Annotated in this window: 50 protein-coding genes and 1 tRNA gene (1 of these 51 cut by a window edge); 37 read left to right on the forward strand and 14 right to left on the reverse strand. The window is 63.5% G+C overall.

What is annotated here, in order from left to right; translation table 11 throughout:
- The first annotated feature begins 225 nt into the window (after positions 1–225).
- The 8 genes from A3AC_RS0119315 to A3AC_RS0119350 all read left to right on the forward strand — a co-directional run bounded on the left by A3AC_RS0119315 (position 226) and on the right by A3AC_RS0119350 (position 7,391).
- Entirely contained in the window at positions 226–1,056 is an 831-nt protein-coding gene (locus tag A3AC_RS0119315) for a 3',5'-nucleoside bisphosphate phosphatase (RefSeq protein ID WP_025600890.1), read from the forward strand.
- A 148-nt stretch (positions 1,057–1,204) separates the two neighbouring features.
- Positions 1,205–1,840, forward strand: coding sequence for an L-threonylcarbamoyladenylate synthase (locus tag A3AC_RS0119320; protein ID WP_025600891.1), 636 nt, complete (start codon positions 1,205–1,207; stop codon positions 1,838–1,840).
- Positions 1,841–1,887: 47 nt separating this feature from the next.
- Positions 1,888–2,550 carry a site-2 protease family protein gene (locus tag A3AC_RS0119325; protein WP_025600892.1) on the forward strand — a complete coding sequence of 221 codons (663 nt, stop codon included), beginning with the start codon at positions 1,888–1,890 and terminating at the stop codon, positions 2,548–2,550.
- 6 nt (positions 2,551–2,556) lie between these two features.
- Positions 2,557–3,759: a tryptophan--tRNA ligase gene (locus A3AC_RS0119330; protein WP_025600893.1), complete on the forward strand. Its 1,203-nt coding sequence runs from the start codon at positions 2,557–2,559 to the stop codon at positions 3,757–3,759.
- 17 nt (positions 3,760–3,776) lie between these two features.
- A complete protein-coding gene (locus A3AC_RS0119335; RefSeq protein ID WP_025600894.1) occupies positions 3,777–4,376 on the forward strand; it encodes a class I SAM-dependent methyltransferase in 600 nt (199 codons plus the stop codon).
- 43 nt (positions 4,377–4,419) lie between these two features.
- Complete coding sequence (gene dapA, locus A3AC_RS0119340; RefSeq protein ID WP_025600895.1) at positions 4,420–5,346, forward strand: 4-hydroxy-tetrahydrodipicolinate synthase; 927 nt, start codon at positions 4,420–4,422, stop codon at positions 5,344–5,346.
- 124 nt (positions 5,347–5,470) lie between these two features.
- Complete coding sequence (bamC, locus tag A3AC_RS0119345) at positions 5,471–6,610, forward strand: outer membrane protein assembly factor BamC (protein ID WP_025600896.1); 1,140 nt, start codon at positions 5,471–5,473, stop codon at positions 6,608–6,610.
- 7 nt (positions 6,611–6,617) lie between these two features.
- Positions 6,618–7,391 carry an MBL fold metallo-hydrolase gene (locus A3AC_RS0119350; protein ID WP_025600897.1) on the forward strand — a complete coding sequence of 258 codons (774 nt, stop codon included), beginning with the start codon at positions 6,618–6,620 and terminating at the stop codon, positions 7,389–7,391.
- 140 nt (positions 7,392–7,531) lie between these two features.
- Here A3AC_RS0119350 and A3AC_RS0119355 read toward each other — a convergent pair whose 3' ends face one another.
- Entirely contained in the window at positions 7,532–8,230 is a 699-nt protein-coding gene (locus A3AC_RS0119355) for a Bax inhibitor-1/YccA family protein (protein WP_006051305.1), read from the reverse strand.
- Positions 8,231–8,559: 329 nt separating this feature from the next.
- Here A3AC_RS0119355 and ndk point away from each other — a divergent pair, with 329 nt between their 5' ends.
- The 17 genes from ndk (at position 8,560) to A3AC_RS0119455 (ending at position 28,119) form a co-directional block, all read left to right on the forward strand.
- Entirely contained in the window at positions 8,560–8,985 is a 426-nt protein-coding gene (gene ndk, locus A3AC_RS0119360) for a nucleoside-diphosphate kinase (protein WP_013338797.1), read from the forward strand.
- Positions 8,986–9,155: 170 nt separating this feature from the next.
- Positions 9,156–10,307, forward strand: coding sequence for a 23S rRNA (adenine(2503)-C(2))-methyltransferase RlmN (gene rlmN / locus A3AC_RS0119365; RefSeq protein ID WP_025600898.1), 1,152 nt, complete (start codon positions 9,156–9,158; stop codon positions 10,305–10,307).
- Between the two features lie 216 nt (positions 10,308–10,523).
- On the forward strand, positions 10,524–11,600 hold the full coding sequence (locus tag A3AC_RS0119370) for a RodZ domain-containing protein (RefSeq protein ID WP_025600899.1): 1,077 nt from the start codon (positions 10,524–10,526) through the stop codon (positions 11,598–11,600).
- 83 nt (positions 11,601–11,683) lie between these two features.
- Positions 11,684–13,000, forward strand: coding sequence for a flavodoxin-dependent (E)-4-hydroxy-3-methylbut-2-enyl-diphosphate synthase (ispG, locus tag A3AC_RS0119375; protein WP_025600900.1), 1,317 nt, complete (start codon positions 11,684–11,686; stop codon positions 12,998–13,000).
- Positions 13,001–13,019: 19 nt separating this feature from the next.
- Positions 13,020–14,360, forward strand: coding sequence for a histidine--tRNA ligase (gene hisS / locus A3AC_RS0119380; RefSeq protein ID WP_025600901.1), 1,341 nt, complete (start codon positions 13,020–13,022; stop codon positions 14,358–14,360).
- 78 nt (positions 14,361–14,438) lie between these two features.
- On the forward strand, positions 14,439–15,068 hold the full coding sequence (locus tag A3AC_RS0119385) for a YfgM family protein (protein ID WP_025600902.1): 630 nt from the start codon (positions 14,439–14,441) through the stop codon (positions 15,066–15,068).
- A gap of 62 nt (positions 15,069–15,130) precedes the next feature.
- The gene (gene bamB / locus A3AC_RS0119390) at positions 15,131–16,276 is read left to right on the forward strand and encodes an outer membrane protein assembly factor BamB (protein ID WP_025600903.1); all 1,146 of its coding nucleotides are present in this window, start codon (positions 15,131–15,133) and stop codon (positions 16,274–16,276) included.
- 567 nt (positions 16,277–16,843) lie between these two features.
- Entirely contained in the window at positions 16,844–18,181 is a 1,338-nt protein-coding gene (der, locus tag A3AC_RS0119400; protein WP_025600905.1) for a ribosome biogenesis GTPase Der, read from the forward strand.
- Positions 18,182–18,335: 154 nt separating this feature from the next.
- Complete coding sequence (hfq, locus tag A3AC_RS0119405) at positions 18,336–18,572, forward strand: RNA chaperone Hfq (RefSeq protein ID WP_006051315.1); 237 nt, start codon at positions 18,336–18,338, stop codon at positions 18,570–18,572.
- A gap of 56 nt (positions 18,573–18,628) precedes the next feature.
- The gene (gene hflX / locus A3AC_RS0119410) at positions 18,629–19,816 is read left to right on the forward strand and encodes a GTPase HflX (protein WP_198018014.1); all 1,188 of its coding nucleotides are present in this window, start codon (positions 18,629–18,631) and stop codon (positions 19,814–19,816) included.
- A gap of 59 nt (positions 19,817–19,875) precedes the next feature.
- Positions 19,876–21,267, forward strand: coding sequence for an FtsH protease activity modulator HflK (gene hflK, locus A3AC_RS0119415; protein ID WP_025600907.1), 1,392 nt, complete (start codon positions 19,876–19,878; stop codon positions 21,265–21,267).
- Between the two features lie 12 nt (positions 21,268–21,279).
- Positions 21,280–22,185: a protease modulator HflC gene (gene hflC / locus A3AC_RS0119420; RefSeq protein ID WP_025600908.1), complete on the forward strand. Its 906-nt coding sequence runs from the start codon at positions 21,280–21,282 to the stop codon at positions 22,183–22,185.
- Positions 22,186–22,227: 42 nt separating this feature from the next.
- Positions 22,228–22,419, forward strand: coding sequence for a DUF2065 domain-containing protein (locus A3AC_RS0119425; RefSeq protein ID WP_025600909.1), 192 nt, complete (start codon positions 22,228–22,230; stop codon positions 22,417–22,419).
- 230 nt (positions 22,420–22,649) lie between these two features.
- Positions 22,650–23,801 carry an ATP phosphoribosyltransferase regulatory subunit gene (locus tag A3AC_RS0119435; RefSeq protein ID WP_025600911.1) on the forward strand — a complete coding sequence of 384 codons (1,152 nt, stop codon included), beginning with the start codon at positions 22,650–22,652 and terminating at the stop codon, positions 23,799–23,801.
- A 236-nt stretch (positions 23,802–24,037) separates the two neighbouring features.
- Positions 24,038–25,384, forward strand: coding sequence for an adenylosuccinate synthase (locus tag A3AC_RS0119445; RefSeq protein ID WP_025600913.1), 1,347 nt, complete (start codon positions 24,038–24,040; stop codon positions 25,382–25,384).
- A gap of 3 nt (positions 25,385–25,387) precedes the next feature.
- Entirely contained in the window at positions 25,388–25,978 is a 591-nt protein-coding gene (locus A3AC_RS0119450; RefSeq protein ID WP_025600914.1) for a phosphoribosyltransferase, read from the forward strand.
- Between the two features lie 254 nt (positions 25,979–26,232).
- Entirely contained in the window at positions 26,233–28,119 is a 1,887-nt protein-coding gene (locus tag A3AC_RS0119455; RefSeq protein ID WP_025600915.1) for a potassium transporter Kup, read from the forward strand.
- A gap of 186 nt (positions 28,120–28,305) precedes the next feature.
- On the opposite strand, the gene A3AC_RS0119460 is transcribed toward A3AC_RS0119455, so the two are convergent.
- Entirely contained in the window at positions 28,306–30,648 is a 2,343-nt protein-coding gene (locus A3AC_RS0119460; protein ID WP_025600916.1) for a Tex family protein, read from the reverse strand.
- 133 nt (positions 30,649–30,781) lie between these two features.
- The gene (locus tag A3AC_RS31075; protein WP_025600917.1) at positions 30,782–31,081 is read right to left on the reverse strand and encodes a hypothetical protein; all 300 of its coding nucleotides are present in this window, start codon (positions 31,079–31,081) and stop codon (positions 30,782–30,784) included.
- On the opposite strand from A3AC_RS31075, the gene A3AC_RS30120 reads away from it, so the two are divergent.
- The 3 genes from A3AC_RS30120 to A3AC_RS0119480 all read left to right on the forward strand — a co-directional run bounded on the left by A3AC_RS30120 (position 31,080) and on the right by A3AC_RS0119480 (position 34,763).
- Complete coding sequence (locus A3AC_RS30120; protein ID WP_232231967.1) at positions 31,080–31,970, forward strand: hypothetical protein; 891 nt, start codon at positions 31,080–31,082, stop codon at positions 31,968–31,970. The two genes, A3AC_RS31075 and A3AC_RS30120, sit on opposite strands and share 2 nt — an antisense overlap.
- 245 nt (positions 31,971–32,215) lie before the next feature.
- The gene (locus A3AC_RS0119475) at positions 32,216–32,434 is read left to right on the forward strand and encodes a DUF465 domain-containing protein (RefSeq protein WP_013338815.1); all 219 of its coding nucleotides are present in this window, start codon (positions 32,216–32,218) and stop codon (positions 32,432–32,434) included.
- A 64-nt stretch (positions 32,435–32,498) separates the two neighbouring features.
- Positions 32,499–34,763 (forward strand): ATP-dependent DNA helicase, encoded by a 2,265-nt coding sequence (locus A3AC_RS0119480; RefSeq protein WP_025600919.1) that lies wholly within the window; start codon positions 32,499–32,501, stop codon positions 34,761–34,763.
- A 200-nt stretch (positions 34,764–34,963) separates the two neighbouring features.
- On the opposite strand, the gene A3AC_RS31080 is transcribed toward A3AC_RS0119480, so the two are convergent.
- Positions 34,964–35,224 carry a hypothetical protein gene (locus A3AC_RS31080; protein ID WP_081652994.1) on the reverse strand — a complete coding sequence of 87 codons (261 nt, stop codon included), beginning with the start codon at positions 35,222–35,224 and terminating at the stop codon, positions 34,964–34,966.
- Between the two features lie 233 nt (positions 35,225–35,457).
- A complete protein-coding gene (locus tag A3AC_RS0119490) occupies positions 35,458–36,708 on the reverse strand; it encodes a cupin domain-containing protein (protein ID WP_025600920.1) in 1,251 nt (416 codons plus the stop codon).
- A 32-nt stretch (positions 36,709–36,740) separates the two neighbouring features.
- Here A3AC_RS0119490 and A3AC_RS0119495 point away from each other — a divergent pair, with 32 nt between their 5' ends.
- The gene (locus A3AC_RS0119495; protein WP_025600921.1) at positions 36,741–37,286 is read left to right on the forward strand and encodes an FKBP-type peptidyl-prolyl cis-trans isomerase; all 546 of its coding nucleotides are present in this window, start codon (positions 36,741–36,743) and stop codon (positions 37,284–37,286) included.
- On the opposite strand, the gene A3AC_RS0119500 is transcribed toward A3AC_RS0119495, so the two are convergent.
- From A3AC_RS0119500 to A3AC_RS0119515, 4 genes are all read right to left on the reverse strand, one after another.
- Positions 37,266–38,681: a hypothetical protein gene (locus tag A3AC_RS0119500; protein WP_442856514.1), complete on the reverse strand. Its 1,416-nt coding sequence runs from the start codon at positions 38,679–38,681 to the stop codon at positions 37,266–37,268. The two genes, A3AC_RS0119495 and A3AC_RS0119500, sit on opposite strands and share 21 nt — an antisense overlap.
- The gene (gene mutS / locus A3AC_RS0119505; protein ID WP_025600923.1) at positions 38,638–41,313 is read right to left on the reverse strand and encodes a DNA mismatch repair protein MutS; all 2,676 of its coding nucleotides are present in this window, start codon (positions 41,311–41,313) and stop codon (positions 38,638–38,640) included. The genes A3AC_RS0119500 and mutS overlap by 44 nt, the downstream gene beginning before the upstream one ends.
- 207 nt (positions 41,314–41,520) lie before the next feature.
- The gene (gene lplT / locus A3AC_RS0119510) at positions 41,521–42,957 is read right to left on the reverse strand and encodes a lysophospholipid transporter LplT (RefSeq protein WP_442856515.1); all 1,437 of its coding nucleotides are present in this window, start codon (positions 42,955–42,957) and stop codon (positions 41,521–41,523) included.
- A 181-nt stretch (positions 42,958–43,138) separates the two neighbouring features.
- Entirely contained in the window at positions 43,139–43,942 is an 804-nt protein-coding gene (locus A3AC_RS0119515; RefSeq protein ID WP_025600925.1) for an inositol monophosphatase family protein, read from the reverse strand.
- A 390-nt stretch (positions 43,943–44,332) separates the two neighbouring features.
- Here A3AC_RS0119515 and A3AC_RS0119520 point away from each other — a divergent pair, with 390 nt between their 5' ends.
- Together A3AC_RS0119520 and cysE are read left to right on the forward strand one after the other, a co-directional pair.
- Complete coding sequence (locus A3AC_RS0119520) at positions 44,333–45,223, forward strand: RNA methyltransferase (RefSeq protein ID WP_025600926.1); 891 nt, start codon at positions 44,333–44,335, stop codon at positions 45,221–45,223.
- 213 nt (positions 45,224–45,436) lie between these two features.
- Positions 45,437–46,432, forward strand: coding sequence for a serine O-acetyltransferase (gene cysE, locus A3AC_RS0119525; protein WP_025600927.1), 996 nt, complete (start codon positions 45,437–45,439; stop codon positions 46,430–46,432).
- A 110-nt stretch (positions 46,433–46,542) separates the two neighbouring features.
- On the opposite strand, the gene A3AC_RS0119530 is transcribed toward cysE, so the two are convergent.
- The 4 genes from A3AC_RS0119530 to A3AC_RS0119545 all read right to left on the reverse strand — a co-directional run bounded on the left by A3AC_RS0119530 (position 46,543) and on the right by A3AC_RS0119545 (position 49,588).
- Positions 46,543–47,340, reverse strand: coding sequence for a UDP-2,3-diacylglucosamine diphosphatase (locus A3AC_RS0119530; RefSeq protein WP_025600928.1), 798 nt, complete (start codon positions 47,338–47,340; stop codon positions 46,543–46,545).
- A 43-nt stretch (positions 47,341–47,383) separates the two neighbouring features.
- On the reverse strand, positions 47,384–47,878 hold the full coding sequence (locus tag A3AC_RS0119535; RefSeq protein ID WP_013588861.1) for a peptidylprolyl isomerase: 495 nt from the start codon (positions 47,876–47,878) through the stop codon (positions 47,384–47,386).
- Positions 47,879–48,034: 156 nt separating this feature from the next.
- Positions 48,035–48,619, reverse strand: a complete 585-nt coding sequence (locus A3AC_RS0119540) for a peptidylprolyl isomerase (protein ID WP_025600929.1) — start codon at positions 48,617–48,619, stop codon at positions 48,035–48,037.
- Positions 48,620–48,667: 48 nt separating this feature from the next.
- On the reverse strand, positions 48,668–49,588 hold the full coding sequence (locus tag A3AC_RS0119545) for a tetratricopeptide repeat protein (protein ID WP_025600930.1): 921 nt from the start codon (positions 49,586–49,588) through the stop codon (positions 48,668–48,670).
- 307 nt (positions 49,589–49,895) lie between these two features.
- Between A3AC_RS0119545 and cysS the strand changes: the two genes are divergently transcribed.
- From cysS to A3AC_RS0119575, 6 genes are all read left to right on the forward strand, one after another.
- Complete coding sequence (cysS, locus tag A3AC_RS0119550) at positions 49,896–51,293, forward strand: cysteine--tRNA ligase (RefSeq protein WP_025600931.1); 1,398 nt, start codon at positions 49,896–49,898, stop codon at positions 51,291–51,293.
- Between the two features lie 47 nt (positions 51,294–51,340).
- On the forward strand, positions 51,341–52,432 hold the full coding sequence (locus A3AC_RS0119555) for a DNA-3-methyladenine glycosylase family protein (protein WP_025600932.1): 1,092 nt from the start codon (positions 51,341–51,343) through the stop codon (positions 52,430–52,432).
- A 123-nt stretch (positions 52,433–52,555) separates the two neighbouring features.
- Complete coding sequence (locus tag A3AC_RS0119560) at positions 52,556–53,527, forward strand: acetyl-CoA carboxylase carboxyltransferase subunit alpha (RefSeq protein ID WP_025600933.1); 972 nt, start codon at positions 52,556–52,558, stop codon at positions 53,525–53,527.
- Positions 53,528–53,590: 63 nt separating this feature from the next.
- Complete coding sequence (gene tilS, locus A3AC_RS0119565; protein WP_025600934.1) at positions 53,591–55,039, forward strand: tRNA lysidine(34) synthetase TilS; 1,449 nt, start codon at positions 53,591–53,593, stop codon at positions 55,037–55,039.
- Between the two features lie 423 nt (positions 55,040–55,462).
- Positions 55,463–56,713 (forward strand): aspartate kinase, encoded by a 1,251-nt coding sequence (locus tag A3AC_RS0119570; protein WP_025600935.1) that lies wholly within the window; start codon positions 55,463–55,465, stop codon positions 56,711–56,713.
- Positions 56,714–56,900: 187 nt separating this feature from the next.
- Positions 56,901–56,994, forward strand: a tRNA-Ser gene (locus A3AC_RS0119575).
- 94 nt (positions 56,995–57,088) lie between these two features.
- Here the strand turns inward: A3AC_RS0119575 and A3AC_RS0119580 are convergent.
- On the reverse strand, positions 57,089–57,223 hold the final stretch of the coding sequence (locus A3AC_RS0119580) for a PqiC family protein (protein WP_025600936.1). Its footprint extends 450 nt past the window's final position; the window shows 135 of its 585 coding nt (coding positions 451–585); its start codon lies off the right edge, out of view; the stop codon is at positions 57,089–57,091.

The raw sequence follows: 57,223 nt of genomic DNA on the forward strand, positions 1-57,223 counted from the left end.
GGCGGGAGGCGGGAGGCGAGACGCGGGAGGCGGGAGGCGGGAGGCGAGAGGCGTGGCTGAAGGCGCGCGGGCGTCGGCAGGCTCGCAGGCCCGCAGGCCCCAGGTCAGGCGAGGCCCGGAACAAATCCGGCTGGCAGCCGGAGGGCGCTTCCCCAGCGCGAGATTTGCTCTGCGTCCACTTACTGCGTTGCAGTAAAATGGCTGCAGTACCCTCTCCAGACGATGATGAACGCCGACCTCCACTGTCACTCCACCGTTTCCGACGGCCAGTTTGCGCCGGCCGATGTCGCGCGCCGTGCGCATGCGGGGGGCGTGACGTTGTGGGCGCTGACCGATCACGACGAACTCGGCGGCCAGCACGAGGCACGTCAAGCCGCCCTGGCACTCGGCATGGGTTATCTGAGCGGGGTCGAAATTTCGGTAACCTGGGCGGCGCGTACGGTGCACATCGTCGGGCTCGGCATTGACCCCACCAGTTCCGTGCTGATTGACGGGCTCGCGCGCACGCGCAACGGGCGCGCCGCGCGCGCGGAGGCAATCGGCGAGCAACTGGCCACGCTCGGCATTCCCGACGCCTACCAGGGTGCGCTCAAGTACGTGTCGAATCCGGACATGATTTCGCGCACGCATTTCGCGCGTTTCCTGGTCGAAAGCGGCTACGCCAGTTCCACGCAAGACGTGTTCAACCGCTATCTCGGCGACGGCAAGCCCGGCTATGTGCCCCACCGCTGGTCGAAGCTGGCGGACGCCGTCGGCTGGATCAAGGCTGCGGGAGGCGAGGCGATCATCGCCCATCCGGGACGTTACGCCTACTCGCCGACCGAGTTCGACGCCTTTTTTGCAGAGTTCATCGATCTGGGCGGCAAGGCGATTGAAGTTGTGACCGGCAGCCACACGCCGGACCAATACCGCGAGTACGCCGAGGTCGCGCGCCGTTTCGGCTTCGAGGCGTCGCGCGGGTCCGATTTCCACGCGCCGGGCGAGGGCCGTGTCGAGCTCGGCACGTTGCCGCCGCTTCCTTCCGATCTCAAGCCTGTCTGGGAACGCTGGCTGTGAGCGCCCGCCGTGCCTTCGCGGCACGCTGCGCGCGAGAGCCGGCAAATCGCCGTGCTCGCGCCTGACGCTCACGGTCCGCGAAGTCTTGCGTCGGACCGCGCCATCAAACGTTGTTTCTCCGTAGCCACCGTTGCCACCGTTAGCCGCCATGTCCCAATACTTCCGGCTTCATCCAGATAACCCGCAGCCGCGCCTCGTCAAACAGGCCGTGCAGATCATCAACGACGGCGGCGTGGTCGCACTGCCGACGGACTCGAGCTACGCGCTCGCGTGCCATCTCGACGACAAGGACGCGGTGGAGCGCCTGCGCCGCATCCGCGGGCTCGACGAAAAGCAGCTGCTGTCGCTGCTCGTGCGCGATCTGTCCGAACTCGCGAACTTCGCGATGGTGGATAACCGCCAGTACCGGCTCATCAAGTCGGTGACGCCGGGGCCGTATGTTTTCGTGCTGCAGGCGACCAAGGAAGTGCCGCGGCGCCTCTCGCACCCGTCGCGCAAGACAATCGGCCTGCGCGTGCCGGACCATGCAATCACGCTTGCGATTCTCGGCGAACTCGGCCAGCCGCTGCTCGGCTCGACGCTGATTCTCCCGGGCGAAACGGCGCCGCTCAACGATCCAGAGGAAATCCGCGCCCGGCTCGAAAAACAGCTCGATCTCGTGATCGACGGCGGCGCCTGTGTGTGCGAGCCGTCCACGGTGATCGACCTGACCGGCGACGAGCCGGTTCTGGTGCGGGCAGGGCGCGGTTCTCTCGCGCCATTCGGTCTCGAAGAGACAGCATGAGCGAAAGCGGACAGACGCACGCAATCGCGTTGTTACAATAGCGAGTTATGGATTCTTCCCTGATACAAACCATCGCGGTATACGCGTTGCCGGTGATCTTCGCCATCACGCTGCACGAGGCCGCGCATGGTTACGTCGCGCGCTGGCTCGGCGACAACACGGCTTATGTGCTCGGCCGCGTTTCCATCAATCCGATGCGGCACATCGACCCGCTCGGCACGATCGCAATTCCCTTGCTGCTGTACTTCGCCACGAGCGGCGCGTTCATGTTCGGCTACGCGAAGCCGGTGCCGGTCGCCTTCGGCAATCTGCGCAATCCGCGCTGGGGCAGCCTGTGGGTCGCGGCAGCGGGTCCTGCCTGCAACTTCGTGCAGGCGCTCATCTGGGGCCTGTTCGGCGTGGCGCTGGCGGTCATGGCCGTCGACGAACCGTTTTTCACGCGTATGGCGGCCGCAGGTGTCGGCGTGAATCTCGTGCTCGGCGTGCTCAATCTGTTTCCGTTGCCGCCGCTCGACGGCGGCCGCGTGCTGATGGCGCTGTTGCCGCCGCGCCAGGCCATTACGCTGTCGCGCCTCGAACCGTATGGCTTTTTCATCGTCATGGCGCTGGTCATGACCGGCACGCTGACCCGCTACTGGTTAAGCCCGCTCGTCACACTCGGTTACGGCGCAATCACCGCAATTCTGACTCCACTTGTTTCGCTTTTCTAAATAACCATGTTCCCAGACCGTATCTTCTCCGGCATGCGGCCCACCGGGTCGCTGCACCTCGGCCACTATCACGGCGTGCTGAAAAACTGGGTGCGGCTGCAGTCCGAATACCCGTGCTTCTTCGCTGTCGTCGACTGGCACGCGCTCACCACGCACTACGAAACGCCCGAGGTTATCGAGAAAAACGTCTGGGAGGTGCTGATCGACTGGCTCGCCTCGGGCATCGATCCGGCGCAGGCCACGCTTTTCATCCAGAGCCGCGTGCCCGAGCACGCGGAGCTGTCGCTGCTGCTCGGCATGAGCACGCCGCTTGGCTGGCTCGAACGCGTGCCGACCTACAAGGAGCAGATGGAGAAGCTGAAGGAGAAAGATCTGTCCACTTACGGCTTTCTCGGCTATCCGGTGCTGATGGCGGCGGACATTCTGCTGTATCGCGCGTCGCTCGTGCCGGTCGGCGAAGACCAGGTGCCGCACGTCGAAATGACGCGTGAAATCGCGCGCCGTTTCAACTACCTGTACGGCCGCGAGCCGGGTTTCGAGGAAAAGGCGAACGAAGCCGCGAAAAAGCTCGGCGGCAAGCGCGCGAAGCTGTATCACGAGCTGCGCAACGCCTATCAGCAGGAAGGCGACGACGAAGCCCTCGAGCAGGCGCGCGCGATGTTGCAGGAATCGCAGAGCCTGTCGATGAGCGACCGCGAGCGTCTGTTCGGCTACCTCGAAGGCTCGCGCAAGATCATTCTGGTCGAGCCGCAGGTCATGCTGACGGAAGCCTCGCGCATGCCGGGTCTGGACGGCCAGAAGATGTCGAAGTCGTACGGCAACACGATTGGCCTGCGCGAAGACGCCGAGACAATCACGAAGAAGGTGCGCACCATGCCGACCGATCCGGCACGCGTGCGCCGCACGGATCCGGGCGATCCGGACAAGTGCCCGGTATGGCAACTGCACCAGGTCTATACGGACGAAACCACGCACGAGTGGGTGCAGAAGGGTTGCCGGTCGGCCGGCATTGGCTGCCTCGAATGCAAGCAGCCGGTGATCGAAGGCATTCTGCGCGAGCAGCAGCCGATGCTGGAGCGCGCGCAGAAGTACATGGACGATCCGTCGCTGTTGCGCGCGATCGTCGCCGACGGCTGCGACAAGGCGCGCCGCTTCGCTACGGAAACGATGCGTGACGTGCGCGAGGCGATGGGCCTGTCGTACAACTGAAGGGCCGCGCCGACGTCATGAGCATTCCCGCCGTAGCCGTGCATGGATTGGGGGAGCCGTCGCGCTGGGTGCGCCATTGGGCGCATCTCATCGCGGCGGGCGGCGCGGTGCTCGACGTCGCGTCCGGAGCGGGGCGGCATGCGCGGTTTTTTGCGTCGCTGGGCCATCCGGTGACGGCGATCGACCGCGACGCCGCCGCGCTAAACACGCTCGCCGACGAACCGCTCGTCACGCCCGTCGTTGCCGACATCGAGAACGCTCCGTGGCCGTTGCCCGCGGACGCGAAGTTTGCCGCGGTCGTCGTCACCAATTATCTGCACCGGCCGCTTTTTGCGCGGCTGATCGAATCGCTCGCGCCCGGCGGCGTACTGGTTTACGAGACGTTCGCGCAAGGAAACGAAACGGTGGGCAAGCCCTCTAATCCCGCGTTCCTGCTCGCGCCCGGCGAACTGCTGGAGCTCGTGCGCGGCCGCTTGCGGGTGGTCGCGTTTCAGGACGGTTTTCTCGCGCAGCCACGCCCGGCCTATGTCCAGCGCATCTGTGCAATTCTGGAGCGGGACCGCTCAGACGACCCCGTGCAGGCGGCGCCCCCGCCTTGTTACGAGTTGGCTGGCTAATCCGCTACAATCGCGGTTTACCTGATCAAATTCATGGCTTTTCATGACTAACGGCACTCAAGCAGGCACCCAGAGCGGCAACGGCAGCGTTCAGATTCGCGGCAGCATTCCTGCCATCATCACCCCGATGCTTGAAGACGGCAGCCTCGATTTGCCGGCATTCCGCAAACTGATCGACTGGCATGTCGCCGAGGGCACGAATGCGCTCGTGGTGGTCGGCACGAGCGGCGAGTCGGCTACGCTGTCCGTCGAGGAACACGTGCTGATGGTCAAGACCGCGGTCGAGCACACGGCGGGCCGGATTCCGGTGATCGCGGGCTCGGGCGGCAATTCCACGACGGAAGCTATCGAGCTCACGCGCCAGGCGAAAGAAGTCGGCGCAGACGCCACATTGCAGGTCGTGCCGTACTACAACAAGCCGACGCAGGAAGGCATCTATCGCCATTTCGTGAAGATCGCCGAAACGGTCGATCTGCCGGTGATCCTGTACAACGTGCCCGGCCGCACCGTCGCGGACATGAGCAACGAGACCATTCTGCGTTGCGCGCAGGTACCGGGCATCATCGGCGTGAAGGAGGCGACCGGCAACATCGACCGCGCCGCGCATCTGATCAAGTCGGCGCCGGCGCACTTCGGCATTTACAGCGGCGACGATCCCACCGCGATCGCATTGATGCTGCTGGGCGGCCACGGCAATATCTCGGTGACGGCAAACGTCGCGCCGCGTCTCATGAGCGAGCTGTGCAAGGCCGCGCTGGCGGCGGACGCAAAGACCGCGCGCGAGATTCATCTGAAGCTCTTGTCGCTGCATAAGAACCTGTTCATCGAATCCAACCCGATTCCGGCGAAATGGGCGCTGCAGCAGTTGGGTCGTGTGCAGGGCGGCATCCGCCTGCCGCTCACGCCGCTCGACGCGCAATACCACGAAGTGGTGCGCGGCGCGCTGCGCGAAGCGGGCCTGCTCGGCTAGGCGGGCAGCCGCCGCACCCGTCAGCGCTCGCTCAGCCACCGGCATTCCCTTAACCGACGTCGATCCAGCCCACGTTCCCGGCACACAGAACCAGGCACCGCGTTCCAGCATCACGAAGGACCTCATGAAACGTTCCGCACTTTCCCTCCACGCAACCCGCATGGCGGCGCTGACGCTTGCCCTGGTGACGCTCGCCGGCTGTGACACGCTGAACGACTGGTTCGCTTCCGATCGCGTGAATTACAAGGCCGCGGGCAGTGCGCCGCCGCTCGCCATTCCTGGCGACCTGAACACCACAGCAACCGATCAGCGCTACGTCGCACCGCCGGCCAATCTGGCGCTCGGCGGCGCGACCAAGCGCGCGGTGACAGCGGCCGGCAATTCGACCGAAGGTCAGCCGACGGCGCAAGACCCGTACGGCATGCACATCGAGCGCGACGGCGACCGCCGCTGGCTGGTGGTCGACGGCCGCTCGCCGGAACAGCTGTGGCCGCAACTGCAAGAGTTCTGGCAGGAAAACGGCTTCGCGCTGAAAACCGACGCACCGGCTACCGGCATCATGGTGACCGACTGGGCTGAAAACCGCGCCAATATTCCGGACGACTGGTTCCGCCGCACCGTGGGCAAAGTGATCGACTTCGCTTATTCGTCGGGTACGCGTGACAGTTTCCGTACGCTCGTGTCGCGCGGTCCTTCCGACACCACGGATATTTCCGTCACACACAGCGCAATGGAAGAAGTGCTGACCGGGCAGGACAAGACGTCGTCGCGTTGGGAAGAGCGTCCGCGCGACCCGGCACTGGAAGCACTGTTCCTCACCAAGCTGATGCAGAAATTCGGCCTGACCGAAAAACAGTCGAAGCAGTTGCTGACGGAAGCGCGCCCGGCCGCCGCGCCGGCCACGCTCGACAAGACCGCGGGCGCATCCACGCTCGATCTGCAGGAATCGTTCGACCGCGCGTGGCTGCGTGTGGGTCTTGCGCTCGACCGCACCAACTTCACCGTCGATAACCGCGACCGTGAGAAGGGCATTTACTACGTGCGCTATGCGGATTCGATGCAGGAACTGAAGAAGGAAGGCCTGCTCGGCAAGCTGTTCTACGGCGGCAATTCCGCGAAAAAGCCGGGTCAGGAGTTTCTCGTCAACGTGCGTTCGAAGGGCGATGCCTTGACGCAAGTTGCGGTGCTGGACGCGAACGGGCAGATCGACAATTCGTCCGACGCGCAGCGCATCGTGACGCTCCTGCACGCGCAACTGAACTGATCGGGCTGTGCGGTTCGCAAGTCTTGGCAGCGGCAGTGAAGGCAATGCGTTGCTGGTGGAAGCGCAAAGCGGCGCGACCACCACGCGCGTGCTGCTCGATTGCGGTTTTTCTGCAAAGGAAGTCGAGCGGCGTCTGAACCGGCTCGGCTCGAGCGCTGAAGGCCTTGACGCAATCCTGATCACGCACGAACACAGCGACCACATTGGCAGCGCGCTGACCTTGGCGCGCAAGTGGTCGATTCCGCTGTACATGAGCTGGGGCACCGCCCGCGCGGTCGGTGCGGACGAAGCCGACGTCGATCTGCAAGTGCTGTGGGGCGACGAAGCGGTGGCAATCGGCGACCTCAGCGTTCTTCCTTACACGGTTCCTCACGACGCCCGGGAGCCGCTGCAATATGTGTTCTCGAATGGCGCGAGGCGCCTTGGCGTGCTGACGGACGTCGGCACGTCGACACCGCATATCAGCGCTGTGTTGAGCGGTTGCGACGCGCTGGTGCTTGAATGCAATCACGACGTGCGCATGCTGGCCGGCAGCCGTTATCCACAGTCACTGAAGGCGCGCATCGGCGGGAATCATGGGCATTTGAACAACGACGCGGCGGCCGAAATTCTCGCCTCGCTTGACCGTTCGCGTCTGCGACATCTGGTCGCCGCGCATCTGAGCCAGCAGAATAATCTGCCTGAACTCGCGCAGGCCGCTATGGCCGGCGTGTTGGGCGCCGCGCCGACTGAGGTGGTGGTTGCCTCGCAGGCGGAAGGGTTCGAGTGGCTGAGCCTTTGAGCGCTGGCGCGACTGCTCTACTGTCGCCAGAAACGGCGACGCAGCGGGGATCAAAAAAAGCCCATAACGAGTAAATCGTTATGGGCTTTTTTACGAGGCCGGCGCATTGAGTGCCGCGGCCCCGGTTCGATGCATGACGCTTAGTTGCGGTTGCCGCCGAAAATGCCGAGCAGCGCCAGCAGGTTCACGAACACGTTGTACAGGTCGAGATAGATGGCGAGTGCGGCGGTGATGTAGTTGGTCTCGCCGCCGTTCACCACGCGCTGAACGTCGAACAGCATATACGCCGAGAAGATCACAATGGCCATGACGGACACCGTGAGCATCAGCGCCGGCAGATGCAGGAACACGTTCGCGACGGAGGCCAGCAGCAGCACGATCACGCCCATGAACAGCCACTTGCCGAGACCGGAGAAGTCGCGCTTGCTGACAGTCGCAATGGTGGCCATGGAGGCGAAGATCACACCAGTGCCACCAAAGGCGAGCATGATGAGCGACGGGCCGTTGGAGAAACCCAGCACGAAGCCCAGAATGCGCGACAGCATGAGGCCCATGAAGAACGTGAAGCCAAGCAGCACGAACACGCCGGCCGAGCTGTTCTTGGTTTTTTCGATCGCGAACATGAAGCCGAAGGCGATCGCGAAAAACGCCAGCAGGCTCATGGCGGGACTGGTGGCGGCGAAGAGCGAAAACCCGGTGGCGAGCCCGACCCACGCGCCGAGCACTGTCGGAATCATGGACAGCGCAAGCAGCCAGTAGGTGTTGCGTAGCACGCGGTTACGCGTTTCGACCGTGCTGACCGCGCCAGTGCGGCCAAAGCTATACGGATGATCGTTCATGGTCTCTCCTTACGTCAGAACCGTGTTGCGTGATGTTGTCAGCGGTTTGTCCAGCATTGTTGCCGCGTGCCGCGCCGGAAGCTCTCGCCGCCGCCACGGACCACCCGTTCCTAAGATTAGCGCGACGCCGGGGAGTTTCAATGCCACCGATGCGACAAAAGTGCGTGGAAAACTGCGCCGAAGCGCCCACACGGCCTACGCTACCAGTATTCAGAAACTCCTGCTTGGAGTCTTTCAGTGCCGTAAGGGTTCAATCGCAATCATAACTGGAACATGCTACAATAGCGGATTCATTTGAATCTGTAACCTCTTAATTTTTTGGAGTTTTTATGGCGATCGAACGCACCCTGTCCATTATCAAGCCGGACGCAGTGGCCAAGAACGTGATCGGCCAGATCTACAGCCGTTTCGAAAACGCCGGCCTGAAGATCGTGGCTTCGCGCATGGTCCACCTGTCGCGCGCCGACGCTGAGAAGTTCTACGCCGTGCATGCTGCGCGTCCGTTCTTCAAGGACCTGGTCGAATTCATGATCTCCGGCCCGGTGGTCGTGCAAGTGCTGGAAGGCGAAAACGCCATCCTGAAGCACCGCGATCTGATGGGCGCAACGGACCCGAAGAAGGCCGAAAAGGGCACGATTCGTGCGGACTTCGCCGACAGCATCGACGCTAACGCGGTGCACGGTTCGGACGCCGCTGAAACGGCTGCGGTTGAAATCGCGTTTTTCTTCCCGCAAGTGAACGTGTATTCGCGCTAATGCTGGTTATCCCGGCGGCGGGTGCAGCGAAGCGGGTTTATTCACACCAATGCGCACCAATCGCCGGGCAAAGTAGTAAGGTAAAAGCAGCAGGGATGGGCGCGAACGGTTTTGCGGTCATGCAGCTTGTTGCATGAACCCAGTCTCGCACTGAAATGGCAGGATTCGATATGACGAGCAGTTCCACCGTCAACCTTCTCGACCTCGACGCCCAAGGGCTCGTCGCCTATTGCGACAGCCTGGGCGAGAAGCCGTTTCGCGCCAGGCAATTGCAGCGCTGGATCCATCAGTACAACGCTGCAGACTTCGACGGCATGACCGACCTCGCGAAGTCCTTGCGCGAAAAGCTGAAGGGGCGCGCCACGATCTCCATGCCGGGCGTCGTCAGCGACCATATTTCCACCGACGGCACACGCAAGTGGCTGATCGACGTCGGCAACAGCAACGCGGTCGAAACCGTTTTCATCCCCGAAGAAACGCGCGGCACGCTGTGCGTGTCGTCGCAGGCGGGGTGCGCGGTGAACTGCCGTTTCTGCTCGACCGGCAAGCAGGGTTTCTCGCGCAATCTCACAACCGGTGAAATCATCGGCCAGTTGCGCATGGCCGAATTCGCGTTGCGTGCGTCGCTCGGGTCGGCCGGCGGCCGTGCCACGGGCGGTGAAGGCAAGGGCGAGCGCGTCGTCACGAACGTCGTAATGATGGGCATGGGCGAGCCGCTTCTGAACTACGACGCGGTCGTGCCCGCCATGCGCCTCATGCTCGACGACAACGCCTATGGCCTGTCGCGCCGGCGCGTCACGTTGTCGACTTCGGGCGTCGTGCCCATGATGGACCGGCTCGGCGCCGATCTGCCGGTTGCGCTGGCTGTTTCGCTGCATGCGCCGAGCGATCCGTTGCGCGACATGCTGGTGCCGCTCAACAAGAAATATCCGCTGCGCGAATTGATGGCCGCTTGCCAGCGCTATCTGAAAGTCGCGCCGCGGGATTTCATTACATTCGAATATTGCATGCTCGACGGCGTGAACGACAGCGAGGCGCAAGCGCGCGAACTGCTCGCCCTCACGCGCGACGTGCCGTGCAAGTTCAATCTGATTCCGTTCAATCCGTTCCCGGAGTCGGGCCTCGTACGCTCGAAGCCGGAACAGATCAAGCGGTTCGCGCAGGTGCTGGTGGACGCGGGCGTCGTCACCACGGTGCGTAAAACACGCGGCGATGATATCGACGCTGCCTGCGGTCAGTTGGCCGGTGCGGTGAAAGACCGCACGCGCCTCGCTGAGCGCAGCGGGAAGGCAGCGAAGGTCATCGAGGTTCGCGCCGTGTAGTAGGAGGGGCGTGAGTTGCAGGGCATTCCGCGCTATGCACCGGAAAATGCTCAAAAGCGCTTTGCGTCCCGGCAATTGAAAAGAAAGTTTGCAGAATCGATCGGAAGCGGCACAAGAGGCCGCGCATTTTGTTATAAACGGTCTGCGATTCGGACATGAGGTTTGGACCGGTCCGGTCGCACAAGTGAAAAAGAATCGACGCGAAAGGGATTTGGGATGAGTGAGCCGCAGCACCCGCAGCCGCAGGACACAGACACGAACGAAGGCCGCTCCGCATCTGTCGCGCGGGCGGTGGTGCAGCCTGTGGGGCAGCCGGGCCTGGACTCGCTGGCAGCGGTTGGCGCGCGCTTGACGCAACTGCGCGAATCGAAGGGCTGGTCGATCGAAGACGTCTCGGCCCGGCTCAAGGTGGCGCCCGGCAAATTGCGCGCACTCGAAGCCGGCGACATCAGCCATTTGCCGGACACTACGTTCGCACTCGGCGTGGTGCGCAGCTACGCCAAGATGCTCGGCGCAGATCCCGCGCCGTTTACCCAGGCTCTGCGCCGCGAGAAGGGCGTGCCCGCGCCGGATCTGTCGATGCCGGCCTCGTCCGGTAAAGATTTGCCGCGCGGCCGCGTGTCGCTGTCGCTCGGCGGGGGCGCGCAAAAAAGCCGCTCGTGGTTGTGGGGCGTGGCGGCGGTCATCGTCGCGGTCATCGCGCTTGCCATGTGGCACACGAACGGTGGCGATTCGACGGCGTGGCTCTCGCGCCTGAAGGCGAGCGCGAACGGCGGCGCGGGTGGCGTTACCGGCGCATCGGGGGCCGTCGGTGCGGTCGGGCAGGGCCCGGCGGCCGGGTCCGAGGCTGCCGCCCAGGAGGTGGCATCCGCGCCCGAGACGGAGGCTGCGGCACCGGGCGCAGCGTCGGCTACACCGATGCCCGCACCGCTCACCGCCGGCACGGCGCCCGCTTCCGCGCCGCCTGTCACGGCGACGCCCGCGGCGCCCGTCGCGAGCGCGCCGGCTGCGGTCGCCGCAGCGTCGGCCACGGCGCCACCTGCCGGTTCGGCAATCGTCGCGCTACGCGTGACGAAAGACAGCTGGTTCAGCGTGCGCGGCAAGGACGGCAAGGAAGTGTTCTCCGGCCTCGTGCGTGCAGGTGATACGAAAGAAGTAACGGGCGAAGCGCCCTTCAAGGTGACGGTCGGCAACAAGGCGGGTCTCGAGTCGATCACGCTCGACGGCGCACCGGTCGATCCATCGAAATATGCGGGGGCGAAAGGCAACGTGGCGCGTTTTGCGTTGCCTTGATACAGACGGTGTGCGCCGCGGCCAACCGGACTGCGGCGCTTTTTCAATTCAGGCGCTGCATTTTTGCGGCGCGTGCGGCGTAAATGGGTCTTTCGATGCAATCCGAAGCTCAATCCCAATCGAGTAGCAAGATCGTCTCAAACGAGCCGGTGTTCGGCGGCCAGGCTCCCCGGCGCAGGTCTCATGCGGTGGATGTGCGGTGGGGCGGCCAGCTCGTCACGATCGGCGGCGACGCGCCCGTGCGCGTGCAGTCGATGACGAACACGGACACCGCCGACGCGATCGGCACCGCTATCCAGATCAAGGAACTGGCTCAAGCCGGTTCGGAACTGGTGCGCATCACGGTGAATACGCCTGAAGCGGCCGCGGCTGTGCCGGCGGTGCGCGATCAACTCGACCGCATGGGCGTGTCGGTACCGCTCGTCGGCGATTTTCATTACAACGGCCACCTGCTGCTGCGCGACTATCCGGCATGCGCGGAGGCGTTGTCGAAGTACCGGATCAATCCGGGCAACGTCGGGCACGGCGCGAAGCGTGACACGCAATTCGCGCAGATGATCGAAGCCGCCGTGAAGTACGACAAGCCGGTGCGCATCGGCGTGAACTGGGGCAGTCTCGACCAGGACCTGCTCGCGAAGATGATGGACGAAAACGCCGCGCGTTCCACGCCGTGGGAAGCGCAAAGCGTCATGTACGAAGCGCTGATCCAGTCGGCGATCGGCTCGGCGGAGCGTGCAGTCGAGCTGGGTCTCGCGCGCAACAAGATCATCCTGTCGTGCAAGGTGAGCGGCGTGCAGGATCTGATCGCCGTGTACCGCGAACTCGCGCGCCGTTGTGAATTCGCGCTGCATCTCGGCCTGACCGAAGCGGGCATGGGCTCGAAGGGTATCGTCGCGTCAACGGCTGCGTTGTCGGTGCTGTTGCAGCAGGGCATCGGCGACACGATCCGCATTTCGCTCACTCCCGAGCCCGGCGCGCCGCGTACCGGCGAGGTGATCGTCGGCCAGGAAATCCTGCAGACCATGGGCCTGCGCTCGTTCACGCCTATGGTGATCGCGTGCCCCGGCTGCGGCCGCACCACCAGCACGTTGTTCCAGGAACTCGCGTCGCAAATTCAGACGTATCTGCGCACGCAGATGCCGGTGTGGCGGGATCAGTATCCTGGCGTCGAAAAAATGCATGTCGCAGTCATGGGTTGCATCGTCAACGGCCCGGGCGAGTCGAAGCAGGCGAACATCGGCATCAGCCTGCCGGGCTCCGGCGAGAATCCGGCCGCGCCGGTGTTTATCGACGGCGAAAAGGTGAAGACGCTGCGCGGCGAGAACATTGCGCAAGAATTCCAGCAAATCGTGAGTGACTACGTCGAGCGCCGCTACGGCCGCGCCGAGGCGCTCAATTAAACATCGGCTATTCATTGAGATGACTGAACAGAAGAAAAAGCTCGAAAAGCTGTCGGGCGTGAAGGGCATGAACGACATCCTTCCGCAGGACGCCGGGCTGTGGGACTTTTTCGAGACCACCGTCAAGTCGATGCTGCGTTCGTACGGATACCAGAATATTCGTACGCCGATCGTCGAACATACGCAGCTGTTTACGCGCGGTATCGGCGAAGTGACCGACATCGTCGAGAAGGAGATGTACAGCTTTACCGACGCGCTGAACGGTGAAAATCTGACCATGCGCCCGGAAAATACGGCAGCGGTGGTGCGCGCAGCGATCGAGCACAACATGCTTTACGACGGCCCGAAGCGTCTGTGGTACATCGGCCCGATGTTCCGTCACGAGCGCCCGCAACGCGGCCGTTATCGCCAGTTCCATCAGGTGGGCGTGGAAGCGCTCGGCTTTGCCGGTCCTGACGCCGACGCCGAAATCATCATGATGTGCCAGCGCCTGTGGGACGACCTCGGGCTTACGGGCATCAAACTCGAAATCAATTCGCTGGGTCTGGCGGAAGAACGCGCCGCGCATCGCGTGGAACTGATCGCGTACCTCGAAAAGCACATGGACGTGCTCGACGAAGATGCGAAGCGCCGTCTCTACACGAACCCGCTGCGCGTGCTCGATACGAAGAATCCGGCACTGCAGGAAGTCGCGCAGAATGCGCCGAAGCTGATCGACTTCCTCGGCGAGGAATCGCGCGCGCATTTCGAAGGTTTGCAGCGCATTCTGAAGGCGAACAACATTCCGTTCACGATCAATCCGCGTCTCGTGCGCGGTCTCGATTACTACAATCTGACCGTGTTCGAATGGGTGACGGACAAGCTCGGCGCGCAGGGCACCGTAGCCGCGGGCGGCCGTTACGATCCGCTGATCGAGCAGCTCGGCGGAAAAGCCACAGCGGCGTGCGGCTGGGCCATGGGCATCGAGCGGATTCTTGAGCTGCTGAAGGAAGAGCAGCTCGTGCCGGAAGACGAAGGTTGCGACGTTTATGTGGTCCACCAGGGCGACGCGGCGCGCGAGCAGGCCTTCATCATTGCCGAGCGGCTGCGCGACACGGGCCTCGACGTGATCCTGCATTGCAGCGCGGACGGTCAATCGGCAAGTTTCAAATCGCAGATGAAGCGCGCCGACGCAAGTGGCGCCGCGTTCGCGGTTGTGCTCGGCGAAGACGAGATTGCGAACGGCACGGTGGGCGTCAAGCCGCTGCGAGATACAACTGCTAACGGCGGTAAAAGCGAGCAACACAACGTGCCCGCCGAAGACTTGACCGAATTTCTAATCAATGCGATGGTTGCAACCGCCGAAGACGGCGACGACTGATCGCGATGTCGTCGGGCCGGTTCTTTGCCGATCAGGCTCGACACACACCCGTAGTAAGAAAGAGGAAATCGCCGGGCAATGAGTTACCACGACGAACAAGAATCGATTGAAGGTCTGAAGGCTTGGTGGGCGCAGTGGGGTAATGCAACCACATGGATCGTGCTGGTGGTGCTGGTCGCCGCAGCTGGCTGGAACGGCTGGAATTTCTGGCAGCGGCGTCAGGCGGCGGAAGCGGCGGTGCTGTACGACCAGGTGCAGCAGGCAGTGGCATCGGGCGATAAGGCGAAGATCACGCGCGTCGCCGCAGACATGGAAGACAAGTTCAGCCGCACCGCGTACGCGCAAATGACCGCGCTTGGCGCCGCGAAGGCGCTCTACGGTGCCGGCGACGAAGCCGGCGCCAAAGCCCAGTTGCAATGGGCCATCGATCATGCGAAGGACGAGGAGTTCAAGCAGGTTGCCAAGCTGCGCCTCGCTTCGCTGCTCCTCGACGAAAAGGCCTACGACCAGGGCCTCGCACTGCTCGCAGAGCCGCAGTCCGAGGCGTTCAAGGGCATCGTGGCAAACGGCCGCGGCGATCTGCTCGCCGCTCAAGGCAAGCGTGACGACGCGCGCGCGGCCTACAAGCTCGCGCTCGATTCGCTGCCGAAGACCGACAGTTCGGCGCGTCAGCTGATCCAGTTCAAGCTCGACGCACTGGGCGGCTAAACGCCGCGTGCAATGGCCAACCGGCCTTTCTTTAACCAATTTCCTGAATGCTTCGTCCACCGATGAATCTGCTGAAACGATACGCTGTGCCCGTTGTCTGTGCGATGACCGTCCTCGCTCTCGCGGCATGCTCATCCACGAAAGACGAGCGCCGCGTGCCGACGCCGCTCACCGAATTCAAGCCCGTGCTGGACGTGCAGCAAGCCTGGAAGACGAGCGTCGGCAAGGCAGGCCGTTATCTGTTCTCGCCAGTCGCGGTCGGCGACGCCGTGTACGCGGCCGGCGCGAACGGTTCGGTTGCGAAGATCGACGCGCAAACCGGCAAGGACATCTGGCGAGTCAAGCTGCACGACGACATCTCCGCGGGCGTTGGCAGCGACGGCACGTTGACGGCGGTCGGCGGCCTGAAGGGCGACGTCTACGTGCTCGGCGCGGACGGCAAACAACTGTGGACGGCCAAGGCGCCTGGCGAAATCATCTCGCCGCCGCTCGTCGGCAACGGCCTCGTGGTCGTGCGTACGGTGGACGGCCAGATCGTCGCGTTCAATGCGCAAACCGGCGAGCAGAAGTGGAACTACCGCAACCGCGCGGTGCCGCTCAATCTGCGCGTGTCGTCGGGCATGACGTTCGCGGGCGACGCGGCCGTGCTGGCAGGCTTCCCCGGCGGTGCATTCTCGGCCATCAATCTGCAGACCGGCGAGGCTTACTGGCAAACGCCGGTGTCCTACCCGAAGGGCGTGACGGAAGTGGAGCGCATCAACGACGTGACCGGGCCGCCCACGCTGGTCGGATCGGAAACCTGCGCGGTGACCTTCCAGGGCCAGCTTGGCTGTTTCGATGCGAACTCGGGCCGCGCGCTGTGGGAAAAGGCGTTTTCGAGCGCGAGCGGTCTCGCGCAGGACGACCGCGCGGTAGTGGCGGCAGACGACTGGTCGGTCGTGTCGGCGTTCGACGTCAACACCGGCGCGCCGCTCTGGAAGAACGACAAGCTCAAGAACCGCGAATTGGGCGTGCCGTTCATCCTCGGTCATGCGGCGGTGCTGGGCGACTATCAGGGCTACGTGCACTTCCTGTCGCGCGAGGACGGAACGCTGGTCGCACGTGTGAAGACCGACGGCAGCGCGATTACCGCAGCACCGGTGCTGGCCGGCGAGACGCTTGTCGTGCAAACGCGCGACGGCGACCTGTACGGCTATCGTCCGCGCTAAATCGCGTGGCAGCGCCGTCGAGCGTGCAGGCCGGCTTTGCCGGCCGCGCGTTTTTTTGACGGCGCGCCGCCATAGCACCGCGCTGCGACGTGCAGCGGAGTCTGCAGTGAGCCCAGTGAGCGCAGGGAGCGCCGCACAGTAGGCAAATGAATTTCAACGGACTGGCTGGTCCGGCGAGATCGACAGAAAGCGGCCGATAACAGCGATCGACAGGAGCGGCGGACACACACCACGTACCTGAGCGGTACCGGCAAGCGGTCAACATAAACGGCCTGTGCGGCCCTGGCCCTGACCGTTGCTTGCGGTGCGTCGCATTGAATTGCACTGCGCCGCAAAGCGCGCAGCGTAACTGGCGCGCGAGCCGCCGCGCAGCAAGACGTAACCAGGGCAGCCCGATGGCGCTGCGCATACAGCCAAACCCCGTCCGCCTCGGCGCGCATCTGGACAGCGCATCCGGGGCTGGCCGAATTCGTGATAATTTTCGTCAAACGCTGCCGTGTAGCGGCGCAATGGCGTCGCCATGCGGTCGGTCGGTTCCGATCCGCGTTTCACCGTGAACAACATCTGATGAAACCCGTTATTGCCCTCGTCGGGCGCCCCAATGTGGGGAAATCCACGCTCTTCAACCGTCTCACGCGTTCGCGTGACGCGCTCGTTGCCGACCTGCCGGGTCTCACCCGTGATCGCCACTACGGCGAAGGACGCACCGGCGAGCGGCCCTACCTCGTTGTCGACACCGGCGGTTTCGAGCCGGTTGCGAAAGACGGCATCCTGCACGAGATGGCGCGCCAGACGCGTCAGGCCGTGGAGGAGTCGGACATCGTCGTGTTCATCGTCGACGGCCGCAATGGTCTCGCGCCGCAAGACAAGTCGATTGCCGATTATCTGCGCAAGACTGGCCGGCCGATCTTCCTCGTCGTCAACAAGGCCGAGGGGATGAAGTACAGCACGGTCGCCGCCGACTTCTACGAACTCGGTCTGGGCGACCCGCGCGCCATTTCCGCGGCGCACGGCGACGGCGTGACGGAAATGATCAACGAGGCGCTTGGCGTCGCGTACGCGGGCCAGCCGGAAGAGAGCGACGAGGACAAGGAAGCGCGCGGCGTGAAGATCGCGATCGTCGGCCGCCCGAATGTCGGCAAGTCGACGCTGATCAACGCGCTCGTCGGCGAAGAACGGGTGATCGCGTTCGATATGCCGGGCACCACGCGCGATTCGATCTACGTCGACTTCGAGCGGCAGGGCAAGCCGTACACGCTGATCGACACGGCTGGCCTGCGCCGCCGCGGCAAGGTGTTCGAGGCAATCGAAAAGTTCTCGGTGGTGAAAACGCTGCAGTCGATTTCGGACGCCAATGTCGTGATTCTGCTGCTCGACGCGCGCCAGGATATCTCGGAGCAGGACGCGCATATAGCCGGCTTCGTGGTGGAACAGGGCCGCGCGCTGGTGGTGGGCGTGAACAAATGGGACGGGCTCGATTCGCATGTGCGCGAGCGCACGAAAGCGGATCTGGAACGCAAACTAAAATTTCTCGACTTCGCCAAGTTCCATTTCATTTCCGCTGCGGAAAAGACTGGCATTGGCCCGCTGATGCGCTCTGTCGACGACGCCTACACGGCCGCGATGTCGAAGCTGCCCACGCCGAAGCTCACGCGCGCGCTGATCGAGGCCGTGGAGTTCCAGCAGCCGCGTCGCCGCGGTCCGGTGCGGCCGAAGTTGCGTTACGCGCACCAGGGCGGACAGAACCCGCCGATCATCGTGATTCACGGCAATGCGCTCGACGCGATCACCGAAACGTACAAACGCTACCTTGAAAACCGCTTCCGTGAAACTTTCAAGCTGACCGGGACTCCATTGCGAATAGAGTTCAGATCGTCGACGAACCCTTACGCGGACAAAGGCTGAACCCAGGCTGAAACCCGCGTGTGCGTTGGGTTTGGCCGCTTCGGCAGGGGCCCCGCGCGAAAACGAAAATCGGCTATAGTGTAGCGGTTGACGGCGGATATCTTTTTCTTCTGTCGTCAATTCAGTCAACCTGCAAAAAAATACGGAGTTTGCTATGAGCAACAAAGGGCAATTGTTACAAGACCCGTTTTTGAACGCACTGCGTAAAGAGCATGTGCCGGTGTCGATCTACCTGGTCAACGGCATCAAGCTTCAAGGGAACATCGAATCGTTCGACCAGTACGTCGTGTTGCTCCGGAATACAGTCACCCAGATGGTCTACAAGCACGCAATCTCGACTGTCGTGCCAGCCCGTCCGGTGAATTTCCACCCGGATTCCGAACAGTCCTAACCCCGTCGCGGCCGGCGTAGCGTCGCCCGTTGGCGATCTTTTCCGGCCGCCTCATTTTGATACCCTCCAATTTGATCAATGCAGCGCTTGTCGGCATCGACTTCGGTAAGATCGATTTCGAAGCCAGTCTTGAAGAACTCAGTCTGCTCGCGCAAAGCGCGGGCGCGAATCCTCTAGTCACCCTCACCGGGCGCCGGGCAAGCCCCGACGCGAAGATGTTCGTCGGCAGCGGCAAGGCCGAAGAACTGCGGCTCGCGTGTGAGGCGAACGACATCGAACTCGTCATTTTCAACCACGCTCTTGCGCCTGCCCAGCAGCGCAATCTGGAGCAAGCGCTTAATCGGCGCGTGGTCGACCGCACGAGTCTCATCCTCGATATTTTTGCGCAACGCGCCCGCAGCCACGAAGGCAAGCTGCAGGTGGAACTCGCGCAACTGCAGTATCTGTCCACGCGGCTAATCCGCGCATGGACGCACCTCGAGCGTCAGAAGGGCGGTATCGGTCTACGCGGTCCCGGCGAAACGCAGCTTGAAACCGACCGCCGGCTGATCGGCGAGCGCATCAAGGCGCTCAAATCGCGCCTCGACAAGCTGCGCCGTCAGCACGGCACGCAGCGCCGCCAGCGCTCGCGCAATCAGACCATGTCGGTGTCGCTCGTCGGCTATACGAACGCGGGCAAGTCCACACTCTTCAATGCTTTGACCAAGGCGCAGGCGTACGCGGCCAATCAGCTCTTCGCCACGCTGGACACCACTTCGCGGCGCGTTTATCTCGGCGACGAAGCGGGGCAGGTAGTCGTGTCCGACACGGTCGGCTTCATTCGCGAATTGCCTCACCAACTGGTTGCGGCGTTTCGCGCCACGCTCGAAGAAACCATTCACGCCGATCTGCTGCTGCATGTCGTGGATGCGTCGAGCGCCGTGCGGCTCGACCAGATCGATCAGGTGAACGAGGTATTGCACGCAATCGGTGCAGACACGATCCGGCAGGTGCTCGTGTTCAACAAGATCGACGCGGTGCCCGAGCTGGCGGCCCGCGGCGAAGCGGTCGAGCGCGACGAGTATGGTAATATTTCGCGCGTCTTTTTGAGCGCGCGCACGGGGCAAGGGCTGGATACATTGCGCGCTGCCATCGCTGAGATCGCTACTGCCGAACCTCTTCCCGACACGCTGCTGGAAGCTTCGGAAGAAAACCGGTCGGCAGCTCCACGCGAGCACCGCAAGGTTCCAGAACTCGGGCACTGACCCGTTCCGATTGCACTGACCCGCACTGACCCGCTGTCTACTCTGGTGAACGAACACAGGTGAACGATTACAACGAGCGGAGTATCTGGCTGCGCATGCGCGCCATGCTTTCACTGAACGATCCGCGCTGGGGCCGTGGCGACGGCAATGGCGAGCGCCAGCGACCGGTCGAGCCGAAGCGCCCGCAAGCCAAGGAAGGTGAAGGTCCGCCCGATCTCGACGAGATGTGGCGGGATTTCAACCGTCGTTTGAGCCGGATGTTCGGACGCAAGGGCGGTGGCGTCGGCGGTGGGCGGCCGGACAACGGCCGCGGCGCGCGCATCGGCGTGGGCATCGTGATCGGTGTGCTCATCGCCATCTATCTCGGCAGCGGCGTGTTCGTCGTGCAGGACGGCCAGGCCGGCGTCGTGATGCAGTTCGGCAAATATCGCTACACGGCGGGCCACGGTGTGCACTGGCGCTTGCCGTATCCGTTCGAAACACACGAGCTTGTCAATATCGGCCAGGTCCGCCAGGTGGAAATCGGCCGCAACAACGTGGTGCGTCTGGCGAATGTGAAGGACGCGTCCATGCTTACGCACGACGCGGACATCGTCGACGTGCGTTTTGCTGTGCAGTACCAGATACGCAAGCCGACCGATTATCTGTTCCGCAGCGTCGATCCCGATCAAAGCGTGATGCAGGCCGCCCAGGCGGCAGTGCGCGGCATCGTCGGTACGCGTAGCGCGCAAGAGATTCTTGATCAGGATCGCGAAGCAATCCGGCAGCAGTTGCTCGCGGCCATCCAGAAATCGCTCGATCAGTTTCAGTCCGGCCTCGTCGTCACCGGCGTGACCATCCAGACTGTGCAGGTGCCCGACCAGGTGCAGGCCGCGTTCGGCGAGGCCGCCAAGGTGCGGCAGGAGAACGAGCGTGCGAAGCGCGACGCGCAGGCCTACGCCGCGGACCTGCTGCCACGCGCGCAAGCAGACGCGGCGCGTCAGATCGACGACGCGAAAAAGTACAGCGACAGGACGGTCGCTCAGGCACAAGGCGACGCGGATCGCTTCAAGGAAGTGTATGCACAGTACTCGAAGGCGCCTGCTGTGATTCGCGAGCGCATGTATCTGGAAACCATGCAGCAGATCTATTCGAATACGACCAAGGTGTTTGTGGACAACCGGGGCGGCAACAACGTGCTGTATCTGCCGCTCGACAAGCTTGTCGAGCAAACCCGTCAACGCGTGGCAGATGCCGCGGCGGCAGCCACGGCGGCATCCGGCGCGGCTGCATCCGGCGCAGCGCAGGCAGCGAATTCCGGTGCCGCGGCGGGATCGTCCACTGCCGCTCCGGGCGCAGCTTCCGGGTCCGCCGCAGCCGCCACGCCCGCGAGCCGCGCGGCGGCCAGCAGCGATCCGCTGCGTTCGCGCGAGTCCTTCCGCAGCCGTATGCGCGAAGACGACGTTCAATAAGGAGCGCACAACATGAACAAGATCATTGCGCTCGTCATTGCGGTTGTCATCGTGCTGTTCGCCGCTTCGTCGATGGTGTTCGTGGTCGACCAGCGCCACATGGCGGTGCTGTCGTCCCATGGCGACGCGGCGCCGGCCCTGCTCGGGCCGGGGCTGCACGTGAAGCTGCCGCCGCCGTTGCAAACCGTGACGCTCGTCGATAACCGCATCCAGTCGCTCGACGCGCCCGACGAAGACCGCTACGTCACCGCCGACAAGACCGACCTGCTCGCGAACCCGGTCGTCAAATACCGCGTGACCGATCCGCTGAAGCTGCTCGCCGAAACGAAGGGCGACGTGCAGAGCCTTCCGGAGCGTCTCGCGCTCGTGGCGCGCGGCGCGCTAGGCGACGCGTTCGGCAAATACACGCTGTCGGATGCGCTCGCCAAACAGCAGGCGCTTGCCGACGAGGCGCGCGGTGCGATGGACAAAAGCGTGGCGTCGCTCGGCGTGACAGTGGTGGACGTGCAGTTGACGCGGGTCGACTTCCCGGCCTCGATGGCGGACTCGGTCTACAAGCGGATGATCGCGGAACGCGAGCAGATCGCCGCCGACGAACGCGCGAAGGGCGCCGCCGAGGCGGACAAAATCAAGGCAGACGCCGTCGCGCAACAGCAGGCCATTCTTGCGGACGGCTACCGTGAGGCGCAAACCATCAAGGGCGAAGGCGATGCGCAGGCAGCCCAGATCGCCGCGCAAGCGTACGGCAGCGATCCAGAGTTCTATCAGTTTTATCAAAGCATGCAGGCATACCGGAACACCTTCAAGCCAGGCGACGTGATCGTGGTCGATCCGAGCAGCGAGTTCTTCCGCTTCATGCGTAGTCCGACCGGTGGCGCAGCCCCGGACGCTTCCGCGGCCCCGCGCAAACACCAATAACCGGGAACGCCGCGGCATTCGCATCGCGGCCCCTTCTTTCGCATGGATATAGTCGGCTCGTTACTGCTCGCGATCGCGTTGATGCTGATTATCGAGGGGATGTTCCCATTCGTTTTTCCGAGCGCCTGGCGCGACACGTTCCGTAGAATAGCGGAGCGGCCCGCGCATCAGATTCGCGTGGGCGGCCTCATCGTGATGCTGCTCGGACTGGTTCTGCTGTTTTTCGTGACCTGACGCAGAGGGCCGAAGCCGCACGATGCGGCGCGAGACTTCGGGCGTGAGCAAGGCCGCCGTGTTTCCGCGTCAGGTGCCGTTTGTTTCGACAGGCACTGCCAGATGTGTGGCGATGCGCGTGTGCTCTTGCGCTGTCGTCGTCGCCGTCGGCGGAATCAAGCCCTGGCCCGCCATTCACATTCATTACCGGCGCATTCTGCCGCCGTGTTCAACGTCGTAGGACTGTATCGATGTCGACCTGGTTACTTCCCGAGAACATTGCCGACGTGCTGCCGTCGGAGGCCCGCAAGATCGAAGAATTGCGGCGTCGTCTGCTGGACCGTTTCCGCTCGTACGGCTACGAGATGGTCATGCCGCCGCTGCTCGAGTACATCGAGTCGCTGCTGACGAGCGGCGGGCAGGATCTGAGTCTGCGTACGTTCAAGCTGGTAGACCAGTTGTCCGGACGCACGCTCGGGCTGCGCGCGGACATTACGCCGCAGGTCGCGCGTATCGACGCGCACTTGCTGAACCGCCAGGGCGTCACGCGTCTTTGCTACGCCGGCAATGTCGCGCACACGCGGCCGCGAGGTCTGCATGCCACGCGCGAGCAGATTCAGATCGGCGCGGAAATCTACGGTCATGCCGGTCTCGAAGCCGACCTGGAAATCCAGCAACTGATGCTCGATGCGCTGCATCTCGCGGGGCTTGGCAAGGTGCGCCTCGACCTGTGTCACGCGGGCGTGCTCGCGGCGTTGATCGAAGCGGAGCCGGCGGCGGCGGAGCTCGGGCAATCGCTTTACGACGCGCTGGCAGGCAAGGACGTGCCGCGGCTCGTCGACCTGACCGCGAATCTCACGGCTGTCACGCGCGATGCGCTGCGCGCACTTCCTTCGCTTTACGGCGACGCCTCGGTGCTCGAAGAAGCGCGCGCGCGTCTGCCGAATGCGCCCGCCATCGCGCGCGCGCTTGACGACCTCGGGTTCCTCGCGAGCCAGGTGGAAAGCGCGGAAGTGATGATCGACCTCGCCGATCTGCGCGGCTACGCGTATCACAGCGGCGTGATGTTCTCCGCATATGTGGACGGCGTGCCGAACGCGGTTGCGCGCGGCGGCCGTTATGACCACGTCGGGCAGTTCTATGGCCGCGCGCGGGCGGCAACCGGCTTTTCGCTGGATCTTCGCGAAGTGGCGCGCATCTCGCCGGTCGAGGCGCGCAGCAGCGCGATTCTCGCGCCGTGGCAACACGACGACGCGCTGCGCGTGAGCGTGGCTGCATTGCGCGACGCCGGCGAAGTCGTGATCCAGGCGCTGCCCGGTCACGAACACGACGTAGATGAATTCGCGTTCGACCGCGTGTTGGTCGAGCGCAACGGCGCATGGACCGTCGAACCGCGCGCGTAAGCGCGTCACGATAGAGCCGCCCCTGGGCTTTTCCGCGGGCGCATCAGGAGGCGCCCGCACTTGTCGTGCATACGCCTCCATGGGTCGCCGGCTATGGCGCGGCGACCGGCCAGCGCGGGCCGCGCTTCTTTCGCAATACCCACCATAACGTGCATGCCGTTGAGCGGAAACGGAAAAATTCCGGAAGCGTCCGCGAACATAGGTAAAATACGTTTTTAACCAGCTTACGAAACAACATGTCTGCCAGCGCAGTGAATGTGAACCCCGGGCGTAACGTCGTCGTCGTGGGAACCCAGTGGGGTGATGAAGGCAAGGGCAAGATCGTCGACTGGCTGACGGACCACGCTCAAGGCGTCGTTCGCTTCCAGGGCGGTCACAATGCCGGCCACACGCTTATCATCGGCGGCAAGAAAACCATCTTGCGTCTGATTCCGTCGGGCATCATGCATCCCGGCGTCGCGTGCTACATCGGCAATGGCGTCGTGTTGTCGCCGGAAGCGCTGTTCAAGGAAATCGGCGAGCTCGAAGCCGCGGGCGTCGACGTTCAGAAGCGCCTCTTCATTTCCGAAGCCACCACGCTCATCCTGCCGTATCACATCGCAATCGACCAGGGCCGCGAAGCGCGCCGTGGCGCGAGCAAGATCGGCACTACGGGCCGCGGCATCGGCCCGGCCTACGAGGACAAGGTGGCGCGCCGCGGCTTGCGTGTGCAAGACCTGTTCGAGCCGGCCACGTTCGCTGAACGTCTGCGCGAGAACCTCGACTACCACAACTTCGTGCTGACGCAGTACCTGGGCGTCGCCGCTGTCGACTTCCAGCAGACGCTCGACACGATGCTCGGCTATGCCGACCGTCTGAAGCCAATGGTCACCGACGTCTCGCGCCGTCTCTACGACGCGAATGCCGCCGGCAGCAACCTGCTGTTCGAAGGCGCGCAAGGCACGCTGCTCGACATCGACCACGGCACCTATCCGTTCGTCACGTCGAGCAACTGCGTGGCGGGCGCGGCAACGGCCGGCGCCGGTGTCGGTCCGCAAAAGCTCAACTACATTCTCGGCATCACCAAGGCGTATTGCACGCGCGTCGGTTCGGGCCCGTTCCCGAGCGAACTGTACGACGCGGACAATGCCGCGCGTCAGGAAGCCATCGGTCTGGAACTTGCCACAGTCGGCAAGGAGTTCGGTTCGGTCACCGGCCGTCCGCGCCGCACTGGCTGGCTCGACGTCGCCGCGCTGCGCCGCTCGATCCAGATCAACGGCGTCTCGGGCCTGTGCATGACGAAGCTGGACGTGCTGGACGGCCTCGACGAAGTGAAGCTGTGCGTCGGCTACACCGTCGACGGCAAGAACGTCGATCTGCTGCCGCGCGGCGCATCTGAAGTCGCGCGCTGTGAGCCGGTGTACGAAACCTTCGCGGGCTGGAAGGAAAGCACCGTGGGCATCAAGGAATGGGACAAGCTGCCGGCCAATGCGCGCGCGTATCTGTCGCGTGTCCAGGAAGTGGCGGGCATTCCGATCGACATGGTGTCCACTGGTCCGGATCGCGACGAGACCATTCTGCTTCGTCATCCGTTCAAGGCTTAAGCGATGGTGCAAGGTGTACCCATGATTGCGATGAAAGATCCGCGCAACGACGACAAGAACCTGTGGGTTGGCTGGGACGAGTATCACCGGCTGATCGAATTGCTGGCCATGGCGGTGCATGAATCCGGCTGGAAGTTCGACAAGATCCTGTGCCTCGCGCGCGGTGGTCTGCGCGTGGGCGACCAGCTCTCGCGCATCTACGACCTGCCGCTCGCCATTCTCGCTACGAGCTCCTATCGCGAAGCGGCCGGCACCGAGCAGGGCGAGCTGGACATCGCGCAGTACATCACGATGACGCGCGGCGAACTGCATGGCAACGTGCTGCTCGTCGACGATCTCGTCGATTCGGGCGTGACCCTCGCACGTGTCCAGCAGCATCTGAAGGAACGCTATCCGGCCATCACGGCAGTGCGTTCGGCGGTGCTCTGGTACAAGGGCTGTTCGAAGGTAAAGCCCGATTATCACGTGCAGTATCTGCCTACCAATCCCTGGATTCATCAGCCGTTCGAGGAGTGGGACACGGTTCGCCCGCACAACCTGGGCGCGTGGATCAAGCGCGGCATGGCGCAAGCGCAGGAGTCCTCGGAAAAGTGATGCGAAGGCAGCGCATCCAGAGCGGAGCCCGATGGGGCTCCGTTTTTTTATGCGCGCGCCGACACGCGTTGCACTTCGCCGGCGCGCGATGACATTCGCCGCACGCCGATCCGCACAGCAGACGCACACATATCGCAGTGCTACACTGCGCGGACCATCCACGTGGTGTATCCACAACAAGCCGGGCGGCTTCAGGCAGGCGGTTTAGAATAGCGGTCGTTTTTTCCGCCCAGGAAACGGATTTCCTCGCGTTTATGACAGATAACAATCACGTGCACAAACAGCCACTGCCTTCCCTCGCGCTGGCCGCGATCGGAGTGGTGTTCGGTGACATCGGCACGAGCCCGCTGTATGCGCTGAAGGAAGCGTTCAGCCCGTCGCACGGCATTCCGCTGACCGAGCAATCCATTCTGGGCGTGATTTCGCTGCTGTTCTGGGCGATCGTCATTGTGGTCGGCATCAAGTACGTGTTGTTCGTGATGCGCGCGGACAACAACGGCGAAGGCGGTGTGCTCGCGCTAATGGCGCTGGCGCTGCGTTCGCTGGATGAAAAATCGAAAATGGCCGGCTTGCTGATGATGCTCGGCATCTTCGGCGCCTGCATGTTTTATGGCGACGCGGTGATTACACCCGCCATATCAGTGATCTCCGCGGTCGAGGGGCTTGAGATCGCCGCGCCTCATCTTTCTCACCTGGTGTTGCCGCTCACTATCGTGATTCTCGTGCTGCTGTTCTGGATTCAGCGGCACGGCACGGCAACGGTCGGCCGGCTGTTCGGCCCGATCATGCTGCTGTGGTTCGCGGTGCTCGCCGCGCTCGGGGTCTGGCATATCGTGCAATCGCCGAGCGTGATCCGCGCGCTGAATCCCTATTACGCGTACTCCTTCATGGCCGCGCACGTGCTGCAAGCCTACGTCGTGCTGGGTTCGGTCGTGCTGGTGCTGACGGGTGCCGAAGCGCTCTACGCGGATATGGGGCACTTCGGCGCGAAGCCTATCCGGATGGGCTGGTACTGCCTCGTCATGCCGTCGCTGGTGCTGAACTATTTCGGCCAGGGCGCGTTGCTGATGCACGACGCGAAAGCAATCGAAAATCCCTTTTTCCTGCTCGCGCCGCAGTGGGCGTTGCTGCCGCTGATCGTGCTGTCGACCATCGCGACCGTGATTGCTTCGCAGGCCGTGATATCCGGCGCGTATTCGTTGACGAGCCAGGCGATTCAGCTCGGCTACGTGCCGCGCATGAAGATCCTGCACACGTCGGAGCTGGCTATCGGCCAGATCTATGTGCCGGTGGTGAACTGGATGCTGCTTTTCATCATTCTGTGCATCGTGATTGCGTTCAAGAGCTCAGATAACCTCGCCGCCGCATACGGCATCGCGGTGACGGCCACCATGGTGATCACCACGATCCTCGCCTGCGTGGTGATGGTGAAGGTCTGGAACTGGAACAAGATCCTCGTCGCGCTGATCATCGGCGTATTCATGACGATTGATATCGGCTTTTTCGGCGCGAATCTGCTGAAGGTGGAAGAGGGCGGCTGGCTGCCGCTCGGCATCGGCGCCTTGCTGTTCTTCCTGCTGATGACCTGGTTCAAGGGCAGGATGATCGTGAAGGAGCGCACGGCCGCCGACGGTATTCCGCTCATGCCGTTCCTGCAAGGCCTGCTAGCGCACCCGCCGCATCGGGTCTCGGGTACGGCCATCTACCTGACGGGCAGCGATTCGCTTGTGCCGGTCAGCTTGCTGCATAACCTCAAGCACAACAAGGTGCTGCATGAGCGCACGATTTTCCTGACTTTCATCACGCGCGACATTCCTTATGTGAACGATGCAGAGCGTTTGACGGTGAGGAATGTCGAAGGCGGTCTGTATCTCGTCAAGGCTGCGTACGGCTTCAATGAAACGCCCGACGTCAAGGCCGTGCTCGCGGAAATCAGCCGCACTCACGACATGACGTTCGAGCTGATGGACACGTCGTTTTTCCTCGCCCGCGAAACGGTCGTGCCCACGCAATTGCCCGGCATGTCGGTGTGGCGTGAACGCGTATTCGCGTGGATGCATCAGAACGCCGCGAAGCCGACCGACTTCTTCAGCATTCCGGCCAATCGCGTGGTGGAGTTGGGGACGAAGATCGAAATCTGACGGCGCCGCTGGTTCGCGCTGTTCGCGTGCATCGCGAAGCGCGTTGCGGGAAGCAAAAAACCCACGGCATTGCGTGGGTTTTTTATTGGCTATCGGGTAAGAGAGAAGCGAGTAAAGCCAGGCGCGCAAAGACAAGCGCACGTTCGGTGGCGCACAAGCACTTCGCACACCGAACGCACGGGCTCCTTACTTCTGCTTGAGCTTCGCGAAGGCCGCGGCCATCGCGCCGCCCGGTTCGGGCTCGCGCGAACGCTGCGGCGCGCCGCGTCCGCTGCCGCCGGAGCGGCCGAAGCCGCCGCGCTCCTGCTGTGCGCCGCCGCTGCGTGCCGCGGCTGCGCCGAACTCGTCATCCAGACGCATGGTCAGCGCGATGCGCTGCCGCTTCACGTCGACTTCGAGCACCTTGACCTTGACGATCTGTCCGGCCTTGACCACCTCGTGCGGGTCCTTGATGAACTTCGTCGACATGGCCGACACGTGCACGAGACCGTCCTGGTGCACGCCGACGTCGATAAACGCGCCGAACGCCGCCACGTTCGTCACCACGCCTTCGAGCACCATGCCGGGCGTGAGGTCGCTGACTTTCTCCACGCCTTCGCGGAACGTCGCGGTCTTGAATTCCGGGCGCGGATCGCGGCCCGGCTTTTCGAGTTCGAGCAGGATGTCGCGAACGGTCGGCAGACCGAAACGATCGTCGACGAACTCAGTGGGCGACAGACCACGCAGCGCGTCGCGATTGCCGAGCACTTCGCCCACGTGCTTGTTGATCTTCGCGAGAATCCGTTCGACGACCGGATACGCTTCCGGGTGCACCGACGAGCGGTCGAGCGGATTCTCGCCGTTGTTGATGCGCAGAAATCCCGCCGCCTGTTCGAAGGTCTTGTCGCCGAGACGCGGCACTTTGCGCAGATGCTCGCGCGACGGGAACGGGCCGTTCGCATCCCGGTAGTCGACGATATTGCGAGCCAGCGTGGCGTTGAGCCCCGACACGCGCGCGAGCAACGCGACCGACGCGGTATTCGCGTCCACGCCGACCGCGTTCACGCAGTCTTCGACTACGGCGTCCAGCGAGCGCGCCAGTTCGCGCTGGTTCACGTCGTGCTGATACTGACCGACGCCGATTGCCTTAGGCTCGATCTTCACGAGCTCCGCGAGCGGGTCTTGCAGACGCCGCGCGATCGACACGGCGCCCCGCAGCGACACGTCCATGTCCGGAAACTCTTTCGCCGCGAGTTCGGACGCCGAGTACACCGACGCGCCCGCCTCGGAGACGACGATTTTCTGCAGCTTGAATTCCGGATGACGCGCGATCAGTTCGCTCGCGAGCTTGTCCGTTTCACGCGACGCCGTGCCGTTGCCGATGCTGATCAGCTCCGCCTGCGTCTGCGCGCACAGACGCGCGAGCTTCGCAATGGAGCCGTCCCAGTCGCGGCGGGGCTCGTGCGGATAGATGGTGTCGGTGGCGAGTACCTTGCCGGTACGGTCCACCACCGCGACCTTGACGCCGGTGCGCAGGCCCGGATCGAGGCCGATCACGGCCTTCGGTCCTGCTGGCGCGGCCAGCAACAGGTCCTTCAGATTACGCGCGAACACGCGAATCGCTTCGTGTTCTGCTTCGTCGCGCAGGTTCGTCAGCAGCTCGTTTTCCAGGTGCGGCTGCACCTTCACGCGCCAGCACCAGCGGCACACGTCGGAGAGCCATTTGTCGGCCGGACGGTTCTGATTGGCAATGCCGAAGTGACGCGCGATCAGCGCCTCGCCCGGATGCGGCACTTGCGCGTCGAGTTCTTCGCCAAGGCCGAGCTTGATCATCAGCACGCCCGCATTGCGGCCGCGGAACAGCGCCAGCGCGCGATGCGACGGTACGGTGCGGATCGTTTCCGCATAGTCGTAGTAGTCGCGGAATTTTTCTTCTTCAGCGGTTTCCTTGCCCTCGACCACTTTCGACGACACCACGCCCTGATTGAACAGGTAGTCGCGCAGCTTGCCGAGCAGTTCGGCCGTTTCGCCGAACTGTTCCGAGAGGATGTCGCGCGCGCCGTCGAGCGCGGCTTTCACATCGGCGACGCCTTTTTCCGCGTCCACATAAGCGGCGGCTTCGGTTTGCGGATCGAGCAGCGGATTGCCGAGCAGCGCGTCGGCGAGCGGCTGCAGGCCGGCCTCACGAGCGATCTGCGCGCGCGTGCGGCGCTTGGGCTTGTACGGGAGATACAGGTCTTCGAGCACCTGCTTGCTGTCGGCGCCTTCGATGGCGGTGCGCAGCTCGTCGGTGAGCTTGCCTTGTTCGTCGATGCTGGCGATGATCGCCGCGCGCCGGTCTTCCAGCTCGCGCAGATACAGCAGGCGTTCCTCGAGGTTACGCAACTGCGTGTCGTCGAGATTGTCGGTCACTTCCTTACGGTAGCGCGCGATGAACGGAACAGTCGCTCCTTCGTCGAGGAGTTGCACCGCGGCCGCGACCTGGCGCGGCTGTACGGACAGTTCGGCGGCGATGCGCTGTACGATCTTGAGTGCTACGGTTTCCGTCATAAGCTGTTGGGTTTCCTGCGGGACTCGGTCAAGGGCCGTGCGCCGGCGGCGCTTTGCGGCGCCGGGCACGCAGTGCGTGCGGGCTGCGGCCAGATGGCTGGAGCGGGGCATTTTGCCATAAATGCCAAAGGGCTCAACCGCGCCGGGGTGATAGAATTTCGGGCATGTTCCGTCGACCCTCTTTGACGTTGTCAATCACGTTGCCAATCACGTTGCGATTCTCCTTTTTGTTCAACCGCCAGGGCCCGAGCCCGGTCTTCAGCTCGCCACACTTGCTGCCGTTCGCTTCGCGCGCCGCGGGCTGGTCCGGTGCCGACAGTTGCGCGCCTGTGACGGGCCGCACGTCTTTGGGATCTTGCGCAGCATGGGTGATGGCAGCGATGCTCGTCGTGCCCGCCGCGGCTTCGGCGCAGTCGGCGGCGCCCGCTGTCATGCCCGCAGTGACGCCCGCAGTGACACCCTCAGTCACGCCCTCAATCACGCCCTCAACCACGCCTGTCCTAGCGCCCGCGGTCGCACCTGCAAGCGCGGGCTCGCAAGGCGCGAGTCCAGGTGCCAAGGCCGATGCCGCTGCCGGCGACGCCCCAGGCGCCGCCTCTCTCGACAGCGAATTCGACGCGCGGCAGAAAGTGCTTGATCAGCGCACCGAGGAAAACAACTATCGCTATGGCGTTGCCGAGCACGACTGTTACAGCAAGTTTTTCGTCAATCACTGCCTGAATAAGGCGCGCGATCAGATGCGCACGGTGCAGGCGCAGATTCGCAAGGAGCAGCTCGCGCTCGACGGCGAAGAGCGGGTCGAGCGTGCCCGCAAGCGTGACGAGCAGGCGGCGCTCAAGCGCGCACAGGAACAGGCGAGCGCGCCGCAGCGTGCCGCCGAAGACGCGCGCAACGCCCAGGCTTACGAAGAAAAGCAGCGCCAGCATGAACTCGATCAGGCGCAGCGCAAGGCCGAGGCTCCGCAGCGCAGCGCGAATGCTCAGGCGTACGAGGAAAAGCAGCGTCAGCACGCAATCGATCAGGCGCAGCGCGGCATCAGTCCGTCGCAGGCGGTGGCCAATCAGCGGGCCTACGATCAGAAGCAGAGCGACTTCCAGCGCAAGCTCGACGAAGCCCGCCGGCAGGGCGCGCAGAAAGCGCAGGAGCGCGTCGAGAAGCAGAAGAGCTTCGAAAAGAAACAGGCCGACGCCGCTCAGCATCGAGCCGACGTCGAAGCGCGTCAGAAGCAGGCCGCCGAAAAAGCCGAACAGAAACGTCAGGAACAGCTGAAGCAGCAGAAGCAGCTGGAAGATCAGCAGAAACAACAGCAGCAACAGCAGTAGCAGCAACAGCAGTAGCAGCAACAGCAATAGCAGTCAGCCGCGGCCCCGCTGCGTTCGTGTGGCGCCGGTGCGGCGCACGTCCGCGCAGCGGTCCGCGGTTGTAATATCGCGGTAGCGCAGGTCGCAGCGACTGTAGGCGGTGCGCAGAGAGTCGCCGTAACGTGTTTTGAGCCGGACAGCAACCTCAGGCAATGGGCTGAACATGGCAAACATGCAGCCCACGCCGCAGTCGAGCGGAGGCGAGCATGCGGGATCAACATCAGGTCATCAACGCGGAAACGCTTCGCGACCGGATTCTGCAACTGGAATCGGAGCACAGTGGGCTCGACCGTTTGATCGACCGAATGTCGGATGAGCCGGGCATCGACGACTTCGAGCTGCGGCGCCTGAAAAAGCGCAAGCTCAAAGTCAAGGACACCATCATCTTGCTGCAATTGCAGCTCGAACCGGACGCACGCGCCTGAGTTCGCGGCCTGGCAGGCGCCGGGCGCGCGCCGCGCGGGCCGGACTTTGCAGGAAACGCTTGCCTTGAATTCACCGCTTGAAACTTCACGACGCGCGAGTACCGCCGACGACGCTGCAGAAACTGGCGCGCCCGCGCCGCGTCCCGCCGCGTCGGCGCTGAGCGCCACGCTCGATCCGCGCCGCGCCGCGGAACTCAACGAGATTTTCGCCGACAACGGCTTGCTGGCGCGGCAGATCGACGGCTACCGCTCGCGGGCGTCGCAAATCGAAATGTCGCGTGCCGTCGCGGCCGCCATGGAAGCGTCGGGCCGCGCGATGCCCGAGCCCGCGATGTTCGAGGCGCAAAAGCGTCCGGCGCGGCGTCTGCAAACTGGGGGCGCCGATGCCGCAGGCGAGACGGCGCAAGCAGACGAAGCACAGGCTCTCGACGGCGCCGAGAACACGCTGATCGTCGAGGCGGGGACGGGCACCGGCAAGACCTACGCGTATCTGGTACCGGCCATGTTGTGGGGCGGCAAGGTGATCGTGTCCACGGGCACCAAGCACCTGCAGGATCAGCTGTTTCAGCGCGATATTCCGACCGTTCGCGACGCGCTTGCGGTGCCTGTATCGGTGGCCATGCTCAAGGGCCGCGCGAATTACCTGTGCCACTACTATCTGCAGCGCACGGCCGATAACGGCCGCTTGCCGTCGCGCCAGGAAACCTCGTATCTGCAGGACATCGTCCGCTTTGCGAAGATCACGCGCACCGGCGACAAGGCGGAGCTTGCGAGCGTGCCCGAAACGGCGGCCGTGTGGTCGATGGTCACGTCCACACGCGAGAACTGTCTGGGCCAGGAGTGTCCTCACTACAAGGACTGCTTCGTGATGCAGGCGCGCCGCGAGGCGCAACAGGCCGACATCGTGGTGGTGAATCACCATCTCTTTTTCGCCGACATCATGCTGCGCGATACCGGCATGGCTGAGCTGCTGCCCACGGCCAACACGATTATCTTCGACGAAGCGCATCAGCTTCCCGAAACGGCCACGCTGTTTTTCGGCGAGACGCTTTCCACTGCGCAGTTTCTCGAGCTCGCACGCGATTCGGTGGCCGAGGGCTTGGGTCATGCGCGCGACGCGGTCGATTGGGTCAAGCTCGGCTCGACATTGGAGCGTGCCGCGCGCGACGTGCGGCTCGCGTTCAAGGAAGATTCGGTGCGTTTGTCGATTGGCCAGTTGCCCGACAACCATCCGTTGTTCCCCGCGCTCGAAGCGCTCGAAACCGAACTCGACGCGCTCGAGTCCGCGCTCGCGGGGCAGGCGGAGCGTGCCGAGTCGATCGGCGCATGTCTGCGCCGCGCGCGCGAGTTGCAAGCGGTGCTGGCCGGCTGGACGACGCCGCCAACGGAGCTCGAGCGTCAGACTGTGGATGCCGATCGAAGCGGCGCAGCTGAAGGCAAAAGCGAGCGTGCCGATCCGAACGAAAAGGTGCGTTGGATCGAAGTCTTCGCGCATACGGTGCAGTTGCACGAGACCCCGCTTTCGGTCGCGCCCATCTTTGCGAAGCAGCGTGCCGGCGTGCCACGCGCGTGGATCTTCACGTCGGCTACTTTGTCGGTGCGCGGCGACTTCACGCACTACGCCGCGCAAATGGGCCTCAACGCGAAACGTTCGATGACGTTGCCGAGCCCGTTCGACTATCCGACGCAAGGGCTTCTGTACGTGCCGCGCAACCTGCCACAACCGTCATCGCCGATGTTCACCGACGCGGTGTTCGATGCCGCCTTGCCGGCAATCGAAGCATCGGGCGGCGGCGTATTCATGTTGTGCACGACGTTGCGCGCCGTGGACCGCATCTCCGCGAAGTTGCGCGATGTGATCGAGTCGCGCGGCTGGAACTATCCGCTGCTGGTTCAGGGCGATGCGAGCCGCACGGAATTGCTCGATCGTTTTCGCGCGTACGGTAACGCGATTCTCGTCGGCAGTCAGAGTTTCTGGGAAGGTGTCGACGTGCGGGGCGATGCGCTCTCGCTCGTGGTGATCGACAAGCTGCCGTTTGCGCCGCCTGACGATCCGGTTCTGTCGGCGCGGCTCGATGCGCTGACGAAGAAAGGTCTGAGCCCCTTTGCGGTCCATCAACTGCCGCAAGCCGTCATTACGCTAAAGCAGGGCGCAGGCCGTCTGATTCGCGCCGAAACCGACCGCGGCGTGCTGATGATCTGCGATACGCGTCTCGTCGATAAGCCTTATGGACGCCGGATCTGGCAAAGCCTGCCGCCGTTCAAGCGCACGCGTGAGATCGAGGTGGTGCGCGAGTTTTTCGAAGAGAGCGGCAAAGTCGAGCAATAGGCGGGGCCGAAATATCCGCAGTTGCATTCGCCCGAGATGCGCTGTGAAAACCGGCGCTGCAAAAAACGGCGCTGTGAAAACCGGCGCTGCAATAGCAAAACGCCACGGACTCACATCCGTGGCGTTTTGCTTTACCACTCGGGAAATCGCGATGATTTCCCGATGCAGTTTCCGCCCGAAGGCGAACCCTACGCGACAGCTTACTGGCTTGCGCCCGAAGCCGGAGCAGCAGCCGAAGCAGCAGCGCCTGCGTCCGAAGCAGCGGTCGAAGCCGAAGCAGCAGCGTCGCTCGCAGCAGCAGCCGCACCCGAAGCAGCAGCAGCCGAATCCGAAGCAGCGGCAGCCGGTGCCGAAGCGGCAGCTGCGTCGCTAGCCGGGGCAGCGGCTTGATCGTTGCTCTTGTTGCATGCAGCCAGTGCCACAGCTGCCAACAGGGATGCTACGAGGAGGGATTTCTTCATGATCACGTCCTTTTATGGTTAAAGGTAAGCAACAGCGCAAAATAATACCGGTAATGTGCTCCAACACCGACCTGGGCCGCTGGTGGAGACGCTCTTTTGACGAGCAGGAATCTTCCCTACGGCTTGGGCGGAAATTATATGCACTTTCGTACTGACAATCCATAAATCCGGGGTCAATACGTTGTCTTTCTCATACAAAATTTCAATGTACTGTGTATAACAGACACGCGAGGCTAGGCAAGCTCGCCCATCTGTATCCAGCCCGCACGATACCACTCGTGTAGCCGTGCTGTCACCGACGAATCGTGCGAGAGTGTTACAAAGCGTTTCGCACTCAGACGGCGGTGATCTGCGAGGTCAAACAGCCACTTTTTCGAACCGTCGAATGACGTTTTCTCTCCATTTACGAAGAAAAAGCGGCGGTTGTACAACAGGTTGGTCTTGCGGTCCAGTCGGACACCTGATTTCGACGCCTGACTGATAAAACGGGCTTCGTTGAGCGGCCTTTGCGGCGGATCGAAGACGACACTCGGCTTGGGTTCGCTGAGATACGTGCCAAGGAACGACGCAATGTCCTGCTCATTCCACCTGATGCCAGCAAGGATTGCGCCAACCCGCTCGACGAGCGCTGCCGGCAACTGCGCCGGGCGGTCGACGGCAGGCTGCTGCGGATCGCGGTAAAGAGCGCCGGCCTGCCCATTTGCTTCGCCGCGTTCGGCGAGGTGGTAAAGGAACTGGGCCGTCAGCTCGCCTGCCGACGCCGCGCGAAACCCGATCGAGCAGGTCATGCATTCGCCCTCGGCCACGCCGTCGTGTGCGATATGCGGCGGCAGATACAGCATGTCGCCGGGCTCCAGCACCCACTCTTGTTCTGCCTCAAAGTTCTGTAAAACTTTCAATGGCATGCCGGGGCGCAGCGTCAGATCTTTCTGCCCGCTGATTCGCCAGCGCCGCTTGCCTTTTACTTGCAACAGAAACACGTCGTAGGAATCGAAGTGCGGGCCCACGCCGCCGCCATCCGTCGCGTAGGAGATCATCAGATCGTCAAGACGCGCGTCTGGCACGAAGCGGAAGCGGTCGAGCAGGGCGCGCGCGCGGTCGTCGTGCAGGTCGACGCCTTGCACGAGCAGCGTCCACGCGCGCTGCTTCACCGTCGGCAGTTCGTCGGGCGCGAACGGGCCGTGCTCCAGTTGCCACTTGTTGCGAAAGTGCGTGATGAGCCGGGACTCGACTTCGTCCTGATCCGCCAGTTCGAACAGCTCGTCGCGCGAGAGCGGCGCCTCGACGTTGGCAATGGCCTGGCGGATCAGCAGAGGCTTTTTCTGCCAATACCGGCGCATGAATTGCGACGGCGTGAGGTTCCCGAGCAGCGGCGTGGGCGTGTCGGGCGGAGGCGGGAGAAGCGCGGAAGCCGGCTTTTTAGCCGATGACGAATTGCGTGCCGAAGCTGCTTCGGCCGGGTGGTCAGTGGGCCGCTTGGGCATCGTATAATGTGAGTTGTATTCTGGAGAATCGAATGAAAATCGCAAAGAACACCGTCGTGTCGGTCGCTTACAAGTTGTCGGATGCGCAAGGCAATCTGATTGAAGAGAGCGACGAGCCGATGGTCTATCTGCACGGCGGCTATGATGGCACGTTCCCCAAGATCGAGGAAGAGCTCGACGGCCACGAGGCCGGCTTCGAGACCCAGATCCAGCTCGAGCCGCAAGACGCGTTCGGCGAGTACGACCCGGAACTCGTGAAGATCGAGCCGCGCAATCGCTTTCCGGAACCGCTCGAAGTCGGCATGCAATTCGAAGGCACGCCGGAAGAGGGCGACGAGGATCTCGATTCGCTCGTCTACGTGGTGACGGACGTCGCTGAAGACAAGGTGGTGCTCGACGGCAACCATCCGCTCGCCGGCATGGCGCTGCGCTTTGCGTTGACGGTGAAAGACGTGCGCCCGGCCACCGAAGACGAAATCCAGCACGAACACGCGCATGGCGCGGACGGTCTGGAAGTGCTCGACGAAGACGACGACTCAGACGACGAAAGCGGCAAGTCAGGGCCCACGCTGCACTGAGCTTGCAGGCCAGCCGGGAGTGCCCGAAGTACTCGAGGCCCCCGGCGCATTCCGCTGCGCAGGCGGAACGGACGTCGCGGGCCCGTAGCCGCCGCCGCCCTGATCGGCGGGAATATGCGGCAACTGTTCGAGTTGCTGCGAGTCGGGTTGTGGCTGAGTTGGCGTCTGAAAGAGCGGCGGCAAGTCAGAGGCCGGTCCGAGCGACGGCACCGCCGGCATCGAGGCGGCAGGCTCGTCTCCTGGCAATACAGGCGGCGTCGCAGGCATCGGCAATTGCCGCGGCACATTGCGCACCGTCACGCGGAACGGCGGCTTTCTGTCGGAGTCCGCCTCTATCTCGATCCACTGGTTATGACGATCATGCGGCGCAAGCGCGATACGCGTGAGGTTCGTCACCAGATTCCCCTTGTCATTGCGTAACGGCTGGTCGATCACGAAGTCGCCGCTTGCGCGTTCGTCGTCGCAATGAATGACGAGCACCGGCCCCTGGAAGGTCTGCGCGAGTTTCACGAGGCTGCGCTTGAACTCGAGAAATCCGTCGCGGCGCGGATTGCGTCCAAAGCGCAACCATGCAAACCGCTCGGGCCTTTCATAGCGCTCAGGATCGGGATCGCCCTGAATGAACACGACGATCGCGCGTGCGTCGCGGCGCTTTGCATATTCGCCGGCGTGCTGGAGCCAGAATGCGTTGGCGACCACACGGTCTTCGAACTCGCCGTTGCGGCCGCCCGCTGTCAGATAGTGATTGTTCGGGCTCGGCGCGTTCAGCGCGACGAACACCGTATCGCCCATCTGCCAGCGGGCATTTTCGCGATAAGGACGAAAGCGCGATACCTCGCTTTCGCGCGTCAGCGGCATCGGGTTCTGACCCATTGAATTGGCGTCGCCGAGCAGCGTCTGGCGCAACTGGTCGAGCCGTTCCACTGGATCGAAGCCGCCAGCCTGCGCGCTCGCGCAATCGACCCAGTCATGCTGGCCTGGAATGAAAAAGAGGGCAGGCCGCGAAGTTTCGAGCACAGCGTGCCGCCGTTCATAGAGCGCGTCGCGGCAGGCTTCCTTCGGGCCTTTCAGATTGCCGTCGTACACGATGAACGACACACCTCGCTCGCGACCGATTGCGTCGATGAGCCGCTGCGTGGGCGCTTCGTCCGCGGGACTTTGCATCGTGTTCGCGATGACCGCGAAACGGTAGCTGCGCGCTTGTGCGTGAGCGAGAGAGACCGGCAGCGAGCACGCGAAAACAAGCGCGGACGCAAGTGCCGCGCCGCGCGATCCACGGCTGCTTGCTAGCGCAAAAGCAATGGCGAGTGCCGCGCGGAATCGGCGCGGCCGCTCGGCAAGAGCGCCTGCGTCAATGATCGGCATCCGGCGCAGCGGCCAACTCGTGCAGTTCATACAGCAGATCGAGCGCTTCGCGCGGGCGAAGATCGTTTGGATCGATGCCGCGCAACCGCTCGACAAGCGCCTGCATTGCCGGCGCTTCCTTCGCGGCCTGCGGTTCGTCGTCGTCCGCATCTTCGAGCAGCGTTGGCGACGGCGCGGCAAAGAGATCCAACTGCGGCGCCGGCTGTCCGGCCGACTGCTGTTCGAGATAAACCAGGTGCTTGCGCGCCGAGCGGATCACCGCGTTCGGCACGCCGGCGAGCTGCGCGACCTGCAGGCCATAGCTTTGACTTGCCGGCCCTTCGTTGACTGCGTGCAGGAACACAATGCTGCGTCCATGTTCGACCGCCGACAGATGCACGTTGGCCGCTTGCGGAAATTCCGCCGGCAGTTGCGTGAGTTCGAAGTAGTGCGTCGCGAAGAGCGTATGGCAGCCGTTGTGCGCAAGCAGATGCCGCGCGATGGCCCACGCGAGCGCGAGGCCGTCGAAGGTCGACGTGCCGCGGCCGATTTCGTCCATCAGCACGAGGCTTTGCGGGGTTGCGTCGTTCAGGATGGCGGCGGCTTCCGTCATCTCGACCATGAAGGTCGAACGGCCGCCGGCGAGATCGTCGGCGGCGCCGATGCGCGTGAAAATGCGGTCGATGGGGCCGAATGCCGCGCGCCGTGCCGGCACGTAGCTGCCCACGTAGGCGAGCAGCGCGATCAGCGCCGTCTGCCGCATGAACGTCGATTTACCGCCCATGTTCGGGCCGGTGATCAGCAACAGTTTGCGCTCGGGCGTGAGTGTGCAGTCGTTTGCGGTGAACTGTTCCACCTGGGCTTCGACCACCGGATGCCGGCCCTGCTCGATTTCGATGCCCGCGTCCGGCGAGAAGCTCGGCGCGACCCAGTCGAGCGCGCAAGCGCGTTCTGCGAAAGCGGCGAGCAGATCGAGCTCCGCGAGCGCAGACGCGACGCGCTGGCAGTCCGGAATGAACGGCAACAGCGCCTGCAACAGCGCGTCATAAAGCGAGCGCTCGCGGGCGAGTGCGCGTTCCTGCGCGGACAACGCCTTGTCCTCGAACGTCTTGAGTTCCGGCGTGATGTAGCGCTCGGCGTTCTTCAACGTCTGACGGCGCCGATAATCGTCCGGTACCTTGTCGGTCTGGCCGCGCGTGACTTCGATATAAAAGCCGTGGACCTTGTTGTATTCGACGCGCAGATTGCCGATGCCCGTGCGTGCGCGCTCGCGCGTTTCGAGGTCGATCAGGAACTGTCCGCAGTTCTCCGAAATATCCCTGAGTTCGTCGAGTTCCGCATCGTAGCCGCGGGCGATCACGCCGCCGTCGCGCACCATGGCGGCTGGCTCCTGTGCGATGGCGCGCACGAGGAGTTCGACACATGCTTGCGGCGGCTCGAGCGACGCGTCGATGCGTGCAAGCGATTGCGCGTTCGGTGTAACAGCAGCGAGTTTCGCGCGAAGTTCGGGCAGCGCGATAAAGGTATCGCGCAGGCTCGACAGATCGCGAGGGCGCGCCGACAGCAGCGCGAGACGGCCGGTGATCCGCTCGATATCCGAGATATGGCGCAGCGCGCCGCGCAGCGCGTCGACGTCCGCGCCGGCGGGCGCCTCGAGCAAGGCGCCGATGGCCTGCTGGCGCGACTGCGCATGCATCGGATCACGCGGCGGATGATGCAGCCAGTGACGCAGCAGGCGGCTGCCCATGGTCGTGCAACAGGTGTCGAGCAACGAGCACAGCGTGGGCGATTCGGTGCCGCGCAGCGTCTGCGTGATTTCGAGGTTGCGCCGGGTGGCGGGGTCGAGGCCGATATATTCGGATTCGTGTTCCACCTTCAGGCTGCGCACGTGCCGCAGTTGCTGGCCTTGCGTGGCGGCCGCGTACAACAGCAGCGCGCCCGCCGCGCCACACGCGCAGGTGAGCGAATGCGCGCCGAAGCCGTCGAGTCCGGCCACTTCCAGTTGATCGCACAAACGCTGCGTACCTGAGGCAACGTCGAAATGCCACACGGGCACGCGGGTCAGCGCGCGAGCGCCCGTGGGCGGTGTCCACCCGGTGTCGGCGTCGGTATCGGCAACCAGAATTTCCGCGGGGTCGATCCGTTCGAGCGCGGCGGCCACCTGATCGGGCGCGACTTCGGCAAGACGCAACGCGCCGCTCGCAAGATTCAGCCACGCGAGCCCGACGCTCGTCGCGACGCCGCGGCGATTGTGCGCGACGCACATGGCCAGCAGGAAAACGTCGCTCTTGTCGGACAGGAGCGCGGCGTCCGTGAGCGTGCCCGGCGTGACGACGCGCACCACCTTTCGCTCGACCGGACCCTTCGACGTGGCCGGGTCGCCGATCTGCTCGCAGATCGCCACCGATTCACCGAGCTTCACCAGTTTGGCCAGATACTGTTCGACCGCGTGATGCGGCACGCCTGCCATCTTGATCGGATTGCCCGCCGACGCACCGCGCTGCGTGAGCGTGAGATCGAGCAGACGCGCGGCTTTTTCCGCGTCGTCGAAAAAGAGTTCGTAGAAGTCGCCCATCCGGTAGAACACCAGTGTGCCCGGATGCTCCGCCTTGATGCGCAGGTACTGCTGCATCATCGGCGTGTGTTGTGCGACGTCGCTGGCCGCTGCGGTTTGAGTGCCCATCCTCGGTGTCTTTCTGCTTTAGCTGTTCAGGGCGTGAGTTTAACCCGCCGGCGCGGCGAGCGGACCCTGGCCGAATGGCCAATGCACGCTGCCGGGCTGTGTATCGCGTCGCGGCGCGTCGCCGTGCCGAAACGCCGTCACGCCGTGCGAGCCGCGTCGCCGGTATGGTCGCCTGCGGCGACACGCCGCGTTCCGCTTACACGGCCATCATTCCTCGAGCAGCGCACGCATATTGGCGGTGCGTTCGTTCGTCGCGCTGCGCCGTTTTGCGAGCCACATCATGAACGTGACGAAAACGCCGAACACGACGATGATCCATTGCGCCGGCATCTTCGCCGTCAGCAGCAGCGCGTACGCGCCGAGCATCAGCAGCACGGCGAGATTCTGGTTGAAGTTCTGCACCGCGATCGAATGTCCTGCGGACAGCAACGTCGCGCCGCGATGCTGAAGAATCGCGTTCATCGGCACGATGAAAAAACCGGACAGCCCGCCGAGCAGGATCATCAGCGGATAGGCGAGCACGATGTACACCGGCGCCACATACGAGCCGATGTGAATGCCTGCGCCGGCTGGAAAAAGGTTCTTGTTGTAGAAGGCCATCGCAATGGCCACCGCGCCGGTGACAATGCCGACCGGCAGCACGCTCAGCGAGCGGCGCAACGGAATCAACGCAGCCGCTGCGGCCGCGCCCACGGCAATGCCGAGGCCCGTCACGCCTTGCATGACGGCCGCCTTCGAAAGCGACAAGCCGAGGTTTACGTTGGCCCATTTCAGCACCAGCAATTGCAGGGTCACCGCGCCGCCCCACATGAGCGTCGTGACCCACAACGCGATCTGCGCGAGCTTGTCGCCCCACAGCACGTTAAAGCAGTGGTAGAAGTCGCCGACGAGCTTCGTCGGTTCCGAGAGCCGGTTCGGATAGCGCGCGCCGGTGTCGGGAATGAACACGTTGATCGCGGCCGCAATCGCGTAGGTGAGCATGACCGCGAACATCGCAAGATCTGCCGCTGAGCGGATCAGCGGCAGATGCGCATGGGCGACGAACCTGTCGGCGAATGTGCTGATGAGCGCGCCGCCCACCATCGTGCCGACGATGGTCGACAGCACGGTGGCCGATTCGAGCCACGCGTTGGCCTTGACGAGCTTTTCGGCGGGCAGCAGCTCGGTGAGAATGCCGTATTTTGCCGGGGAATAGGCGGCCGCGCCGAAGCCGACCACGCCGTAGGCGATCATCGGATGCACGCCTGCAATCATCATCATGCAGCCGCTTGCCTTCAGCGCATTCGAGATGAACATCACGTGGCGTTTTTGCAGGGCGTCCGCGAATGCGCCGACAAAAGGTGCGAGCAGCACGTATGAAATGGTGAAGAAGATTTGCAGGAGCGGTGTGACCCACGCGGCAGAGCGGATCACGGACAGCAATGCAATGGCGGCGATGAGCAGGGCATTGTCCGCCAGCGACGAAATGAATTGCGCCGCGATGATTGTGTAGAAGCCTTTTTTCATTGAAGCGGTACGAGGCGCGAACGAAGCCCAAGTAGCGCTCACCGAGCGCGCAGGCGGGCGCAGCGTGGAACGCGAAATGCAGCCGGCGAAGATACTGCGCCGGCGCGGCTTCCCGCTTTGTAGCACGAACGCCCGCACGATGCAGGCGCGCCAACAAAAAAGCGGCCGAAGCCGCTCGTGCTGAAAGTGTCCGTCGAGGTGAGTGGCTGACGGTGCTCCGGCTCGCGGGCACCGTCGCACTCACGCGGTCAAGAAGGGCTGCAGCCCGCCTCGCGCGGGCCCGACTGGGACCGCATGCACGCAGCGCCGCCGCGCACCTTCAGGCCGCTTGCTGACGCGTGCGGCTGTAGCGCGAGAGGATAGGCACCATCTGCGCATAGATCTTCGGATTGCCGGCCACAACCTCGCCTACGTGCAGGAAGTCCGAGTCGCCGGTGTAGTTGCCGACCAGGCCGCCCGCTTCGGTAATCAGCAGGCTGCCTGCTGCGACGTCCCACGGGTTCAGACCTTGCTCGAAGAAGCCGTCCATGCGGCCTGCCGCCACGTTGGCCAGATCCAGCGCGGCCGCGCCGGGACGGCGCAGGCCCGCGCACGCTTGCGTCATTTCGGCGAACTGGCGGCCGTATGCTTCGAGACCGTCCGTTTCGCGGAACGGAAAGCCGGTGCCGATCAGGCCGTCGGCGAGACGGTCGCGCCTTGCGACGCGAATGCGGCGGTCGTTCAGGAACGCGCCGCGGCCACGCGAAGCGGTGAAGAGGTCGTTGCGGGTCGGGTCGTACACCACGGCCTGAGTCACGATGCCTTTGTGAGCCAGCGCGATCGACACGCAGTAATACGGAAAGCCGTGAATGAAGTTGGTCGTGCCGTCGAGCGGATCGATGATCCACTGGTATTCGGACTCGTTGTCCGACTTGCCCGATTCTTCCGCGAGGATCGCGTGGTCGGGATAGGCGGTCTTCAGCGTGTCGATGATTGCCGCTTCAGACGCCTTGTCGATCTCCGTGACGAAATCGTTGTGCTGTTTCTTGCTGACCTGGATCAGATCGAGGTCGAGCGAAGCGCGGTTGATAATCTGGGCTGCGCGGCGCGCGGCCTTCACAGCGATATTGAGCATGGGATGCATGGACTGATCCTTGTGCCGGGGCAGCACGGCTGCTTGCCGGTAAATGAGCGCTACGCGCGCGCTAACAGGCGCCCTCGATGAGGCGCGGAAACAGCACGGAACGCTTGCCCCGGTACGGGACCGGCGCGCATTCCGCCAACGGAGACGAATTGAATAAGAACGAGGCGCCCGGCCCTGGTTGATTGCCTGTACTCATGAGAACTGGCTCAGGGTGCAGCGCAGTGAGGCGCAGGCCGGACGCGAATTTGCGTATTTTACCTGAGTCCGCGGCTCGCGGCAGCGTTCGGGCCGGGCGGGGCGCTCGCTGACGGCTGCATAGCGCTTGCCACAGTTCGGCGGCTTCGCGCGTTGGCGCTACCATACGCGTTCTCCGACTTGCAGAACTTCATCGTGGACCACACCCACCATTCTTCCGATCCCGCCGTGGCCGACTTGCGCGGCGGCTTTACATCGACACGCTTCGTCCTGGTCGAGCCGAGCCATCCAGGCAACGTCGGCGCCGCGGCGCGCGCGCTCAAAACCATGGGTTTCTCGCGGCTCGTGCTGGTCTCGCCGCGCGTGCCGCATGTGCAAAGCGACCCGGAAGCCATTGCGATGGCCAGCGGCGCGGACGACGTGCTCGCCTCCGCACACATCGTGCCGACGCTCGCCGATGCGCTCTCGGGCGTGCACTGGTCGCTCGCGCTCACCGCGCGTCAGCGCGAATACGGTCCACCGCAATGGACGCCGCGCGCAGCCGCCACTCTCGCGCGCGACGAAGCCTTGCACGGCGAGATCGCGCTCGTGTTCGGCAACGAGCGCACGGGTTTGTCGAACGAAGACGTCGAACGCTGCAGCGCGCTTGCGCATATTCCGGCCAATCCCGCGTACAGTTCGCTGAATCTTGCCCAGGCGGTTCAGGTGCTGGCGTACGAGCTGCGCATGATCTATCTGACGAGCGGCGCCGAAGCCAACGCGAACGCCAAAGCCAAAGCCAACGCCAACGCCAACGCCAACGCGCCGGCAAGCCATGCACCGCAAACGCCGGCCGCCTCAGCCGCAGCCGCCGAGCCCGCAAGTCCACGGGCCGCGAGCGACGACATCGAAAGCATGTTCGCGCATCTCGAAAGCGCGCTCGTTGCGCTCGAGTTTCTCGACCCCGCGAATCCGAAAAAGCTGATGTCGCGCTTACGGCGGCTCTTCGCGCGTTCGGGCCTCGAGCGTGAAGAGGTGAACATTGTGCGCGGCATTGCCAAACACATCTTGCTGAAGACTGGCCGCAAGGACGACGGCGCCCGCTAAAACGCCGCGCGGGGCAATCTGCCGGCGAGCTGGCGGAAGCCGACTAGCACCACGACCTTTTCCGCTACATGGACTTCCGGCAGGTTTCTGGGAACCGTCCTACAATCCTCGAAACGTTCTAAGCAAAGCTGCCGATCAGCTATACGGCAGCCATGCACGCGCGCATGCTGTTTTTCGCATGCGGACTTTCTCCCACAACACATCGTCCCTGCCATGTTCACGAGACTTCGCGAAGACATTGCCACGATCCGCGAGCGCGATCCCGCCGCCCGCAGTGCCTGGGAAGTGCTCACGTGTTATCCGGGCTTGCACGCGCTGGTGCTGCACAGGCTTGCGCATGCATGCTGGCAGGCGCGGCGCCGCTGGCTCGCGCGTTTCATTTCGCAGATAGCGCGCTTCATGACCGGTATCGAAATTCATCCGGGCGCGACCGTTGGGCGGCGCGTGTTCATCGATCACGGCATGGGTGTCGTGATTGGCGAGACCGCGCAGATCGGCGACGATTGCACGATCTACCAGGGCGTCACGCTCGGTGGCACGTCGCTCACGCGCGGAGCGAAGCGGCATCCGACGCTCGAGCGCGGCGTGATCGTGGGCGCGGGCGCGAAGGTGCTCGGCGGTTTTACGATCGGCGCCGATGCGAAGATCGGATCGAATGCAGTGGTGACGAAGCCTGTACCGGCCGGTGGCACGGCTGTCGGCAATCCGGCGCGGATCATCGTACCGGCGGCGGCTTCGAGTGTCGGCTCCGCGGCTGCTTCAGCGGCGGCCGCTTCACGTTCCGCTTCAGCGGCGGCTTCCGGTTCCGTTTCAACGGCTGTTGCGGCTTCGGCCGCGTCTGTCGTGGCGAAGGCTGCTGCGGTTGCCAATGGCCGCGCGAGTGAGGTTTCGAAGGGCGTAACTGTCGAGCGCGCTTCGTCCAATGGCGGGACGCGCGAGGGCGAGGGCGGCAAGGCCGTGACCGAGCGCAGCACGTTCTGCGCATACGGCATCACGCCGAATGCAGACGATCCGGTGTCGCTGGCTATCCACGGGCTGATCGATCATGCGGCGACGCAAGCCAAACGCATCGACGAAATCGTGATGGCGCTCGAGCATCTGGGCACGAGTCTCGAGGGCCTGCAAGGCGCCGACGCGGCGCTGCTCGATTTGCGGCGGCTGTCCGCGGCGATCGCGGGCAAGGTGGACGCAGCAGTGGCGGCGCGTTGAATGCATGAAGCGGGCGCGTTGTCATGCGCGTGAAGGCGCGTGCGCAATCGTCGCCGCTTGCCCAGCACGACCGTCGCGCCTGCGGACATCCCTCTCACACAGCATCCCGCTCAATCCAGCGGCAAGGCCCTGATTCCTTCAGAGTCGATACGCAGGTAGCCGCCGCGCCGTTCGCCGTGATCGAGATCCCAGTCGGGCAGCACCCAGCGTATGCCGCCGGGTTCGCGATGACGCGCGGGGCGGTGCGTGTGCCCGTGAATCATCGTGGCCGCTTTCGACCACTTGAACAATGCGGCGACGCCTTTCGGCGTCACGTCGTACTTCAGCGAAACAGGACGCATGCGGCCGTCCTCGCTCTTTGCCCGCATGTTTTCCGCGAGCGCCTGACGCCACGAAAACGGCGACGCGAGGAAGAGCAGCTGCGCGAGACGAATGCGCGCGAATCGGCGGAATAGCTGATAACCGCGATCCGCGGTGCACAAGCGGTCGCCATGCGCGAGCGCCACGCGCGTGCCGAATGCGGTAATCACAAACGGGTCCGGCAGCCAGATTGCGCCCGCCGCTTTCATGAAGCGCTTGCCGAGCAGAAAGTCGCGATTGCCATGCATGATGTAAAGCGCAATGCCACGCTCCGTGAGCGTATGCAACAGGGCAGCCATACGCGCGGCGAACGGCTCGGCGAGCATGTCGTCGCCGATCCAGTACTCGAACAGATCGCCGAGAATGAAAACGGAATCGGCCTGGTCGGCGGTGACGCGAATGAAGTGTTCGAACGCGGCGACCGTGCGCGGGATCGCCTCGCTCAAATGAATGTCGGAGAGGAACAAAAACGGGCGTGCGGCGTGCGGGCGTCGGCCCTCGCCAGGCACGCCCGCAGCGACGCTTCGCAGCGGCGTTTCTTGCAGCATTGAAGGTGCCTGTGTCTCAGCTTTCTAGTTAAGGCGCGCGCGATCAGTCGACGATCACGGCTTTTTCGATCACGACGTCGTCGACCGGCACGTCCTGATGAAAGCCCTTCGAACCCGTCTTGACCTTCTTGATCTTCTCTACGATGTCCATGCCTTCGACGACCTTGCCGAACACCGCATAGCCCCAGCCTTGCGGCGTGGGCGACGAGTGGTTCAGGAAGTCGTTGTCGTTCACGTTGATGAAGAATTGCGCGGTTGCCGAATGCGGGTCGTTGGTGCGCGCCATTGCAATCGAGCCGTTCACGTTCTTCAGGCCGTTGTTCGCTTCGTTGTTGATCGGCTCGGCCGTCGGCTTCTGCTTCATGCCGGGTTCGAAGCCGCCGCCCTGAATCATGAAGCCGTCGATCACGCGGTGAAACACCGTGTTGTCGTAATGGCCGGCCTTCACGTAGTTGAGGAAGTTCTCAACCGACTTAGGTGCCTTCTCGGCGTCCAGTTCGAGTTTGATGACGCCGTGGTTCGTATGCAGTTCAACCATGATGGAATCCTTTGATGAACGGGTGGGTGGAGAGAACGCGGCGCGCCGTCGTGCGCTTGTAAAACGTTCCGCGCACCTTGATGCATTTGACGACGGCCGCGCGGGGCGTGAGTGTGACGCTTCTACGCTTGCGTTACCTGTTCCTTTACTTGTTCTTTACTTGCTGCCAACCACAGTAGCCGATTCGATCACGATCGGTTTTTGCGGCACGTCGCCCATCGGTCCGCGCGTGGTGGTCGGCGCGGCTTCGATCTTCTTCACGACGTCCATGCCGCTCGTGACCTTGCCGAACACCGCGTAGCCGTTGCCGTCCGGATTCGGATAGTCGAGGCCCGCGTTGTCTACGGTGTTGATGAAGAACTGCGCGGTGGCCGAGTTCGGATCGCTCGTGCGCGCCATTGCGAGCGTGCCCACGGTGTTCTTCAGACCGTTACGGCTTTCGAGAGGAATCGGCGCGCGCGTGGGTTTCTCGGCGAAGCTCTGCGTGTAGCCGCCGCCCTGAATCATGAAGCCGCGAATCACGCGATGAAAGATCGTGCCGCTGTACTGGCCGGACTTCACATAGTCGAGAAAGTTGGCAACCGTCTTCGGCGCTTTCTCAGGATACAGCTCGACGCGAATATCGCCTTCCGACGTCTTGAGGAGGACGGACGGATGCGCGGCCTGCGAACCGGACTGGGCGAACGCGGGGGCGTTTGCGATCAGGGCGGCGCTGCCGAGCGCCAACATCAACCATTTCATGAAAATCCTCAGGGTTGGAAAAAACGTGTGACCGCAGGTGAGGCGGCGTTATTGCGAGGGCGCCATGTAAGGCGGCATGGCGAGCGAGCCGTTTGCGCCGCCGTACTGGAAGCTCGGCGTTTGCGTCATGTTGGCAGTGCTGCCGGGCGTGTAGTTTTGGGGTGCGGCAGCGGCCCGTTTAGGCGCTTTGCCCGGTTTGGGCGGCGCCACGATCTTCTGGATGTCGGCGATGCGCTGTGCGGTCGCGGCACTTGTCTTGCCGAGGCTCTGCGCGCGCCGGTACGCTTCGTTGGCCATGCGCAGATAGAGATCGCCCAGGTTCTCGTAAGCGAGACCGTAGCCGGGATTGACCTTGGTCGCAGTTTCGAGCGCGGCGCGCGCTTCAACGTAGCGGCCATGCTTCGCGTACAGCGCGGCCAGGTTGTTATACGGCTCCGGCAACTCCGGATACAACTGCGTGAGTTCGGTGAACGCGGCGATCGCTTCGTCGTCGCGGTTCAGATGCGCGAGCACGGTGGCGCGCTTGAACTTCGCCTGGGCGTCGCGCGGATTCGACGCGATGCGCGCATCGAGCTGCGTCAACGACGCCTGCCAGTCTTTCTGCGCGATGGACGCGTCGATTTCCGGCGTGTTGTCGCGCACGGCGGGGCCTTGCGGCATGGTGGGCGTTTTTTGCGCGAAGGCGGCGGCGCCTGGCAGCATGCCGAGCGCGAGCGCCATGGCGACGCGCAGCGTGACGGCGCGCGCAATGTTGTTGCGAGCGCCTTGCCTGGAGTCATGCATCGAGCCGCGGGCTGAGGCGTTGAAGCGGGCGTCGGATGAGGCGTCAACCGAGGCACCAGGCGAGGCGCCGAACAAGGCACCTGACGGCGCACCTGAGAGGGCACCTGAGAGGGCACCTGACGGGGCACCAAACGCCGTCGCGGCGAGGGTCGCAGCGCTGCGCGCGCGGCCGCTGGAAGGTTTCATAGGCTCGGGTCTGGATGTTATACTCCGAGCCATTCTAACAAAAGGTCTGCGCGTTCCGTCGAACCGCCGGCTGTCTTTTCGCCACTCGTGGTCGTCTCCGCCTTGATTGCAGTCCTACCGCCGCACCAGGTGCATCGGTTTGCTGCTGTGCGTGTTTCAACAGTCGCTGCTGCGCTTGTCTCAACCGTCGGGCAATAGTCTGCACAGAGCCCGGCCGAGTCAGGCAACAGTTCGTCTGCGCCGTCCGGTTCAGAAGGCGGCACGCATGAAATATGGCGGATTTCTTTCGGCCCACGCACCGTTCTCTATGGAATCACTGCGCATCTACAACACGCTCGCGCGTGACAAGCAAACTTTCGTGCCCCTGCAACCAGGCGTCGTGCGGATGTACGTCTGCGGGATGACCGTGTACGACTATTGTCACGTCGGTCATGCGCGTGTCATGGTCGTGTTCGACATCGTGCAGCGGTGGCTGCGCACGCTCGGCTACCAGGTGACGTACGTGCGCAATATCACGGACATCGACGACAAGATCATTCGTCGCGCGGTGGAGAACGGCGAGACGATCAAGTCGCTGACCGATCGCTTCATCCATGCATTGCATGAAGACGCGGACGCGCTCGGCATCGCGCGGCCCGACATCGAGCCGCGCGCAACCGACTTCATTCCGCAGATGCTCGGCATGATCGAGAAGCTCGAGGCGAACGGCTACGCGTATCAGGCGAAAGACGGCGACGTGAACTACGCGGTGCGCAAGTTCGCGGGCTACGGCAAGCTGTCCGGCAAATCGCTCGAAGACCTGCGCGCGGGCGAGCGCGTCGCCGCGAACGACGCGAAGGAAGACCCGCTCGATTTCGTGCTGTGGAAGCAGTCGAAAGCCGACGAACCCGCCGACACGGGCTGGGACTCGAAGTACGGCCGCGGCCGTCCCGGTTGGCATATCGAATGCTCGGCCATGGGCTGCACGTTGCTCGGCGAACGTTTCGACATTCATGGCGGCGGCCAGGATCTGCAGTTTCCGCACCACGAAAACGAGATCGCGCAAAGCGAAGCTGCGACGGGTCAACCCTTCGTGAATTACTGGATGCACAACGGCTACGTGCAGATCGACAATGAGAAGATGTCGAAGTCGTTGAATAATTTCTTTACGATTCGCGAGGTATTGGCGCAGTACGATGCGGAGGTCGTGCGTTTTTTCATCGCACGCGCGCATTACCGTTCTCCGCTGAACTATAGCGACGTGCATATCGACGACGCCCGCAACGCCCTCGGCCGCCTCTATACGGCGCTCAAGGACGTGACGCCGGACGGCGCCGCGCTCGACTGGAACGAAGCGCATGCGCAGCGATTCCAGGCAGCCATGAATGACGACTTCAACACGCCGGTTGCGGTGTCGGTGTTGTTCGAGCTGGCAACAGAAGTGAACCGCACGCGCGACCCTGCGCTGGCCCGTCAATTGCGCTCGCTCGGCGCGGTGCTCGGGCTGCTCGGGCGCGAGCCGCGTGCATACCTGCAGCAGGCAGCGGGCGCCGCGGTGCAGGGCGCTCTCGAGCCCGCCGCGATCGAAGCGAAGATCGCCGAGCGCGTGGCCGCGAAGCAGGCGAAGGACTATGCGGCAGCAGACCGGATCCGGGCCGAGTTGCTCGAGGCCGGCGTTGCACTTGAAGACAAACCCGGCGGGTTGACCGAGTGGCGGCGCGTGTGAGCGCACCTCGTACTTCCCTCTGAATGACTCGCCAGGCAGGAGGCAGGATGGCAACGGCCACGAAGACGCCGGCTAAACGGGCCACGTCTCAAACAAACGCGGCAGCCGCGGCAAAGTCGACTCGAACGTCGGCGCGCACGGCAAGCGGCGCGGTGAAGGCAGCATCGTCGAAAGGCGCGGGAGCGGCTGCAAAGAGCGCGGCTGGTGCGGCGAAGAAAACAGCCGTCAAACGTGCGTTGAATGGCGCATCGGAGCCCGCGTCTCACGCCGCTGCAAAGCGCGCGAAGGCATCGTCTGTCAAGGCGTCGCGCGGCAAGGGCGCGAGCGGCATCAGCGGCAACGGCGCATTGCCTGCCGAGCTCGCGGGCGACGTGCAGGAACTTGCGCGTGTCGCGAAGACGCAAGACGGCCAGGAAGGCGAAATCGTACGCAAGACGCGCGCGTCGTCGTCCGCGGCGGGCGGCGAAACAGCGAGCGAGGTCGCCGTGCCGGTGCAGATTGGCGGCCTTACGCCTGAAGCAACGCGTCCGGATTACTGGGACAAGGCGTGCGCCGACCTCGTCAAGCGCGACCGCATTCTGAAAAAGCTGATTCCGAAGTTCGGTCCGGTGCATCTGCTAAGCCGCGGCGATCCGTTCGTTACGCTCGCGCGTTCGGTGGTTGGTCAGCAGATTTCGGTCGCGTCCGCACAGGCTGTGTGGGCCAAAGTCGCGGCTGCCTGTCCGAAGCTCGTGCCGCAGCAGTTCATCAAACTGGGTCAGGAAAAGCTGACGGCGTGCGGCTTGTCCAAGCGCAAGGCGGAGTATGTGCTCGACCTCGCGCAGCATTTCGTGTCGGGCGCGTTGCACGTAGGCAAGTGGCGCTCCATGGAAGACGAGGCGGTGATCGCCGAACTCACGCAGATTCGCGGCATCGGCCGCTGGACTGCGGAGATGTTCCTGATCTTCAACCTCTCGCGTCCCGACGTGCTGCCGCTCGACGACCTCGGTCTGATCCGCGCCATCAGCGTCAATTACTTCAGCGGCGAGCCGGTCACGCGCAGCGAAGCGCGCGAGGTCGCCGCGAACTGGGAGCCGTGGCGCACGGTCGCGACCTGGTACATGTGGCGTAGTCTTGACCCGTTGCCGGTCGACTACTGAAAGAACAGAAGCATGCCGCTTCACAAACTATCAATTGTTGAACCGTGATAGTTGCGAAGTGGTTTAGACAGCGGCGAGCGCGGTTAGAATACGCGCTGCCGGTAAGTCCAAGGATTAAAACCAATGAAGACCACGTTTCTGGATTTCGAACAGCCGATCGCTGAACTCGAAGCGAAGATCGAAGAATTGCGCTTCGTGCAGGACGATTCGGCCGTCGATATTTCGGAAGAGATCGAGCGGCTGTCCAAAAAAAGCCAGCAACTCACGAAAGATCTGTACGCAAACCTCACGCCGTGGCAGGTCTCGCAAATTGCCCGTCATCCGCAGCGCCCGTACACGTTCGACTACGTGAACGAGCTTTTCACCGACTTTCACGAACTTCACGGCGACCGCAACTATGCGGACGACCTGTCGATCGTCGGCGGTCTGGCGCGTTTCAACGGCCGGGCCTGCATGGTGATCGGTCATCAGAAGGGCCGCGATACGAAGGAGCGCGCGCTGCGCAACTTCGGCATGCCGCGTCCCGAAGGTTATCGCAAGGCCGAGCGGCTCATGCGTCTGGCCGAGAAGTTCAGCTTGCCGATCTTCACGTTTATCGACACGCCGGGTGCCTACCCCGGCATCGGTGCGGAAGAGCGCGGGCAGTCGGAAGCCATCGGCCGCAATCTGTACGTAATGGCCGAACTGAAAACGCCGCTCATCGCGACGATCATCGGCGAGGGCGGTTCGGGCGGCGCGCTCGCCATTGCAGTCGGCGACAGCGTTCTGATGCTGCAATTCTCGACCTATTCGGTGATTTCGCCGGAAGGCTGTGCGTCGATTCTGTGGAAGAGCGCGGCCAAGGCGCCGGAAGCGGCAGAAGCCCTCGGCCTCACCGCACATCGCCTGAAAGCGCTTGGTTTGATCGACAAGATCGTCAACGAGCCGCTTGGCGGCGCGCATCGCGATCCGAAGGGCATGGCCGCGTTGCTGCGCCGCGCGCTCGCCGATTCGCTGCGTCAGTTCCAGGGCATGAGCATCAACGACCTGCGTCAACGTCGTTTCGAACGGCTGATGGCGTACGGCAAGTTCAAGGAAACGACGCCGGGTGCCTGAGCCCGCGCGCGTTCTCTTTCGTCCATCGGCGCAACGCATACACACTGCGGCTGCGCTAACGACGTGACCACTTCCGCCCAATCAAGCGCCGACTGCCTCGTTCTCGAGGCGGTCGGCGTTGCTCTTGCCGCGTTGCCCCCGAATGCGCGAGTGGCAGTGGCGTTCAGCGGCGGCGTCGACTCTACCGTTCTGCTCGATGCTGCCGTGCGCGTGGCTGGTGCGTCGCGTTGCATGGCATTGCATGTTCATCACGGCCTAAGTCCGAACGCCGATGCGTGGCTTGCACACTGCGAGGCATTCGCTCGCGAACGCGGCGTCGAATTTGCGGTTCGTCATGTCGAGGTGTCACGCGATGCCGGCTTGAGTGTGGAGGCCGCGGCGCGCGACGCACGTTATCGTGCGTTGGATGCGCTGTGCGCGGCGCACGGCATTCATTCGCTGTGGCTCGCGCAGCACGCGGACGATCAGGCGGAAACGGTGTTGTTGCAACTGTTGCGCGGCGCCGGCATCGCGGGCCTTGCGGCGATGGCATCGGAGTTTTCGCCCGTCGGCGCTGCAGCGGTGCGCGCGCGGCCCCTGCTTCATCTGCTGCGTGCGCAGATCGAGCAGTATGCAAGCGCGCGCCATCTGCGCTGGATCGACGACGAATCGAACGCGGACACGCGCTATGCACGCAACGCGTTGCGCCACGAGGTGATGCCCGCGTTGGCGGTCAATTTCCCCGGTTTTCGCGATGCACTCGCGCGCACGGCGTCACATGCCGCGTCGGCGCAGCGGCTGCTCGACGCACTGGCGCGCATGGATCTTGATCGCGTATCGCGCGACGAAGGACGCGCGCTTTCGCACGACGCGCTGATTGCACTGGACGACGACCGCGCGCTCAACTTGCTGCGCTACTGGATGCGCTCGCAAGGCTTTGTTGCTGCATCGAGCGCGCGTCTTGGCGATGCGCTGCGTCAGTTGCGCGAGGTGGGCGCGAGCGGGGACGGGCATCGTCTGCGAATCGACCATGCGGGGCACGCGCTGCGCTGCTATCGCGGTCTCGTGTATTGGGAGGCGGGGGACAGCCGCGATCCAGCCGACGAAACCGCGATTGCCGAGCGCGAGGTGAGCGAGCTTGCGTGGAGCGGCGAAGCGACGTGGCGTTTGCCGCAATGGCGCGGCACTTTCGTGTTCGAAACGCTCGACGCGTCGCGTTCCGATAGCACCACAAGGGAATGCGCGGTTCCCGTCAGCGTGCTGCGGCGTGCGTTGCTGAGTGCGCGCTCGCGTCGTGGTGGCGAGCGCATGCGGATGAGCGACGCACCTGGCGCGCGCAGCCGCACGCTTAAGAACCTGTTCCAGGAGCGCGGCATTGCAGCGTGGAAGCGCGACGTGCCCTTGCTTTATATCGGCGACGAATTGCTGTTCGTGCCGCTTCTCGGCGTCAATCGCGCGGCCTTGCCCGCGGAGGTTGCGCCGAACGAGGCGCGCGTGTCGATCAGCTGGCGCGAGGACTTGCTGATTGCGTGACCGGCCGGTCGAACGCCCTGCGGTCAGCATGGCATTGCGCCAAATAGGGCGCGAGCGAACTGCATAAAGACTCGGTGAATATGGGGTGAATATGCAGCGCCAGCTCACGCGCGGCAAGGCTTTGCACACATATCTCAAGGCGCCGCCACGGCCTTTGCGGCTTGTCTTTTTGCGTCCGATCGGGTACGTTAACTTGTTTGCCCGACCCGCTTTTGCCGTCGCTTGTGTCGGTTTTCCGATCGTGATCCGAATTTCCCGGTAAGCCATTAGCGATCAATCACGGGCAAATCCGCGCGTGTTGCACGCGCGCTGCATCTACGCCGTCACACACTTTGCCGCCGTTCACGAGACGTTGCGCCCCTGTGCTTTTGTGCGGTCGTCGCGAGCGCGCCAGCGCGGTTTCTCCTTCAGTTCAGAACGACAATGGCACTCATCGTACATAAATACGGCGGCACCTCGATGGGCTCGGTCGAGCGCATCAAAAACGTCGCCAGGCGCGTCGCGAAATGGCACAAGGCCGGTCACAAGATGGTCGTCGTGCCGTCGGCAATGTCCGGCGAGACCAACCGCCTGCTCGGCCTCGCGAAAGAGATCACGACCCAGCCGAGCCCGCGCGAACTCGACATGATCGCCGCAACCGGCGAACAGGTCAGCTCGGGGCTCCTCGCCATCGCGCTGCAGGAAGCCGGCGTCGAGGCGGTCAGCTACGCCGGCTGGCAAGTGCCGGTCAAGACGGATAGTGCGTTCACCAAAGCGCGCATTAGCGAAATCGACGGCGAGCGCGTGCTTCGCGATCTCGACGCGGGCAAGGTCGTGGTGATCACGGGCTTCCAGGGTATCGACCCTGACGGCAACATCACCACGCTCGGCCGCGGCGGCTCGGACACCTCGGCGGTCGCGGTCGCGGCCGCGTTGAAGGCCGACGAGTGCCTGATCTACACGGACGTCGACGGCGTATACACGACCGACCCGCGCGTCGTGGAAGAGGCGCGCCGGCTCGATCGCGTGACGTTCGAAGAAATGCTGGAAATGGCAAGCCTGGGTTCGAAGGTGCTGCAGATCCGCTCGGTGGAATTCGCCGGCAAATATCAGGTCAAGACGCGCGTGCTGTCGAGCCTGACCGATCCGCTCATCCCGCTCGACACTGAAATGAAGTCGGGCACCCTGATTACTTTTGAAGAAGACGAGACCATGGAAAAAGCAGTCATCTCGGGCATCGCGTTTCAGCGCGACGAAGCTCGCATCGCCGTGATGGGTGTGCCCGACAAGCCGGGCATCGCGTATCAGATTCTCGGCCCGGTGGCGGACGCGAATATCGACGTGGACATGATCATCCAGAACCAGAGCGTGGAAGGCAAAACGGCTTTCACGTTCACCGTGGGTCGCGGCGATTACCAGCGCGCTATGGACATCCTCACGAACCAGGTGAAGGGGCACGTCCAGGCGGAACAGGTGCTGGGCGATCCGAAGGTGTCGAAGGTTTCGGTGGTGGGCGTGGGCATGCGTTCGCACGTGGGCATCGCGAGCACGATGTTCCGCACGCTGTCGGAAGAGGGCATCAACATCCAGATGATCTCGACCTCCGAAATCAAGATTTCGGTGCTGATCGACGAGAAATACATGGAGCTCGCAGTGCGCGCGCTACATAAGGCTTTCGAACTGGATCAGGCGTAATTCGCGGCAAACGGCGGGGCGCACCGGAGCGTTCCGTTCGTCGATGTGCTCTCGTGCTCCCGGGTGAAAAAATCTCCGTGAATGACGAAATTGGCACAAAAATCGTTCGTCAGACATTGACCTTGGCGGTTCGGCCCGCTATTATCTTGGCTTCGTCGCGCTGACTCCCTGCGCGAGCGAAAGTTTGGGAGACGTGGCCGAGAGGTCGAAGGCACTCCCCTGCTAAGGGAGCATCTGGGCCAAAACCTGGATCGAGGGTTCGAATCCCTCCGTCTCCGCCAGTGATGGTGGCGAAACCCCGTAAGTTTGAAGACTTACGGGGTTTTTGTTTTTTGGCGACCTACAAATCGACCATCTAATAGCATGCGTGTCCGTTCACTGCGTCATAGCGGGTTGCGTCGCTGCGGCAATCTCGTTTGCCACTGACGCAAGGGCCCGACTGTATGCACTGACCAGCGCGTCGTAGCCAGGCCCGCTTGCCGCCTCGTGGACCACTGCGCGTCCGTCAAC

Source organism: Burkholderia sp. WSM2230 (assembly GCF_000472445.1).
Taxonomy (GTDB): Bacteria; Pseudomonadota; Gammaproteobacteria; order Burkholderiales; family Burkholderiaceae; genus Paraburkholderia.

Bases quoted from the DNA above. Each gene is read 5' to 3' on its own strand.
- A3AC_RS0119315 (WP_025600890.1), top strand. From the start codon at position 226: ATGAACGCCGACCTCCACTGTCACTCCACCGTTTCCGACGGCCAGTTT.
- A3AC_RS0119320 (WP_025600891.1), top strand. From the start codon at position 1,205: ATGTCCCAATACTTCCGGCTTCATCCAGATAACCCGCAGCCGCGCCTC.
- A3AC_RS0119325 (WP_025600892.1), top strand. From the start codon at position 1,888: ATGGATTCTTCCCTGATACAAACCATCGCGGTATACGCGTTGCCGGTG.
- A3AC_RS0119330 (WP_025600893.1), top strand. From the start codon at position 2,557: ATGTTCCCAGACCGTATCTTCTCCGGCATGCGGCCCACCGGGTCGCTG.
- A3AC_RS0119335 (WP_025600894.1), top strand. From the start codon at position 3,777: ATGAGCATTCCCGCCGTAGCCGTGCATGGATTGGGGGAGCCGTCGCGC.
- dapA (WP_025600895.1), top strand. From the start codon at position 4,420: ATGACTAACGGCACTCAAGCAGGCACCCAGAGCGGCAACGGCAGCGTT.
- bamC (WP_025600896.1), top strand. From the start codon at position 5,471: ATGAAACGTTCCGCACTTTCCCTCCACGCAACCCGCATGGCGGCGCTG.
- A3AC_RS0119355 (WP_006051305.1), bottom strand. From the start codon at position 8,230: ATGAACGATCATCCGTATAGCTTTGGCCGCACTGGCGCGGTCAGCACG.
- ndk (WP_013338797.1), top strand. From the start codon at position 8,560: ATGGCGATCGAACGCACCCTGTCCATTATCAAGCCGGACGCAGTGGCC.
- rlmN (WP_025600898.1), top strand. From the start codon at position 9,156: ATGACGAGCAGTTCCACCGTCAACCTTCTCGACCTCGACGCCCAAGGG.
- A3AC_RS0119370 (WP_025600899.1), top strand. From the start codon at position 10,524: ATGAGTGAGCCGCAGCACCCGCAGCCGCAGGACACAGACACGAACGAA.
- ispG (WP_025600900.1), top strand. From the start codon at position 11,684: ATGGGTCTTTCGATGCAATCCGAAGCTCAATCCCAATCGAGTAGCAAG.
- hisS (WP_025600901.1), top strand. From the start codon at position 13,020: ATGACTGAACAGAAGAAAAAGCTCGAAAAGCTGTCGGGCGTGAAGGGC.
- A3AC_RS0119385 (WP_025600902.1), top strand. From the start codon at position 14,439: ATGAGTTACCACGACGAACAAGAATCGATTGAAGGTCTGAAGGCTTGG.
- bamB (WP_025600903.1), top strand. From the start codon at position 15,131: ATGAATCTGCTGAAACGATACGCTGTGCCCGTTGTCTGTGCGATGACC.
- der (WP_025600905.1), top strand. From the start codon at position 16,844: ATGAAACCCGTTATTGCCCTCGTCGGGCGCCCCAATGTGGGGAAATCC.
- hfq (WP_006051315.1), top strand. From the start codon at position 18,336: ATGAGCAACAAAGGGCAATTGTTACAAGACCCGTTTTTGAACGCACTG.
- hflC (WP_025600908.1), top strand. From the start codon at position 21,280: ATGAACAAGATCATTGCGCTCGTCATTGCGGTTGTCATCGTGCTGTTC.
- A3AC_RS0119425 (WP_025600909.1), top strand. From the start codon at position 22,228: ATGGATATAGTCGGCTCGTTACTGCTCGCGATCGCGTTGATGCTGATT.
- A3AC_RS0119435 (WP_025600911.1), top strand. From the start codon at position 22,650: ATGTCGACCTGGTTACTTCCCGAGAACATTGCCGACGTGCTGCCGTCG.
- A3AC_RS0119445 (WP_025600913.1), top strand. From the start codon at position 24,038: ATGTCTGCCAGCGCAGTGAATGTGAACCCCGGGCGTAACGTCGTCGTC.
- A3AC_RS0119450 (WP_025600914.1), top strand. From the start codon at position 25,388: ATGGTGCAAGGTGTACCCATGATTGCGATGAAAGATCCGCGCAACGAC.
- A3AC_RS0119455 (WP_025600915.1), top strand. From the start codon at position 26,233: ATGACAGATAACAATCACGTGCACAAACAGCCACTGCCTTCCCTCGCG.
- A3AC_RS0119460 (WP_025600916.1), bottom strand. From the start codon at position 30,648: ATGACGGAAACCGTAGCACTCAAGATCGTACAGCGCATCGCCGCCGAA.
- A3AC_RS30120 (WP_232231967.1), top strand. From the start codon at position 31,080: ATGCCCGCAGTGACGCCCGCAGTGACACCCTCAGTCACGCCCTCAATC.
- A3AC_RS31075 (WP_025600917.1), bottom strand. From the start codon at position 31,081: ATGACAGCGGGCGCCGCCGACTGCGCCGAAGCCGCGGCGGGCACGACG.
- A3AC_RS0119475 (WP_013338815.1), top strand. From the start codon at position 32,216: ATGCGGGATCAACATCAGGTCATCAACGCGGAAACGCTTCGCGACCGG.
- A3AC_RS31080 (WP_081652994.1), bottom strand. From the start codon at position 35,224: ATGAAGAAATCCCTCCTCGTAGCATCCCTGTTGGCAGCTGTGGCACTG.
- A3AC_RS0119490 (WP_025600920.1), bottom strand. From the start codon at position 36,708: ATGCCCAAGCGGCCCACTGACCACCCGGCCGAAGCAGCTTCGGCACGC.
- A3AC_RS0119495 (WP_025600921.1), top strand. From the start codon at position 36,741: ATGAAAATCGCAAAGAACACCGTCGTGTCGGTCGCTTACAAGTTGTCG.
- A3AC_RS0119500 (WP_442856514.1), bottom strand. From the start codon at position 38,681: ATGAACTGCACGAGTTGGCCGCTGCGCCGGATGCCGATCATTGACGCA.
- mutS (WP_025600923.1), bottom strand. From the start codon at position 41,313: ATGGGCACTCAAACCGCAGCGGCCAGCGACGTCGCACAACACACGCCG.
- A3AC_RS0119515 (WP_025600925.1), bottom strand. From the start codon at position 43,942: ATGCATCCCATGCTCAATATCGCTGTGAAGGCCGCGCGCCGCGCAGCC.
- cysE (WP_025600927.1), top strand. From the start codon at position 45,437: ATGTTCACGAGACTTCGCGAAGACATTGCCACGATCCGCGAGCGCGAT.
- A3AC_RS0119530 (WP_025600928.1), bottom strand. From the start codon at position 47,340: ATGCTGCAAGAAACGCCGCTGCGAAGCGTCGCTGCGGGCGTGCCTGGC.
- A3AC_RS0119535 (WP_013588861.1), bottom strand. From the start codon at position 47,878: ATGGTTGAACTGCATACGAACCACGGCGTCATCAAACTCGAACTGGAC.
- A3AC_RS0119540 (WP_025600929.1), bottom strand. From the start codon at position 48,619: ATGAAATGGTTGATGTTGGCGCTCGGCAGCGCCGCCCTGATCGCAAAC.
- A3AC_RS0119545 (WP_025600930.1), bottom strand. From the start codon at position 49,588: ATGAAACCTTCCAGCGGCCGCGCGCGCAGCGCTGCGACCCTCGCCGCG.
- cysS (WP_025600931.1), top strand. From the start codon at position 49,896: ATGGAATCACTGCGCATCTACAACACGCTCGCGCGTGACAAGCAAACT.
- A3AC_RS0119555 (WP_025600932.1), top strand. From the start codon at position 51,341: ATGGCAACGGCCACGAAGACGCCGGCTAAACGGGCCACGTCTCAAACA.
- A3AC_RS0119560 (WP_025600933.1), top strand. From the start codon at position 52,556: ATGAAGACCACGTTTCTGGATTTCGAACAGCCGATCGCTGAACTCGAA.
- A3AC_RS0119570 (WP_025600935.1), top strand. From the start codon at position 55,463: ATGGCACTCATCGTACATAAATACGGCGGCACCTCGATGGGCTCGGTC.